This window comes from Dietzia sp. PP-33 (assembly GCF_033790845.1).
GTDB lineage: Bacteria > Actinomycetota > Actinomycetes > Mycobacteriales > Mycobacteriaceae > Dietzia.
On sequence record NZ_JAMYEI010000016.1, the window covers coordinates 1 to 51485 of the forward strand.

Consider the following 51485-nt stretch of genomic DNA (forward strand, 5'->3'; position numbering starts at 1 on the left):
GGAGCGGCAATCCGGCACCTGAGGGCGTGCAGGTCACGCGGCCTGTCGGGCACTACGGGCGAGGGGCAGTTCGGGGAGGTGTTGAGTTCGCAGGATCTACAACTCGACACCCTGAGCTTGTCATAAGATAAGTTATCGGCGTTAACATAATCGCTTGTTGGGGCATCTTTTTGACGTACTGTCCGCTCAGGACAGGCTTCGGGAGCGGCTGCCCTGAGCGGCTTTGGCGGTTGCTTCTTGGGGCGCCGGGCTGTTGGCCTAGTTGGCGGCTGCGTATGCGTCGGCCACGTCTGCGGGGATGCGTCCGCGGTCGGAGATGTCGTAGCCGTTGTTGCGGGCCCATTCGCGGATCGCTTTAGTGTTCCCGGACGCGACCGTGGTGGTTTTGCGGGCAGTCTTCGCCTTGCTTCCGGTCACCCGGTGGCCGGCCTGGATGTACGGTGCCACGGCCTCGCGGAACGCCTCGGCGTTCTCGTCGCTGAGGTCGATGGAGTACTCCTTGCCCTCGAAAGCGAAAGTGATGGTGTTCGACGTCTCGCCCAGGTCGGTTCCATCGATATCGTCGGTGTACCTGACCTGAAAGTGCTGAGCCACTGATTTCTCCTAGTTAGATGCTCTCACTGCAGAGTTGCAGTATGCACCAATTGGAGTTCGAGGAGCTACCGCGTCCCTCGAGCTTTCGGGATTGGGCTTTTCCCAGTGGGACCGGCGGCATTCGGTTCTCGGGGTTTGCGCTGGTCCTGCCGTCGTATGCAAGCACTGACTCCCTGGACACTGCGCGACCGAGAGGAAACCGGGATCACGTAACCGGGAGGTGTCATACCCAACACGTATAATCGACATACTGCATACAAGGGAGTCTGGCGTGGATCATCGAGACCGCATGAACGACCGGACCATCCAAATGATGGAAGAGTCGCGGCGGCAGATGATGAGCGGGTTCGTCCCTCCTATTGAGGTGGCCCAGCCGACGATCGACATCGCACAGTTCAACCAGCCCGCATTTGAAGCGGTGGACCGGCTGCGCGACCAGCTCACCCGTCAGGCCGGGGACATCGTGGGAACTGCGATCCAAGGAAACACCCGCCTGCAGGAGCAGCTCGACCGGCAGTCCTCCTCCCTCACCCAGGCCGCCATCGACAACAGTGACGCCATGCGAACTTCGCTGAGCGAGCAGACTGCTGGGATCGGCACGGCGCTCGACGCGTACCTCGGTAATGGCCTCGGAGTCTTCGTTCAGGCGCAGGAGACGCTGACGCGTAGCTACAGGCCGCCGACCATCGCCGACTACCTTGCCCGGACCCACACCGCCTCGATCGTCGCCTTACAGGGGTCGACTATCGCGGAACAGCTGGCAGCTCGGATTGACACCAAATCTCTGATGGGGCTTGGCGGGGTCACCGAGACCGCTGGCACGATCGCCGAACAATGGCGTCTGGCGAACAGCGGTGCGCTTTCGACCTTCGGCGAGTCGTTTGGGTCCCTTCGAGCAGCGTTGGACTTCGAAGAATCACTCAAGTCGTCGACGCTGGCACGCGCTTTCTTGCTTGAGTCCCGGAAGTTGCAGGACGACCAGGTCAGTAGGCTCGCCGAAGCCAAGCTCACCGAGACTGCAGAGGCACAAATCGCCGCGCAGCTGGAGGCGGACCAAGACCTCACTTTCGTAGTCGCTTACATTCAGCGCTACTTCATCGAGTACTTGGGCTACTCGCCCTCCGAAGCCCATAATGTTGTGAAGTGGATCGTACGGATTCTTGTGTTCGGCAGCATGCTTGCGGCTTTCGCTACAACAGCGGCGCCAATTCAGGGAACAGTCGGCCTTTTCCTCGGGATTACTGGCAGGGATATTCTCGTAACTACATCAGAAAAAGCAGCCGATAGGCTGATTCCACATGGCGCTCCGGAAGCGCTAGACTGATCTTTTCCACACCTCGTGGCCAACACCGTGATAGCCCTCGAACAATCGGGACAGGCGCTCTATCGCGTCCTGTCGGTGTTCTACGGCCTCCTCGGTCCGGTGATCTCCCCGCGCACTTGGAGTCCGACGGGTGCTGCGTCGCAGGCGGGGCTTGTCGGGGCGCTTGCGCGGTGTCTTGAAAACGCTGCGGTGTGTGGTGCGTCGCATCTGCGCAATGTCGTGCGAATCGGTGGCGGCGCGGTACACTAGAGGTACAACGGGCCGGATACCGGAACGTTGCCTGCCGAGGGCTCCCGCGAGGGGGCCCTCGTTTTATTTAGGGCATCCAGGTTCGTTGCCGGTGGGTGTTCTGGTAGATCAGGTGGGCGAGCTTGTCGGTGACGGCTTGAGCTCGGGGGTGCTGGTCGCGGACTGCTTGAGCGCGGTGGTGGATGTAGACCGCCATGTCCACGGCCTGTAGGCCGGGTGTGTGCTGGGAGTCGGCGAAGTTGATGGGCGCGGAGATGTACTTCAGGCGGCTGGGTCGGTAGCCGCCGGTGCCAAGGTCTTGGTAGGCGCTGAACTGGTCCTGGTGCTCTGCGCTGGTGGCGATCTCGTCGGCGACGACGATCGCTTGTTCGCCTGCGCCGTGTTGAGCGGTGTAGTCGTCGATTTGCTCGAGCAGGTGCCGGAAGACCACAGTGTGGGGCTGTTGCGGGTACCGGTAGCGGGCGTTGAGGCGCCTGACGTCAACGCCTTCGAAGAGGTAGCGAACGCCCGCGTGCTGGGCTGCCCGTAGGACGGCAGTGTAGAGGCCGGCGGCCTCGCGGTGTTTGCCTCGAAGGGTGGCCCACTGTCCCACGCCGCCCATGATCTCGTGGCCGTGGAACTCTGCTGCGGCGTCGGTCCCGTGTTGTGCGGAGGTTCGCTCGGCGATCTGAGTGTAGAGCTGGTGGAGCTGTTCCCATTGGTCGTAGTCGGCGATCGCCGCCCCGATGTAATAGAGCTCCTGGTCGTAGGACTCGTCGACGTAGGCGATCAGCACGTGGTCCATCGTCTCACCCGACAGCGACGGGCTCGTGTGTGCCCTGACTGCCGTGGCCGAGGCGCTTCGCGGCCCTCGTCGTCCAAGCGGGGTTCTCAGACGGCACGTTCCCGGGCCCGATACGGGGCGCACCGGCGCGACGGGCTCGTCTCGGTTCATCGCATCGGGTAACGTCGGTAACCGTTACGTTACCGGTTACCTGATACCGAGAGTCGGAGTGCGGCCATGTCGACGACGGAGAAGATCGCTCGAGCCTATGGGGTGCTCATTGCGCGTGGGGACAAGATCACCGTGCGCAGCGTGCAGCGCGAAGCAGGGGTGCGGATCGGCGACGTGGCCGCGTGGATGCGCGAGCACGCCGCCGCGGCCACTGGGAGTGTGCCCGAGGCTCCGGATTTTTCAGAGGCGATGTCGGCGATGGTGGCCTCGGTGTGGGCCGCGGCGTGGAAGCGGGCCGCGGAGCAGGCGGACGAAGCGACTGCGGCGGCTCTGGGTGCCGCTCGCGCCGGCGAGGCCGACGCCCTGGCTGCGGCTGAGCGGGCCACCTCCGAGAAGGACGAGGCGGTCGCGGCACGCGATCGTGCGGCCGTTGAGGTCGAGGGGCTGCGAGGCGAGCTGGAGCAGTTGCGCGGCGAACTCGATGCTGCCCGCCGGGACACGCGCGACGCCCGCGCCGCGGCGGTAGAAGCAGACCGGGCCCGGGTGCGCGCAGAGGCCACCTCGGACACACTTCGCGAAGTACTGGAGTCGTTGCGCGATGAGCGCCGCAACGGCGACTCGGGAGCGAAATCGCTACCCGAGAGTTAGCATCGCGCGCGATGTCCGAGTGGGCGGCGGTGTGCCCGGCGGCTCCCTTAACGGGTCATGCGCGGGTTGTCGCGAATGGTCAGGTTCGTTCGGGCAGGGGGAATGGGGTGGTGAACTCGGTGAACCATTCGGCTGGTTCCAGGTTGACTCCGCCGACCCATTTGGTGATGGCCTCAGCGGGAAGATCGTAGAGCGCCAGGACGTCGTCGTCTTGGAACAGGTCGGTCGCCAAGTCTCCCCAGGTGTCGGGGGTGTCGGTGTTCTCGGGCCAGGCCATCGCACTGGCGGCAGGCAGTCCGGTGTCGGTGAGCGCGGCTCGTGTCAGGATCAGATGGAGCAGCATTTCCTCCCCTGTGCAGCGGGGCACGGGCGCTCCCCACTGCCTGGTGTCGTTTGCGAGCCGGGTGGCGCATTCGGCGAGTTGGTATCGCCAGAATCGGCTCTGGGCGAAGGTGCACGGCGGTAGTGCGGCAAGGACCTGTAGCTGCTGGCCGGAGACCGCTTCGGTGTCGAGCAGGTCGGCGTCGGTGCGAATCTGCTCGGCGATCTCATAGGCGGCGACTGCCAGTGCCTGCGCGCGGCGCGGACCGATGGTGTTGATGAGGTCGACGAACTCCGGGTCTAGCTCAGTCACGGTGTCTAGCTCCTAGCCGAAGGCGGGGGCGCTTGATCTCATTCTAGGGCCGCTCTGGCACCGGGCGGGCCTGGTGGCTTGTGCTGCCCGTGAGCATCCCTTCCGGGCTGGCCGAGAGGGCCCTGGGAACTGTGGCCGAGCAGATGCCTGGTGATTGCCCGCCGCCCCGGGATGCGAGCAAGCATTGGACTGCCCGCCGGTGGTGCAGAACCGGGGCATGGGGCGCCACCTGTTGCGGCGCTGAGACCTCGCGGTCTGCCACGACGCTCGCTGGCCGTTCACGGTTGGCGCGGGCGGCCATTGATTCCACGCCGCTGCGATGGACCCTTCCCGTAAGACCGGGAGCCCCGGCGCTGGTGCCGTATCGCCGCGCTCCGCTGACACATCCGCCCTGCCGCAAATGAGCCGAGGCCCCGCTTGAGCGGGGCCACGTGTTGGTTGTGAGCTTACTCGCTCGGTGTTAGAACAGGTGGGGTGTGTCCAGGGGTGCGGTGTTGCCGGATGCGCGGGCGTAGGCGACGGCGTTCCACCCGCCGGCAACAGCCGCGCGCACGGCGAGTGATCGGGCGTGGCGGTCTTGGCGATGCAGCAGGGTTCGGATGATGCCGGTGCGCCCGCACGCGACGGCGTAACGCAGGTTCGCCGCTTGGGTGGAGGCGATGAGATGCCCCTCGTCGACGCGAACGCAGAGGGGTTCGTTGCAGCGGTGTTCCCCCACCACGCCGTCGGTAAGTTGGTCTGCGATGAGCCAGTGCGAATCGGTGCGCTGATTCGGTGCGGCTGGTTGCACCGTGGCGCCAGGTGATGCGTCCATATCCGTCGCCGGCGGAGATGGCTCCGGTCCAGAGCCAGCATCCCTGGCCGGGTGCTTTGACGACGCGGGATGAGAATGCGCGGATCGCTGCCGGGGTGGGTGGCAGGGTCGAGCTGTAGGGGCGGGACCGCGACGACGGCGTAGACGAGGAACCCCGCGGGGGCAGTTCGAGTCCCGGCAGGGGAACGTCCTGGAACGGTTCCCCGCCACGGGAGTCAGTGAGACTGCTCACCGGTGTTGCCCGCATCGTGTGCCGAGGCATCGCGTTCGCCACTATCGATGTCGCCGTCACCGTCTGCCGTACCGGTCTGGTCCGGTGACTGGGTCTCATCAGTGAGACTCTTTGCGGCGCGGAGCGCAGCGCCTACCTCGCGGGCGGAAAGGCCGGTCATCTCCGCCAGATCGGACTGGGCAACACCGAGGTCCTTGAGCTCGATCAGCGCCTCCCCCAGGGCAGCCTCGGCGTCGGAGCGGGCGTCGATCGCGGAGAACACCGCCACCAGCTTGGACTCGCGCTTGCGCGCCCGCTCGAGCTCGTCAGCCATCGCCTGTCGGGCACGGGCCCGAGCGGTCTGAGAACGCGAATCAGTCTTCGTAGCAGCCATAGACCAAACCCTAGAGCACCCCTACGACACCCACGACCACCAACCACTCCCCCATCCGACCACCACTGCGCTCTCTCCGGCCGCCGTGGATACGCCACTGCCCCGGCCAGAACCAACACTCGCTTCCGCTCGTGCCAACAGCTATACACAGTAGGCACTTCGAGTGAACGACGGGAACCTGCTGGTCACGGCGCCGTGCGCTGCGACGCGTAGACGCGCGGATTTGGTCCGCATACGCTGGTGGGTGTGATGAGCCTTCGAGCGGTGCACGCGGGTACTGGGTACCAGTACCTGCTGCGCTCGGTCGCTACTCACGACGCCGACCCGCAGGGCATGGCCCTGTCGGACTACTACGCCGCCAAGGGCACCCCACCCGGCGCGTGGATCGGGCGCGGACTGGACGGCTTGGGATCGGAGAACGCGATCGCGGGGGCGGTCGTCACCGAAGCGCAAATGGCGGCCCTGTACGGCGAGGGCCTGCACCCGGACACCGACCAGATGATGGCCGACGGGAAGCCCTTGGCGGCCTGCAAGCTCGGCCGATCCTTCCCGATCTACACCGGCGGGGTCGACGTCCTGGAGGCCATCGCCGCGGCCGAAAAGGCGTTCCTTCACACCGAGGGCCGGCGCCCCACCCCCGACGAGCGAGGACAGATCGCCGAGGGGGTTGCGCGCCCGTTCTATCGCCGTGAGTTCGGTTACGAACACGCCTCTGGCAAGGATGTCATCGCCTGGGTCAACCGGGAACGTGACCAGGTCAAGCAAGCGGTCGCCGGGTTCGACTTCACGTTCTCCCCGGTGAAAAGTGTCAGCGTCTTGTGGGCGCTGGCCGATGAGAAGACTGCCTCCCAATTGGCTTCCCTGCATCACGAGGCCGTGGCCGAAACCTTGGCGTGGGCCGAGAATAACGCGATCTACACCAGGATCGGGACAGGCGGCATCAAGCAGGTTAAGACCGGCGGGATCATCGCGGCTGAGTTCGCCCACTTCGACACTCGAGGCGGCGACCCGGATCTGCACTCCCACGTGCTGCTGGCTAACAAGGTCCAAGCTCCCGACGGGCGTTGGTTGTCGCTGGATTCCCGTGCGATCCATCAGATGCACCAGGCGATCTCGGCCCGCTACGACGCGACCCTGCACGACCTTTTGACCCGTCGCATGGGCGTGGAGTTCCAGGCCCATTACCCGCACCCGGACAAGGCGCCCATCTGGGAGATCTCCGGGATCGACCGTCGCCTGATCGAGGCGTTCTCCTCCCGCCGGGCCCTGGCCAGGCCGGTCTATGACCGACTCGTCGCGCAGTACGTTGAGAAGAACAATCGGCAGCCTTCCCAGCGGGCGTCCTACGCCCTGTGGCAGAAGGCCATCCTCGACACCCGCGACGCCAAGAAGCCCGCCCAATCCCTGGCCGAGCACCGCGCCACCTGGCGGGAGATGGCCGAGCAAGTCGTCGGCACGCACGCGGTGGACAGCGTGGTTGGCGAGGTCACCGGGCAGGGTCGGAGCCAGGTGTCGCGGGAGCTGTTCGACGCCCAGGTCCACGCCCTCAAGGTGGCCGAGCAGGCGGTGGCGGCAGTGACCGCACGGCGGGCGCAGTTCCGCCGTTCCCACGTCGACACCGCCGTTTCCACCTTGCTCAAGGGTTACCGATTCGAGGGCGCCGAGGCCCTGGACCGGGCCCACGAACAGGTCATGAGCACCGCCATGGGAGAGCTCGTGGTGCAGCTGACCCCGCCGGAGATTCTGGACCTTCCCAGCCCTCTGATCGGGCCAAGCGGGGCCGGTGTGGACCGGCACGCAAATGCTGAGAAGTTCACCACTCAGGCAGTGCTGGACGCCGAGACCGCCACCCTGGAGGCGGCTGGCACCCCGGTCGCGGTGATTGCTACCCGTGCCGATCTCGACCGTGCGCTGAAGGCGCACGAGGACGCCGAGGGTTGGTCCCTCAATGCCGGCCAGACCGCTCTGGCGCAGCACCTCATTGGTGCCGGAACGCTCCTGGCCGCCGGGGTGGGTCCGGCCGGAACCGGCAAGACCGCATCCATGAAGGTCGTGGCCCGCACCTGGCAACACACCGGCCGGTCGGTTATCGGCCTTGCTCCGTCCGCGGCAGCGGCCAGCGTCCTTGCAGGCGACATCGGTACCGACTGTCACACCATCGACTCTCTGACCTTCACCTGGCTCGGTCGGCACCCGAACCTGCCCGGGAAATCGCTCGACGCACTACCGGTCACGATCAAACCGGGGGACATGCTTCTCGTGGATGAAGCGGGCATGGCCAGCACCGAGAACCTGGCCGCGCTGACTGAGATCGCCGCCGAGTCCGGGGCGATCCTCCGACTGATCGGCGACCCCAAGCAGCTCGCGGCAGTCGAGACTGGCGGCCTGTTCGCCGACCTGACCCGCACCCCGGGAACAGTCGAACTGCGTGAGGTCATGCGTATGGGAGCGGACTCCGAGCAGGCCGAGGCAACGCTCGCCCTGCGCGAAGGCGATCCCGGCGCGCTGGCCGTCTACAACGAGCGCGGATGGATCACCGGAGGGCACCGGGAGGCGATGCTCACCGAAGCCGCTCAGGCGTTCCTGGCCGACACCACCGCGGGCCGACAGTCGCTGATCATTGCCTCCACCAACGCCGACGTCGACACCCTCAACGAAGTGATCCGCTCGAGCCGCATCGCCCACGGACTAGTCGACGACGCACACACCATCAGGGTCGCTCGCGGCGATGTCGTGGGTGTCGGGGACACCGTCATCGCCCGCACCAACTCCAAGCTGTACACCGGTGACCGCACCTACCTCGGTCGGGTCATCAACGGACAGTTGTTCACCGTCACCGGCATCGCAGGCGACGGCTCACTGGGGGTGCGCGACTCCTCCACCGGGCAGGCCATGGCAATCCCCGCCAGCTACGTCGGCAAGCACATCCACCTCGGTTACGCCGCCACCATCCACCGCGCCCAGGGCGCCACCGTCGATACCGTCCACGCCGTCATCGACGCTGGCGTGGACCGTGCCGGCCTGTACGTCGCCATGACCCGCGGCAAACGAGAGAACCGCGCCTACGCCGTGTGCGAACCCACCCTCGACACGGGCGCCGAGGACGCCCACATGCACTCCGCCGGCGACCACGAAGCCCCGACCGCCGCAGAGGTGCTGACTGGCGTGCTGGCCCGCGACACTCACCAGGCCTCGGCCACCGAAACCCTCCGCCAGGAGTACGAGAGCGCCACCAGCGACGAACGACTCGACCAGCTCTACCGCCACGGCGTGGACCTCGCCGCCCGAGACTTCACCGCCGCCACCCTCCCGGCGTACATCGACGCGCTCCCCCGCGCCTACGCCCACCAGCTCGAGGCAGACCCCGACCAGTACCAGGCCCTCGCAGGCGCGTGGACCGAAGCAGCAACCCGAGGCCTCGACCCCCGCGAGGAATGGGACAACGCCACCGAAACCCTCGACACAGCCGAGAAGCCCGGCTCTGTCATCGCCCACCGGATACGTCACGCGACTCGCGAGACCACCGATTCCGCAGCGCTGCCCACTCCCCCGCCCGTGGCCCCGGGATGCGATACCGAACTGACCACCTGGCTTGCAGAGACCCATCGCACACTTACCGCTGATCCTGCCTCCGAGGCGGTAGCCCGTGCCGCTTCCTTCACTGCCGAGGACTTTGTCGCCTCCTACCTCGCATCCCGGTCCGCAGAACATGAACCCGGCCCGGGCACCCATCCCACGACGAGCTCGCCATGGGGGCCATCCCCCGACTCCTCCCCTGACCTGTGGTGACTCGACCCGACTCGTTCGGCGCCAGTGGTCAGGCTGCGGTGGTGCGGGCCCATTGGTGCGGGGCGAGCAGCATGTCGGGGGCGGGCAGGGCGGCGCGGGCTGCGGCGACTAGTTCCCACCAACTGTCCGGGTCGGCCTCGCGATGAAGGTCTTGGGCAGCCATCGCCGCGCCCCAGGTGGTGGCTGATACTGGCGGACCGGTCGAGGTGGCGCCGTAGGCCAGCGCGATGTCGGTCGGGTGGATCTGCTCCGCCTCATCAGGGTTGGGGAATTCGCCCCACTCGGCCAACGCATCGGAGCGCTCTGGCTGGTGTCGGGTGGTGAACCACCACACGAACACCGCCGAATGCAGCCGGTACAGGCGCACGCGATCGGCGTGCGCACCGTCAACACCAGCAGCAACCGCGGCTCGCGCTAACCGCGACCGACTCCGGTACACCCGGCCATCGGCGGTGCACAACCCCAGAGAGCGCAGCGCGCGCAGTTTGCTACGTACCGTCGCCGGGCAGACACCCAACCTGGCCGCCAGCTCACCCACAGACAGGCGACCAGCGGCCATGTGGGCCCATACGCGCATGCCCAGCACCCCAAGGGGGCGGGCGTGCCAAATGTCCTCCCGAGCGCATTCGAGCTCAGCGTCAAGCTGGCTCTGCATCTCCGGGGTAAATACTGCGCCACTTCTTTGCTCCCCGCCCCCGGGTCTAACGATCCGCCACACTGCCGCCCAGGGGCCGGCTGCTCGCTGCACGCGGGCGACCCAGCCCTGCTGGGTCAGGACTTTCAGTCGGTCGGCGACGGCGTCTCTGGTCAGGCCCGCGGCGAGGGCCCAGTCGCGTTCGGACAGGTGCACCTCTACGGCGGCGGCTGCAAGGGTGCGGGCTGCCAGGGCCAGGAGCACCAGGCGGTCCTGGGCTCCGGTCTTGCCAGCCCACCGGCCGGGCCGGGAGTCCATGCGGGTGAGCAGGTCGGCGACAGCGGTTTCGGCGGCTCGGCGGGCGGGCGAGGGTCCTGCGGTGCTGGGCTGGGTGTAACTGGCTGCGGTGACGGCTTTGGCCCACTGACGGGCCAGCTCGGTGGCCGCGTCGAATCGGGGGGTGCGCTCCCCCGCACTTGCACGGCTGGTGCGGACAAACTCAAGACCGGGCCAGCGGTCAGTGAAAGCAGCTTCGTACAGGTCGCGGTACTGCATCCGCGCGTGGACGCAGGCCAGCAGGATCGACCACCCCATCGCGGAGGCATCGGTGCGGTCGGTGATCGGGGCGCGGGCAAGGGCACGGATCTGTGGGTTCAGGGGGCGTCTGGGCCCGGAGAGGTATGGATGGCTTTGCGCATCGACGTGCACAGGAACCGGGGTGATTCCAGCACCGGCGGTGGTTTTGCTGCTGGCTTGCGGGGGTTGTGTCAGCTGCGTGAGTACTGTGCGCAAGGCTCGCAGGGACACCGGGCGGATATGGGGATCTGTCAGGGGTACCGATGTGCCGCCGGCGCGGTGGGGTGAGCCCGGGGCGCGGACACAACCCGTGCGCGAGTTGGACAGCGGGCCCCGATCCAGCGAGGGCCACGCGGCGCTGAAAGCGTCGATGAGCGGTGCCAGGCGGTGCGGGGAGATGGCGGTGCTCAGCCGGATCCATACGTGGTATCCCCCACCAGGTCCTGACGAGCACACCAGGTGCTCGATGCCCGCGGCAGTCAAGGCAGCCGTGCACGCGGCGAGGTCTGTGTCTGCGGTTGAGCCGGCATGGTGGGCGTCAAAATCCAGGGCGAGGAGCCGAAACTTGCCCGATTCATCGGTTAGGTGCAGTGCGAAAGGCGTCCCCTCCCCCGGTACGCCGTCGGTGAGACGCCTGGCGGCGGCGAAGGTGTGTGCCTTATGCGAGTCGACACGCACATACGGGCGCGGACTCCACGCGCACACCACCGAGTCCCACCACCAGGTGGAATCGAGGGATATGAGGTTGTCACGGTCAGAGTGAGACACGCCGATCGGATCGACTGGACCATCCGATGGGTATGACTTACTCTGAGAGGTGCCTGGAAGCACAGCTCTCCTAATTGGTGAGCAACACCGAGTTTGAGCGCCAACTCAGACTCTTGACTTTCGATACCGGTCCACTCGCCAGTGGGCCGGTATCAGTCATTTCAGGTGCTGCATGGAGTGTTCAGTTTTCAGTCACGCAGCTGGCTACTTCACGCGGGAATCGCCTCCTGGTCGTCGTAGCTCGACACGGCTTCAGACATGCCGAGGTGTGCCGCTGCGACCTCGGCTACGTACTGGTTCATTGAGATGCCACGGGCTGCGGCTTCACGTCGAAGCGCGTCATAGACATCTGAAGGTACGCGGACTGTCATTCGTGTCCGCTCCCCTAGCGCTGGTCTCCCAGGCCCAGATCGTGTGGTCGCCATGACGTCAAAAATGGCATGCCTGACGTCAAAAATGCGCGCGACACGCGCAAGGCGTCAAACATGCCACGAGCGGCGCCCTCGAGGACCGACGTGCCTTGGAGGTCGGGTCACTCCCCAATCAGCTGGCTCAACACCCCTGCAAGTCCAAGTACTCGACGATGGCCTTGTCGGTGATGGAAGCAATGCTGATGGTGCGGTCGCCAGTTTCGTAGCGGAGCTTGTCTACTGCACGTAATAGACGAGCTTTGGTGGACGGGCGAAGCCGTACGTTGTGCTGCTCTGTCAGTCGCTCTTCTTCAGCTGAGCCCCCTGGCGCGGAAGCCGGGGGCGTGGGAATAGCTGGTGGCTTAGTTCGTGAAGGTCTCTCAGGCAGGTCTGCTGCAGGATGCACCGCGCGACGGATTGCGGGTTCACGTTTGATGCTCATGCTGCAGCTCCTTTGGGATCAAGCGCTAGCTCTGCTAGCAGATCTGTATACGCGACCTGGAGGGCTAGGGCCTTCCCGCCGGTGAAGCTATGGATCGGTGTGTGCGAGCTATGTGCGTCCTGACGTGCGGTTAGCTCCGGGATTGAGGTCTTAGCCACCAGGTCCCCGTACGTGTCGCGAAGTTCGCGCTCGCGGAATTGGTGTTCGCCGGTTGTCCTCTTGCGGCTCAGGACGAGCTTTTCGAGCACGAGGTGCGGGTTGGGTCGCCTCTGGACGTTACGGATAGTCTCTTGCAGGTTTTCGATCCCGCGGACACTGTCAATAGTCGGCTCAGTGACAGCGATGACTCCGTCTGCTGCGCAAAGTACGGCGAAGAGGAGCTTCCCCAGAGATGGTGGGCAGTCAAATAGGACCGCGTCGTAGGCGGACAGGTCGAGCCCCTCGAAGGCGATGTCGAGGCGGAAGATGAGGTCATTGGCGCCGTCAGATTCGATGTTTGCCAGCGCTTCGTTGGACGGAATGAGATCCACTTTGTCCCACGGAGTTGCGATGACTGCGTCGGCTGCCGACCCCGGGACCGTTCGGTTCATGAGGTCGAATGTCGTCATCATGGTTTTCGTCAATTCGACACCGAGGCCCGTCGTGGAGTTGCCCTGAGGGTCGACGTCCACCACTAGAACGTTGCGTCCTTGATGGCTTAGCGCACTGGCCAAACCCAGCGTTGTAGCAGTCTTGCCGACGCCGCCCTTCTGGTTGCAGAGAGCCAACTTTCGAGTCAATGTCCATTCCTCCCCACGAAGGTAGCCGGGCGAAGCTAGCTGCGGTGTCAGTCCTAGCGAGCCTAGCTTGTTTAGTATGTCTACCTTGCGTGTCTAGCACAGCTATAGAGCCGACGCTAGCTTTGGCTGCTAATCGTGCGATAAAAGCTATCGGTGCTAGCACAGCTATTGCTGCGGCGCTAGCTAATGCTGGGCAACTAACGTACGGTGCCAAGGCCGCCGGGCCCAGTGGAGTGCATCGCCCGACACGGGATGCTCGGATCGATGGGCAGGGTGGGCGCGTGCGGTGACAACGCGGCCATGGAGAGCTTCTTCTCCCTGCTGCAGACAGGCGTCCTCGACCGCCGATCCTGGACTACCAGAGACGAGCTCCGGACCGCCATCGTGCACTGGGTCGAGCGCACCTCCCACCGCCGCAGACGGCAGGACCGCCTTGGCAGATTGACCCCCATCGAGTTCGAGACCATCATCAACCACGAGGCCCTTCAGGCCGCGTAACTGCCCGTGTCACCTAACCGTGCATCAGCCCCGGGGGAGGATTTGGCAATCGAATTACTAGCCCTCTGGAGAGGTGCTGCCCCTGGGCTGGTCGACAGCCCGCCGGCCCGCGGGTGGGCTGGTGGTCAGTCCTCTTCCGCTGTCACCGCGAGTCTTATCGCTTCACTGCTGGCGTCATGGTCGGCGCCGGCTTTCCGAGTCTTCGCGGTGGGCGTCGAACAGGGCGTTGGCCCGGTAAGCCTCGGCGAGCTCGGCGTCGGTGATCGGATTCTTGCGCCACCGGTAGTAGGGCTGGCGAGCGATCTTGAGTACCCGCCGGCGCCACTCCAGTCGCGGTCAGGGCTCCTCGGGAATGGTCTGAATGTGGACGCGGCGCGTGTCGTCCCAAGCGAGTAGGCCGAGCTCGTGCAGTAGGGCGAGTGCTGCGATGTAGGTTGCATTGGTTTCACCGGTTTCGGCCACCACCTCGGCGGGGACGATTGTGCTGATACGTCCGGTGTCGGTCTGCCACCCGACTGGTTCGGTCAGGAGGTAGTCCAGGGCCTGGGAGGTTGTCATGTCGGGCATGTGCTCGGCGAGGGCTTCGGCTGCCTCGGGGTATGCCCAGATGGGGATGGTGAGGTGTGTTGTGGTCGGGTTGGTGGGCGTTCGCGTCCTCTTTGTCCGGTCGGCTCGCCGCTTCCTCTTCGCGGCGCGCTTCTTTCCCTGGGATCCCCACTGCTGCTTGCCCATGGCGCCTTCCTGTAGAGCCGCATTTGGCCCCGATGATACTTATAGTCTGTAGACCAATAGTCATCTCTGGCCTGAAGTTGCAGGTATGCGTGATGACGAGGTCCTGGGTGAGTTCGGGCGCCGGATCCGTGGCACCCGACTCGAGGCGGGGCTGTCGCAGGAGGAGCTCGCGCACCGCGTGGGTTTGCACCGGACTTACATTGGTTCGGTGGAGCGAGGTGAACGCAATATCGGGCTGTTGAATATTGCGGCCCTGGCCACGGTGCTTCAGGTCGATGCGAGCACGTTCGTTACCGGGCTGCGCCGGTCTAGTGCGGGCCCGAGGGCGTAGGGGAGCGGTCGCTGGCATGACAGTGCCGGCGGCGTGAGCATTGCGGCACGCGGCCATGCCTTCACTTGTCGAGGCCGAGTCTCGCCCTTTGCTGGTGCGCTACGGGCCTGACACCACACGCAGAGCCGACGAGCCGCAACGCGACGATGGGGGGCGCCTGTGGCAGGTTGTCAGAGCGCGACTTAGCGGCGCCGGCGGGTAGTGCGTCTCTGCCGAGACCCGGGGTGGGGCGGCTACTTGTAGACGTCGCCGCGGTGCCCGATGCGCAGCACGAGTACGACGAGGGCGTCGTCGTCGATGTCGTAGATGATGCGGTAGTTGCCCACGCGGATGCGGAGTTCACCGTCGCCTCCGGCGAGCTGAATGGCGCCGGGAGGGCGCGGAGCCTGCGCCAAGGCCTCAATAGCGCGGACGATTCGCTGTTGTTCGGTGGGATGAACCTTGCGAAGGGCTTTAGCGGCCGAGGGTTTGTAGGTGATCGAATAGGGCATCGGCGAGCCGGGCGCGAGCGTTTACAGGCCCAGTTCCGCCATGAGGTCCTCGTGGGAGATGCTGCCGTCCTCGCGGCGGGCCTCGGCCGCCCCGCGAACGTCGGCCTGATCCTCCAAGGCTTGCAATGCGCGGTCGAAGAACTCCGGCGAGACGACAACGGCCCGGCGACGGCTACCTCGGCTGAGGATCTCCACCGGCGCCCGCTGAGCGGCGTCGAGTACCTCGCTCTGGTGCGCGCGGAAGTTGCTGAGTGTCGTGGTCGCCATGACTTCAAGGGTACATCTTGTACAACTCGCGGTCTAGTGGGTGCACGTGTGCTGTGGTCGTCGGGATCGTTTCATCTCTGTCGACCTGCACATTTGACGGGACGTCGCTTCATCGGTCCAGGGGGCGAGCGTGCGCTTCCCGTTGCTTGGGGTGTCTGCTGTGAATCGAAGCCTGATCGTGTTTATTGAGCCTGTCACCGCGGGTCGTCGCGTGTTCGCCTGTGGTGCACGGGCTGAGCTTGGTTTTCTGCTCCGGTGGCCGGAAGGGCTGTCGAGAGCCTGTGGCGCCGCTGCTACTTCCTGCGGTGTGCCTTGCGGTAGCTCAGAATCGAACCGATGATCCCGGCGACCGCTCCGACTATTCCGCCGACCACGGCGCCTTGTGCCGCACCCCCGAGCAGGCCATCTCCTGGTGTCACTGTGAACGAGGGGAGGGGCAGGAGGGGCTGACTGGTGAAGACGGTGTAGGTCATCGCGGCGAACGTCAGGGCTATGAGTGCGCACACCGCGACCATGGTGATCAGCGTCGATTTGGCTCCGGACTCTTCGGCGAGCGCATTGAGATGGACTCCCCGCCGTCGCGCGTACCACTGGGCGGCTGCCGCGGGCAGGATCGTCAGCGCGAGGAGAACTGTCGGCAGGAGGATCAGGCCGAATGCCGCTGACACGACGGCTCCTGCGAGCCCCGCGTATAGACCAATAGTGAGACCGAACGAACTCGCCTCCATGGACACGGTGCGCTCCCGCTCATCTCCATACGCGGGGCTGTCAAGATTCATCACCCGGTCCGACAGTCGGTCGAACACGCCGTTTCGCTGAGTCATCGGGACTCCTCCTCCAGGACAAAAAGCTCTTCGACCGACCGCTCCAGGGCCCGCGCTATACGGATCGCCAGGTACACCGACGGCGAATAGTCACCCCGCTCGACCGCGATGATCGTCTGCCGGCTGACACCCACCGCCTCGGCGAGCTCGGCCTGGGTGACCCGCTTGACCTTGCGGCATTCCCGGACCGGGCTTGATCCGACTGCTCCGGTCTCTCGAACTGCCATGGCACAATGTTAAACCAGCTTGACTTTTGATGTCAAGGTTACTTGACCCTCGGTGCTTGGCGGTTCTGGGTGTGTCGCATTGGGCACCTGGCGGAGCGGCCCGCTGAGTGACAAAGACCCCTGGTCGATCAGGCTATTGACTCGGGGCAAGGGTTACAGGTGGGGGATGAACCCCCAGTCCAGAAGGTAGATGTTCGCCGGAATTGTCAGGACGGCGCATGTTGCGGCTGTCATCAGGTAGCGGCGAGATACTGCGTGATGTCGGCGCACGGCGGTGATGGCCCACCCGATCGCGAGCACGGCGCTAAGTGTGGTCAGCCCGGTGAGTGCCCAAGTAGCGGCAGGGGGCGTGAATGACGATGCGTTAAGGAGTAGAGGCCACAGGGGAATGGCGAAGACCGACGCCAGTGTGATGGAGGAGGCCGCAGCCCAAGCTACGGCGAACTTGGGTGCCAATAACGGAGCACTCCTGTGGCCGCGCAGCAGGCGGAGGAGACGCAGTAGCGCTCCAATCGCGACGGCGGAAACGGCTACGGCCCATGCGGCCAGGGCGGCCACGACTGCTCGTTGATCATCTCGTATCGCTGCGGGCGTGAGTGTCTGCTCAAGCATTCCCCGGTCCCCGCGTTCGAAGACCGTAAGTCCTGCCTTGGTGACTCTTCCGGCCACGCATCCAGCTAGGTCGCACCAGCGCCCTTCGCCGGCAGGGGAGAGCTGGCGCCCGTTCATCAGAAGATTGTCCCCGTCGGCGGTGACGACAACTTGGCTGAGCAGACTGCGCAAGGCCTTCTCGGGGCCACGGTCCTGGAACAGTCGTTCCTGGAAGGCCCCGGTGGGGATCGCGGGTCGGCTCTGCGGCAGCCAGGGCGGGATGATCGCTGGCCAGGGGTGCTCAGGCGCCGGATGCGCGCGTTCGGTCTCGACCGTCCAATCGATGACGGCCTCGACAACGGCCTCGGTCGCTTCGGTCGCCGCTTCATCGTGGGAGTTGACGGCGACGAACACGCCGACATCGGCCTCGGGGATGAGGGTGAGCCAGGCCAGGCCATTGGCTCCGGCGTGCTCGAGCACCTTTACGCCCCGGCGAGTGTTCTCGAAAAAGACCTGGGTGTGGCCACCGCCCCCGTGATGCGGTCTGACACTGACGGTCCGGGCCTGCTCGACAACCTGTTCTGGCAAGCTGCCCTTCTTAGTCATTAGTGCTGATAGCAGTGCGGCGGCATCCCGGGCAGACCAGCGCAGGGACGCTGCCGGCGCTTCCGCTGCGTCGGGCCACGGTGCGGCCTGGAACCCGTTCTCTTTGGGTGTCACGATGGCCGCGCCTGCGGGGTCGTGGTCGTCGCGGAAGGTTGCCGAACTGGCACCGACTGGTCCCAGTACTGTTCTGCGGGCCGCGTTGTCGAAGCTCGTGCCCGACGCGTTTTCGATCGCGGCTCCGAGCACGGCGTAGGCGACCAAGGGGGAGTAGTGCATGCCCACCGCGGGATACTCCAGGACTGGCGGGTGGCGCTGAAGCCAGTCCGACAAGGGCCGCTGGAGATCTTCGCTGCCGGCAGGCGGGGGCAGCACTATCGACTCGGCGAGACCGGCATGATGTGTCAGCAGATGCCGCCCGCTGAGAGGTGCCCGGTCAGCGGGGGCCCGTTCGTCTCGCATAGCAACGTGGCTGACCTGCTCGATTGGAGCATCGAGGTCCAAGGCGCCCTGCTGGTGAAGTGTAAGGGCGGTCAGCGCTGTGACGACCTTGGAGACCGAGGCCACTGGCATGCGTGAATCCACGCTCAGTCTGCGTTCCTGCTTCTCGTCCGCATGGCCAAAGGCCTGGAGAATCTCGGTCTGTGAACCGTCGACTACAGCCACAGTCATTCCGGTGGCCGACCGCCCCACGACCTCGTGCGCGATGTACTCGATCCGCTCATCCAGCGTCTGACCCCGCGGGCTCGCCTGCGCCGTCAGCGGCGCCACCGCCAGGGCAAGAACAACGACGACCAGGGCGCTGGCGACGCGATAGCGCATACGCCCACCTTTCCGATACATGTGTGTTGGTTCTGCGCACACTACGGTATGTAGATCGGGTCGATCGCGTCAGGAGAGTGGATGGGGCGTAGCGCTAAGGGGCATCAGAGGCAGCGCGATGCCGTGGAGGCGGCCTTACGGCTGATCGCTCAAGGCGGGCTCCCGGCCGCCTCGGTGCGCGCGGTTGCCGCTGAGGCGGGGATGTCCGCCGGGGCCCTGCGCCACTTCTTTCCCACCCAGGAACAGCTCCTCGAGCAGGTCATGTCCGACGTCACCGCCGAGGCCGCGAGTCGACTCGTGCCGCGAATCCGGGCACTGGATCAGGCCACCACAGACGGTGAGGGACGGGCCGCCGCGTGCGCGATGTTGGAAGAGCTTCTGCCGTTGGACGAGCGCCGCCGCGTGGAGTGGTTCCTGTGGTCGGCGATCGCCCACTGCGCCCCCCACCCGGCCAGCATGGACCGATGGCGGCAGGCCGGCTGGGTGGGAGTCCGCCACCAGTGCCGCCGAGTGGTCGGCCACCTCAACAACCAGACAGTGCCAGTGTTCGCAGCGGATCAGATCGACGTGCCCAGCATCGTGCAGTCAACAGCGACACTCGCCGAACTAGAGAATCCAGCTCTCGAATCGAAAGTGGCAGCTCTGCACGCTGCACTGGACGGGCTGGCTGCGCAGCTCACCGCCACCCCCGCGCCTATTGATGAAACGACCGCTCGAAACGCACTGCGCGAACTAGTCCAAATCCTCTAGCCACGATCATCGGGGCCACCTAGGTGTGATGCCCATGCCGGGTGTCTTACCAGCGAAGATTACGTAATGGCACATTATCGGCACTTCCACGCGTAGGCGTGAGCCCCAAAGGGATCGCCTGGCTGCGCCTGCGTGGTTAAGCCAGGCAAGTCCTGGTCATACGGCCCGAACTGATGCGGAGGTGTTGCGCTCGATGGTCAGGAGTTCGAGCAGTTCGTCCTCGGTCACGACTTCGATCGGCTGTCCCTTGGCTCGCAGGTCGAGGGCTTTGCGGGCTTTGCCGGTCTGAAATTCCGCGAGGTCGTCGCCGCGGAATCCATCGCCGATCACCAACACGGTGGTCTTTCGCGTCAACCCCTTGGCGGGTGTGGCTCCGACGTTTGCGACCGCGTCACAGGCGTCTTGCCTGGTCATGCTGCCCAAACCTCCAGTGAAGGCCACAACCTGACCGTAGAGCGGATGCCCGGGATCGGCGTCGATAGACGCCTCGGGAATGACTAATGGGCCGCGAGCAGCGTGACTGGGGGAGCGGAGAGCGCGAGTCTGCCTGCACGGGTCCCAGCCGCCGGCAAAGAGACGACCGAGGTTCACCGTCAGCGCGGCGGTCAGGTGCGTCAGGTCTGCACACTCGTTGCGGTCGGCGAGCGCGAGCAGGACACCGGCGCACGCGCGGGCATCCGCCGCGGCGTCGTGATGGCGCTCAAGCGGCACGCCCAGGTGAGAAGCCACGATCGGCAGTCGGTAGGACACCAGGTCCAAGGCCTGCCGGGCCATGACGAGTGTGCAGCCGTAGGTCCACTCCGGCCACGGGTGTCCAGAGGTCTCGCATGCGTAGCGCACCACGCTGGTGTCGAAGGAGGCGTTGTGCGCCACGACGGTGTTCCCGTCGAGGTACTGCGAGATTTCGGGCCACAGCTCGCCGAACCGGGGCTTGTGCTGGACCATCTCCGGGGTGATGCCGTGGATGGAAACATTGCGGGCAAAGAACTCGTCGTGCCCCTCGGGGGGACGGATCAGCCAGCTACGTTCGTCGGTGACGACGCCGTTGGTGACCACTGTCGCGCCAAGCGAGCAGATGCTGGCACGGCTGGAGTTGGCAGTTTCGGTGTCGAAGGCGACGAAGGTCATCTCGGAGCTCATCGGCCACCCATCGGCAGAGGCCGAGCATCCGGACTGGAATCGTCGTTGAGGTAGTACCTGAACTGTCGAGGATGACTCTTCGGCAATCCTGGGTCTCGAGGCAGTGGGTAGGCCGCTGTGAGACGAATCGATTCCAGCTTGCCCCACCCGGTGGCCAGGTCTTTGACGGTGACTCCGAGAGCGAAAGCTGCGCGCCCCTGGCCTTCCCGTGAGGCCTGCGGGTTAGGGGTCCGGGTGGTGAGCGATGCCAGGTCGGGCCAGCGTGGTTCGGTCAGGGCGCCCAGTCCTTGCCGCTCAGGCGATTCGAGAACCGCGGTGAACCGGTTCTTCAGCTCGGCGATCTCGGCCTCAACTTTGCTGACAGTGTCGTCCACGGTGAAGTAGCCGGCGATCTCTGCCTGGTCCACGTCAGGCATCGGGTCGTCCGTCGTCTTGACCACGAGCCGGCCCGCAAGAAGCCTCTGGAGTAGCTCACGGTCGTTGCGTTCAACCGTCCAGCCGCCGAGCTGGCGGGGCAAGTCAGCGGCGCCGTTGACGTCGATGAGGCAGATGTAGAAGCGGTCTGCCGTCAGCTCGACACATGCGACGGGCGGGAGGTAGTCCATGCGTCCCCTTGAGGTTCCGGAGGGGTGTTCACATGGGAATTTACCGCTCAGCGCATCCGCGATGGCGGGTTTCTAAATTTCTTCGAAGAAGTCCTCGTCGATGCGATGCAGCACGACGGTGTGCAATTCCTGCACTCCGACGCCGTACTGGACCAGGAGGCGGGCCAGTCGAGCTCCGTCGATGAGTTCGATGCGGGCGTTGATTCGCTCGGCTTCCAGTAGGGCGCCGCGGGTGAACGACGAGGTTGTGATGAAGACGCCTCGGTCGCCTTGTTTGCCTAGGAGGGCGCCGGCGAATTCGTGGATGCGTGGGCGGTCGACGGTGCGGTCGAGGGCGTAGCGCTTGGCTTGGACGTAAATGCGGTCCAGTCCGAGGGGGTCTTGGCTGATGATGCCGTCGACGCCGGCGTCTCCGCTGGCGCTGGTGCGCTCCACGTTGCCCGCCCGGCCGTAGCCCATCTTCTCCAGCAGGCGGATCACGAGGTCTTCGAACCCGGTGGGGGACAGGGTGAGCGCTCGGTCGAGGAGTTCGGTTTCCAGAGTGGCCTGGTTTTCCAGGACCGCGGCGTCGATGAGGTCTTGTGGGGTGGCGATCGAATCGTCCAGGTCCACCGGGGGTTGCGGTGTCTTCTTGCCGTCTCGGTTCCGGGCTCGGTCGCGGAAGGCGCGGAAGGGTTCGAACTGTTCGAGCACGGTCAGGTCGACACGGTCGGGGTGTTCTGCGAGGACACGGCGCCCCTCGGCGGTGATGACCGAGTAGCCGCGCCGTGGGCGGTGGATGAGCCCTGCCTGGGCCAGGTAGGAAGTGGCCCAGCCAACCCGGTTGTAGATCAGACGTGAGCGCCCCGAAGGGGTCATCTGGGCCCGCTCTTCGGCGGTCAGGTTGAACTGGTCGGCCATCGCTTCTTTGAGATCGCGCAACCGATGCTCGCCTCCGTCGGCGAGGTACTCGAGGACCGGCCGCATCAGGGTCTGATAGTCCGGGATCGTCACTGGGAGTCCTCGGTGGTGAGGCTTGCGACGAGCCAGTTGGTTTCGGTGGCCACGGTGGTGACTCTGGCGATCAAGTCGACGATGTACTTCGGATCGTCGACCTCGTCGCACCAGTCGTTGGGGTCGTTGACGATGCCGGAGGGTTTGTCGGTCTTGACCTGCCACCGATCGATGACCCAGCCAAGCGCGGAGCGGGAGCCGAGCATGTAGTCCTCGGCCTCAGGTGGGATGCCGGTGATCGTCACCTTCGAGTTGTAGATGATCGTGGTCGGGTCGTTGACGAGCTTGCCGGTCTCCTCATCGCGGATGCGGCCCCACTTCATCTTCGACACCCGCCAGGTCTCGCGGTCCTCGGCGGAAGCACCCTTTTTGAGTTCGACCTTCACGGGGTACGGCTCGACCTTCTCGTAGTTCATGTGCAGGTCTGCGAGCCATCGGCCTACACGAGCAACCGTTTCGAACTGGTCCCGGGTCTCCGGGGTCGGGATGTGCGGCAGCATCTTCTTCAAGTCAGCGGCATAGTCGATCCGGTAGTACGGGTCATGTAACTGGCCGTAGACGTAGTAGAAGATGTCGTCCTTGCTCACCTGGGGACCCACAGCCTCGCGGTAGATCTCGAGGATCTCATCGGTGATGTTGTCGACCCGGCGATACCCGTACTCATCGACCTCGGTGTCGTCGGCGAAATTGAACCCGCCATCTGCCGCATCGACCTTCTTATAGGTCCACCGGGGGAAGAACTGACCGCCGCTACCGGCCCCGGTGACATGGAGGTCTGGCAGGGAATTCAGCATCAGCACACTGAACGGCACAGCCGATCCATTGCCGACCTGGTAGAAGCCGACGTTGGCGTGGTGGGGCGTCGGGAACATCGAGGCGAGTAGGTACACCATGTCGTTGACTCGTCGGTCGAAGTACGTCCACTGCGGGCTAAACGGCCGGTAGGTGGACTGGAAGACGAACCCGTCACTCCACTCGAGGTAGGTGCCCCGGATGACTTGCTGTTTGAGGGAACGGTTCCAGCTGGCCTTGCCTTCCGCTGTGTGGCGGGGGTTGTCTTCTAAGTATTGGGTGAGGTGCTCGTCGGTGAGTTTGGCTCCGCCAAGGTTGAGCTGCTCGAACTCTGACTTGACGGTTCGATACTGATCAAGCAGGTTCTCGATGTTGTGGCCGAGCTCTTCGCGGGAGTAGTTGTAGCACCAGGCGTCCCGGCCGGTTTTCAGTCCTGACGAGAAAGTCTGAAAGACGCTGACCTGCCCGGGCTCACGTTTCTTGGCGCCAATGGCAGGCCAGGTTGCGAAGGTGTCGTCGCGCTGGCCGATCCAGTCTCCATGAGAGTTTGGGATGATATCTGTCCAATCGATACTGCTCAGATTGGCATCGGCGATGATGCGGAGCTTCTCTTCTCGGGTGAGGTAGTCGCCGATGTCCCGGTAGGAGATCGCGCAGGGGTCGGACCGTGCTGGGTTCTTGACCCCGATCCAGATCGCGATGGTGGCTTGGGAGCCTGCACCGAATATCTGTCCGCCTTCTTCCTTCCAGTTGGATTTGCGCATGTTCCCGCGAAGGTTGAACACGTAGATATTGCTGTATTCGTCGGCGAGGCTCAGACGGATGCCGTCGGCGGTGTTGCCGTCGATCCAGCCACCGTTGGAGACGAAGGCGACGACACCTTGATCTCCTATTCGGTCAGTGGCCCAGCGGAATGCTCGCAGGTAGGAGTCGTAGAGGCTGTTCTTGTTGGTCGCGGTGGAGCGGGCCGCATATGACGAACCGATGCGCGCATCGAGGTGCGGGTATTTGACGTTGGCGTTGAGGTCGTTCGCCGATCCCTGGCCGACGGAGTACGGGGGGTTGCCGACGATGACGTTGATCGGGGTCGCCAGCTGCCGGGTGATGCGGTCGTTGTTGGCGGGGAAGACTTTGAGGTCGAGCTCGTCGCCGTGTTCGTGGATCTGGAATGTGTCAGCGAGCACGATGCCGGGGAACGGCTCGTAGTCGGCGGTGTCGGTGTGGCCGGCGATGGCGTGGTAGGTGGTCTCAATGTTGACCGCGGCGATGTAGTACGCGAGAAGCATGAGCTCGTTGGCGTGGATCTCTGATGCGTACTTACGGGTTAGATCCGCCGGTTGGATCAGTCCGGACTGGAGCAAGCGGGTGATGAAGGTGCCGGTGCCGGTGAACCCATCGAGAATGTGCACGTCCTGATCGGTTAGGCCTCGCCCGAACGCGTCCCGGAGGGCTTGGTCGGTGGCGCGGAGGATGAAGTCGACGATCTCTACTGGTGTGTAGACGATGCCGAGGGCGTCGGCTTGTTTGGCGAAGCCGAGCTTGAAGAACTTCTCGTACAGTTCGGCGATGACTTGCTGTTTGCCTTCGGCGGAGGTGACCTCGGAGGCGCGGACGCGGACGGAGTCGTAGAAGGAGTCGAGTTTTGCGGTCTCGGCGTCGAGGTTGGCGCTGGAGAGTTGGTCGACCATGGTCTGCATGACCTTGGAGACCGGGTTCTGCGCGGCGAAGTCGTGGCCCTCAAATAGGGCGTCGAAGACGGGTTTGGTGATCAAGTGTTGGGAGAGCATGCTGATCGCGTCGTCGCGGCTGATCGACTCGTTGAGGTTTGCCCGCAGTCCGTCGACGAAGTCGTCGAACCCTCGGGTTAGTTCGGGACCGGCGTTGGCGAGGGTGGCGTTGATGCGGGTGATCTGCGCGGCGGCGATGTCGGCGACATCGGCGGCCCAGTCTTCCCAGTAGGTGCGGGTGCCGACCTTGTCGACGATCTTGGTGTAGATCGCCTCTGTCCACTCAGATAGGGAGAACAGGGCCATCTGCTTGGTCTGTTCGGCATCGCCTGATCCGTCAGAGCCTGCATCGGACCCGGCGCCACCACTGTTGGTGGAATCCTCGGCGGGGCCGACGTGGCCGCCGAGGAGCTGGTCGACGCCTTGGCCGGTCTTGTCCCGGGTCTTGGAGTTCAGGGCGATGGAGTTGACCATCGCGTTGAACCGATCGTCATGCGCCCGCAGGGCGTTGAGAACCTGCCACACGGTTTTGAATCGCCGGTTGTCGTTCAACGCTTCCGACGGCTTGACGCCCTCGGGCACGGCGACGGGCAGGATGATGTAGCCGTAGTCCTTGCCTGGTGATTTGCGCATCACGCGACCGACAGATTGCACTACGTCGACCACAGAGTTGCGGGGGTGCAGGAACAGCACTGCGTCCAGGGCGGGTACGTCCACGCCTTCGGACAGGCAGCGGGCGTTGGTCAGGATGCGGCACTCATTCGCATCTGGTTCGGCCTTGAGCCAGGTCAACTCCTCGTTGCGCTTGAGGGCGTTGAAGGTGCCGTCGACGTGGTGCACCGAGCAGTTCAGGGACCGGTTGGTGTCCGAGACGTCCACGCCGTCGTCCTCGATGTCACGCAGCAGGTCTTGGTATGACTCCACGACCCGGGGAAGCATCTCGGCGACCTGCTGGGAGGACTTGATGTCGCGGGCAAAGGCGACGGCTCGGCGCATCGGCGGCTCGCCGGGGGCGAAGCCCTCACCTGTTGGAGAGGTGCCGGCCCGTTTGGCCAGTCCGTTCCAGCAGCCCACCAGCTTGGATGCATCATCGAGCTTGAGCTCGCCGGCATCGGCCAGATCTGATTGAAGCCGGCTGGCCATGACCGATTCGTCCACCGTCAGGACCAAGACCTTGTAGTCGGTGAGAAGTCCGCGGTCGACGGCCTCGCCGAACGAGAGACGATGGAACTCGGGACCGTACGTCTCTAGGTCATCCATGGAGGCGATCTCCGCGGAGTGCTCCTCTGCCTTGTCTTTGGTCTCGTCGTTGAACAGGCGCGGGGTGGCGGTCATGTACAGTCGCCGGCTGGCTTTGAGGAAGTCCGGGTCGTGCACTGCGACGAAGTTCGACGCATCCTCGCCTGCGAGGGTGATGCCGGTCGTGCGGTGGGCTTCGTCGCAGATCACCAGATCGAACGGGTCCACACCAAGGTCTTGAGCCTTGGAGACCGCGGGCAGTGATTGGTAGGTGGTGAAGACCACCGTCATCCCCGCTGCCCGCTTGCGGTAACTCATCTTCTCCGCGAGCTGCTCTGGGTTCGTGGTGACTGGAATGGCGACATCGGAGGTGTCGTAGTCCTCCGCTGCACGAGAGACTTTGGTGTCCGAGCAGACTGCGAACGCTCGAATATCCAGCTCGGAGCGGGCAGTCCATTCGCGCAATGTCTGTGACAACAGGGCGATTGAGGGGACCGCGAACAGGATTCTGGCGCGCCCGCCGTTGTCGAGGGCCGTCTGCTCGGCGATCTTCAGCGACGTAAAGGTCTTACCAGTGCCGCAGGCCATGATGAGCTTGCCCCGGTCGTTGCCCTCGGCAAACCCGCGGAACACCGCATCCAGGGCTTCCTGCTGGTGCGGGCGCAGGGTGTAGGGGGTTGACGGGGCCAGGTCCACCTGAAGCTCGCCTTGGGGCCAGGCGATGTCCCAATCGATCGCTGACTCGGCGAGGTCCTCGAGCGAGATCCGCTGGACCGGGATGGTCTGCCCATCGAGGGCGTCTTCGGCGTGCTTGCCCCACTTGTTGGTCGTGGAGATGATCACCCGGTTGGTGAACGGGGACTTGCCCGAAGCGGTGAAAAACGAGTCCAGATCGACCTTCTGTAGGTAGTGATCGGGCTCGTAGAACTTGCACTGGACGGCGGTGTACTCACCGGTGTCCCGCTCCCGGGCGACCAGGTCGATACCAGTATCGGGCTTGCCGTCCCGGCCTGGCCAGTCGATCCACCGCCACACCTTGTCGTACTGCTGAGACAGCATCGGATCGAGCTCGAAGTAGCGCACCATGAGCTGCTCGAACTTCGTTCCCCGCTCCACGTTCGTCGGAGCCTGCCGGAACGCCTCGATCACCTCATGCACGGAAGCCATGTGGACAGTCTTACAAGACGATGTTCACTGGTATCCGTCGGATGGGACTCTTGAACAACTGGATCTCCGTTCAGCCATCTATTCGGCTCAACTCTGTTTCGAGGCCGAGCTAGGCAGGGGGATCGTTTGTAGTCGGGCTCTGACGTACTCGGCGAAGTGGGGCGCCTGGGCCCGCCTGAGTTTGTCGGGCAGGGAGAAGCTGTGGCCTTTGCCTGTCCAGTGGATGAGCTGGGCGGTGATGACGGCGTCGACGACCTGGGGGGCACTGTCGGCGACGAGGGTGAGGAACTCGTCAGCGGTGTACACCTCGTAGGGGCATTCGTCAGGGTCGGGGTACAGGCCGGTGAAACCTGTGCGGTCGTTCGAGACGATGATGGCGATGCCTTCATGGATGGCGGCGCTGTGGACGTGCGCGTCGTACTCGTCCGGGTAGGTGACCGACTCGTCGATAGGAAACCTGCTGATGCGGTTCTCGCCCATGGAGGCCATCAATCGATCCCGGAGCGCTTCGATCTGCTGAGACGAGGCTCGGGGGAATCGTTTTCGGCGGTGGTACACCGCTTCGGCGAGGATGTCCTCGGTCCAATGAAAGGTCCATGAGCCGATGGTTTCGGTAGCGATGAGGCCGAACCAGGAGTGAAGTGTGGCGGAGCACCAGATGTTCGCGTCGGGAAGAACCGAGTGTGGTCGCACAATCGCCATGACCGCCACCCTATAAGTGCCCAGCGACACCGAGGGTGCCCCCAGGGTGTCGCTGGGCAGGGGTCAGGGGTTGTCGTTGGCGAGCTCGTCTTCCATATCCATCACGTCGAAAACGGCCTGCTGGCGTTCCAGGCGCAGCTCATCGTTTAGTACCAGAACGTCAGCGCTGCGCAGTCGATGGTGCGAGCCCACTTTGTGGGCGGGGATGCGCCCTTCGCGGACGAGTTTCATCAACGTCGGTCGCGAAAGGCCGAGCAGACCGGCGGCTGCGGTGGTGGTGAGGTTCTCGGGCATGGCCGCGACCGAGACCGGGCGGCCCTCTGCCATCGCTTCAAGCACCAACTCGAACACTCTGGCCACCTCGACAGGAAGTTCGGCGTCCTGACCGGTTCCAATCTGGACGGGCTGCCCACCGAGAGATTGCACGAAGTCGCGAGCGGCGGACTGCTCGTCCGCAGAGAGCAAGACCTCGTTGGTGGCTGCAATCGTGATCGTCATGGCGTCCCTCCTCAGCGACTCTGAGTCGTGTACCGAATGTGCGCTCCACGGTACGCTGTTGCACTTATAAGTGCAATAGTGCGCGTAGGGGGCGAAAATTGCAGGCAGCTGCAACTAGGCAACGAGCCCTCGGCTACATGGCTGAGGGCTTGTCTAGGGAGCCGGCGCGCGGTTCGACCCCTGACTGTTCGATTGCGTCGTCTACTTGTCGAGGACGGCATCCGCGATCTGCTCAGCTATCTCGCTGATGCTCACTTCAGCCGTGTTCAGAGCCAGTTTGTCGGCCAATGAGGCGCTGTACCCGCGCACGTCATCGGGGTTGACCTCGTGCCAAATCGGCAGCATCGTCTGTTCGCCGGCCACCGTGCGTGAAACCAGTCCATCTAACTCGTGGTTCGTCCATCCCTTGGCGAAGAACGCCGGAGACAGTACAACCACGCTGAAGCGGCTCGACCTGATTCCCTCGTCAATTTTCCGGCGCAGGCTCTGACCGAGCTTGATCTCAGTCTTGTCGAGCCATACCTGCACGCCGCGGGCTTCGAGAGCATCATGAAGTGGTACGGCGACTGACTCTTTGTCCTCGGAAGCGTGCGACAGAAACACATCCCAGGTCCGACCGTCGAGGGCGTCGCCGACGGGCGCGACAGGCTCTCGGACCTGGACATCCCGGGCCGGATTTGACGATTGCCGCAGGGTGGGCAGGTCGCCTCGCGGAGGTGGCATCACCTGGACGCCGACCCGTACCTTCCCCGCGCGACCGCCGAGGTCGATCACCACGAACCAATGGCCCGCCCGGGGAATCGCGAGTCTAACCGGCGACTTCTTGGCGAGGCCTCCGGAGTATCGGTACTTTCGGCCCGCTTTGTACGAGCGGTAGTCCGATGCGGTCATGAGCTGGACGTTGGCCTGCTTGTCTAACTTGACGACCGCGGTTGCGCCTTTTTCCTGCCGACCTAGGTCGTAAAACTGGTGCTGCATCGTCCGCCCTTACCGCTTGTCCCGCGGAGGGAACGGGTCGTTGCCCGGCGCCACGGTATCCGAGTTCCGGATCCTCCCGTCGCGACCATGCGTACGAACCTCCCCGCCGCCCGCATTCTTCACGATCTCCTTTGCCCGGCTGATCGCCTCGGCCTGAGTCTTAGAGTGCCCACTCGCCCTGCTCGCGCCGGGCTTCTTGATGTCCCAGCCCCCGCTCGCGCCCGGGACCACATGTCGTCGGTTGTCGCTACCCATTTCCGCCTCCCCGGCATCTGGACAATCTTTTCGAGGACACTAGCGGCGACATACGACAGCGGGGACATCGCGAAGAGCTCTGCGCTGGGGAATTGGCCGAGTCGCGATGCGGTGTTGGTATCGAGGCCTGTGTACAGGCCTCTACGAAGCGACACCGTCAGTGAGGGGCCACCGTCGGCAGGAGCGTACTTTCCACGATGTCTAGGAGCCGCTGGGCATGCGCCTCCCCGTACAGGCCCACCCCCCAGGCGACGTAGGTGGGAGCGAGCAAACACATGAATATGAGCGACAGCTTGAGGGGCCTTCTCCAGCGGGCCGGCATCATCATCCGCGCGAACTCCACAAAATCGATCCACTTCATAGACCGGATACTGACAAACCAGTCCGACACGACGGGGGCCTTCGCTGCTGGGACCAGCTACGCAGCGACCGAAAGCATATTTGCGACGTATCCAGCGAAGATGCCTCCGACCAGCAAGCCGACGCCGAGCCACGCGAACTTACGGTCGCCGGGGAACTGTCCTTCGAGGAACTTCCGCAGTGCCGCCCGTTCGGCCGCGGCGCCGGGGCCCAGCTGCTCCACTATTCCCTCACGCGCCTCCGCTGAGATAGTTGGAAGCGAGATTCGACCACCGCCGATCCCTGACACCGAGGTCGGGATCTTTCGCAGAGACTCTCGGTGCTCTTGCTTGGCAGTCTCGGCGGCCTTCAGACCGTCGCGAAGTGCATGAACGTTACGCAGTGTCGTCACAGTCTCGCGTACGACCAGGTAGCCACCGACGACTTGCGCGAAGAACGCCAGGCTGTGGAGTACGTAGAGCGTGATCGGCATGGGCTAACCCTAGAAGTCGACTCCGACACGACTGTCGAAAGAACGAGGCGTCCCCTGTCCCTCTGGGGTACACGGCAGCGGGGCATCGCTCAGCTTGGGCTTCTTCCTGTTTCAGAAGGCCACGGACGTTCTGTGGCACGTGCATTTCTCTAGGGTTTAGAGCCCAGTAGTGCTCGCTTCATCGTCATTGGGGGAGTACCTGCCGGTTGCGAGCTGCCTGCTGGTGGCGGTAAAGCGTGGCTCGGGACCAGCCGACCAAGCTGGCTGCTTCGGCTGCGGTCCGGCCCTTTTTTCGAGCGTCTTGGGCGATCTCGAGCTTCTCGGCGATCACCGCCGGGTCAACAGGGGGCCGACCGAACCGGGTGCCGCTCTGCTTCGCCGCGGCGATGCCGGCGTTTACTCGCTCGGTGATGAGCTCTCGCTCGTACTCGGCCAGCGTGGCCAGCATGCCCAGCATCAACCGGCCGGAAGTGGTCTCCGGGTCGATGCCGTCCGAGAGCGATCGGATCTTCACACCCTTGTCGCGAAGCAGGTTCACGGTGTTGAGGACATCGATCAAGGAGCGGCCGAGGCGGTCAATGCGCCACACCACGACGGTATCGCCGGGCTCGACGTAATCGAGCAGACGCTTCATTCCCGGGCGCTCGATCGCGGCCCGGCTCCCCGAGGTCACATCCGCAAACACATCCCGCTTCTGCACCCCCGAATCCACGAGCGCATCCAACTGCAACTGCGCGTCCTGACTCGCGGTACTCACGCGGGTGTACCCCAAATGCCTCATAACCCGATTCTGCCCCACAAACTCCTGCCGAAGCAGCTCGTGAGACAACTTGCGTCAAGACGACTTAGTGAGACGCGGCGGGGGCTCGTAGAGCCAGGAACCCTGCCCAAAACTGGGCGTCGTCCTGGACGAGGTCAAGTGTCTTGAAAACCTTTAGCCAAAAGAGACGAGCAGACTGCGGGTTCAGAATGGGTCGCGCTCGCAACGAGGCAGGTGAGGTTCCCCCGGATCCGTAGAGGGATTAGCTATAAAGGGTAGCGATGTCAGAGAAGCGAAAGAGGTACGACTGGGAGTTCTGTGATGGGGCGGTCCGGATCGTCGAGGAGGCCGGAAAGCCGATCGCTCAGATCGCCCGAGACCTTGGGGTCAACGCGGGCACATTGGGCAATTGGGTCAATCAGGCAAAGGGAGTTCGGGAGGGTACAGAAGGCCTGGCCGGGGGCGACATCGAGGGGCTCGGGGCGGTTGCGGGCGGAGAACGCCGAGCTGCAGATGGAGCGTGATGTCCTCGGGGCGATCCGTCGTCCTGTGGTTCAAGCCGGCCACCTGGCCGGAGGCGGCCCAGCGGTCTGCGCACCGAGCGCGACCGTCGCCGCGAAGTGGCCGACCAGGCGGTCGCGAGGGCGTTCGCTGCCGCGAAGGGCCGACACGAATCCCTCGCCTGTACTTTGGTCTTAGTGACGAGGGCAGGCAGGGCAGCGAGAAGACGGTGGCCGGCTCGATGCTCCGCCAAGTCTCGTCGCTCGCCGGATCAAACGCCGCCATGGCCTGACCAGGCAGGACAAGGCCGCTCCGCAATTCCCGGATTTGCTCAAGCGGGACTCCACCGCGGATTGTCCAAACGCCAGGTGGGTTGGCGGTAGTGCCGAGGTCGGCATTACATATCCGCTACCCACCACTGATCGGGCCGGGTCGGCCACGCCCACCGGCGTCTGATGTGGTCAGGATGCCTGGCCGCGGTGTCATGACGCTGGATCCTGACGGTCGTGCGTCGACCCCGCCTGACGCCTTCGATCCCGGCGAGCTTCATCAACCGTTCGATCCGGTCACGGTGCCAGCCGTGGGCGGGACGCAGGACTGTCTGCCTTCCAGAGTTGCGGCGTCCGTAGAGGCACCTGTTCGCTACCCACAACCGGCGCAGCTCGTTGGCCGCATGCGCATCGGCCAGCTCGGCATCAGTCGGCCCGAAACCACGTGCGGCGAAGGTGCTCGGGGCGATCTGGGCGCCGTGCTCAGCCAGCACGGCGCAGACCGGCTCGATCCCGAACCTGGACTGGTAGGTCCTGATGTAGTCGATCAGGACACGAGTTTGCAGTCGAGCTCCGCCGAGGCGAAAAACGCCGAAGCAGTCTTCGGGATCTCGTTGGCCCGTCGCAGCCGAGCGTTTTCCTTGCGGAGCTCGATCAGCTCCATTCGACGTCTCGCTTGTCGGCGGCGTCATGCCTTCGCCGAGGTCGCGGCGGATCCAGTTTCGCAACGGGCTCCTGCTTGACCGCAGCTCACCGACCTCACGGCGCGCAGTCAGCTGGGACACGCCCCCTCGGCCATCCTGTCGGTGAACATTCGTACCGTGCGAGCCTGCGTCTCGGAGTCGAACTTCTTCTGAGCGGGCATGATCTGATTCTCTCCTTGTTAGATCAAGCCCTCCATCGGTCCCAGGTCGATTCACGTACCTAAACCACGCTGACCTCCCTGAATGCCACCGCTGACGACCTCCGCGTCGAATGACATGACGCGGCGATTCACGGGCGAACCGAGGGCCCACCGACCAGGCGCGCCGGGTGGTCCATAACTGGCAACCCGGGTGGTCCCATGAACGTGGCAGAAAACAGCTCAGGGTGGTCCCAATGTCCCTTGACACATGGCAGGCGACATTCCGGAGGAGGGCGTGTGCACACGCGGTAGCTCGGCGATTCGCCGGGGCGATCGGGGCACGTCGAGAACCCGACTCGCGGCCACTACCCGTGGGGAAGGGATGACGATGTGTGACGGGCTTCTGCGGGTACGTATATACATAATTACGTATGGTATTGCGTATAACCGTGATCCCAGGCATAGTGGCGTACATCACGAGGAGGAGTTGCAGTGAAGATCTACGAGCAGGTCTCTGCATCGATTGCGGCGCACGAGATTGACACGGTCTTCGGGCTGCTGGGCGATGCAAACATGTACGTCGCCAGCGCGTTCGAAGCGAACGGCGGCCGCTTCGTGCGCGTTGCCCACGAAGCCAGTGCGGTGGCCATGGCCGACGGATTCGCCCGGCTCTCGGGTCGCATCGGCGTCGCCTCCGTGACGCACGGCCCCGGGGTCACCAATGCGTTGACCGCACTCATGGAGGCCCAGCGGTTTCCGAGTCCGGTCCTGCTCCTCACCGGTGACACCCCCGCAGAGGCAACCCACCTGCAACGCATGGACATCGCCGCGGTGTGCGCCTCGCTGGGCATCCAGCACGAATACATTCACCGCGCTGAGACAGTCGGCCGCGACATGAACCGTGTGATGCGACGGTTGCAGAGCGGGCCGGTCGTGCTCAATCTTCCGCTCGACTTGGCCAGATCGCCAGCGATCGCGGGTGTCGACTCCGTGCGCCCCGTCCCTCCGACGCCGGTGGCCGGAACCTCAGATCTTGACGCAGCGCTCGGGTTGCTCGCGTCGGCTTCCCGTCCGATCATCCTCGCGGGCCGCGGGGTGGCGGCCGCGGGCGCCGGTGCGGCAATCGAGGAGCTCGCCGACCTCATTGGCGCCCCGTTGTTCACGACCGGGCTCGGGCGAGGTCTCTTCATGGATCACCCCCGACACCTGGGCATCATGGGCAGCCTCTCTAATGAGCTCGCGGTGCAGATGCTGGCCGACGCGGATTGCATCATCGCCTTCGGAGCGACGCTCAACAAGTACACGACGATGGGCGGAGAGTTGACCACCGGCAAGCAGTTGCTGCAGGTGGACAACAACCCGATCAAGCTCGGATGGCTCGTAGAGCCGGCAGAAGCCGTCGTGGGCGATGCCGGCGTCGTCGCCGCGGAGATGGTCGCTTCATTGCGTGAAGCCGAGATCGAACCTGCCCGCTCGTGGGCCGCTCAGGCGGAGAAGACGCGTGAAGCGATCGCGAACTGGGCCCCCGACGACCGGGGCACATCGACGACGGTGGACATTCGAGCCGCCAGTCGGGTGCTGAACGATGTGTTGCCTGCCCACACCGCCATGGTTAGCGACGTTGGACGGTTCGTCGGCGGATCCTGGCCACACTTCGACCAGACCGGGTCGGGCGACTTTACGGCAATGACCGGTTTCGGCGCCATCGGGCTCGGGTTGGCTGCCGGCACGGGCGCAGCCATTGCGCGGCAGGGTCGCGGTCCGGTCGTGGTGCTCGCTGGAGACGGAGGCTTCATCATGCATGCCTCGGAGCTCTCCACCGCTGTGCGTGAACAGTTGCCAATCATCGTGGTGGTTTTCAACGACGGCGCCTATGGCGCCGAGTACATGAAGCTCGCCGCCGAGGGCTTCGATTCTGCGGCGAGTTACAACGAGTGGCCGGACCTCGCCGAGGTGGCTCGGGGATTCGGCGCTACTGCCCACACGGCCCGCTCCACCGACGACCTCCGCGAGCTCGCGTCCGCTCTAGGTGACGTGACAGGGCCGGTCGTTATCGACGTACGCCTCGACCCCACGCATCACATCCCCTTCTGACATTCCTCTCTCACCAACTCTGGATTGGACGTACCCTCGTGACCCCACCGCTCCGTGTCGCCCGCGAAGGCGCCGTCGAGGTCTGGACGATTGACGTGCCCGATGCGGGCAATGCAGTTTCCGGTGCTGACTTCGTCGAGTGCCTCGAGAACGCCGTCGATGCAGTCAACCGTGACGTCACCGTCGGCGCGGTCATCCTGACCGGCGAGGGCGCTCTGTTCTCCTCCGGCGGCAACGTCAAGGAAATGGCCGATCATCGTGGCGTCTTTGGGCTCGAGCCGATCGAGCAGCGCCACGCCTATGTCGACACCATCCAGCGCATCCCGCGCGCGATGGTGCGGTGCGAAGCGCCCGTGATCGCTGCGGTCAACGGTCCGGCTGTGGGCGCCGGGTGTGACCTGGCGATGATGTGTGACCTACGGATCGTGACCGACGGCGCGTTCTTCGCCGAGAGCTTCGTGCAGATCGGGTTGATCCCGGGCGACGGCGGCTCCTGGTTCCTCCCGCGTGTCGTGGGCGAGGCCCGGGCCGCTGAGATGACACTCACCGGGGACCGGGTCCGCGCCGAGGCCGCACTGGAGTGGGGGATGGTCAGCGCCGTTGTGGCGGCTGACGACCTCCTCCCCGAGGCGCATGCCCTCGCCGAACGGATCGTCAAGAACCCTGCCCACGCGGTGCGCATGGCCAAACGGTTGCTGCTCGCCAGTCGCACGGACTCCCTGGACTCTGTCCTTGGTCTGGCTGCTGCCATGCAGCCACTGGCGCACAGTGACCCCGAACACCACCAACGGGTCGACGCCTGGCGTCGGGCTCGTGCAGACAGGAAACCGAATGACTGAGCTGACCGAAGGCGACATGAGGAGCGTGACGGGAGTGCAACCGAGTGCGTTGAGTGGACTGGTGGTGCTCGACCTCACCACGGTCGTCATGGGTCCGTACGCGACCGCCATGTTGGGCGACCTCGGTGCCGAGGTGATCAAGATCGAGGCCCTCGACGGCGACATGTCCAGGCAGATCGGCGCCAGCCGATCGCCGGGGATGACCGCTCTCACGATGAATCTGCAGCGCAACAAGCAGAGCCTCGCGTTGGATCTGAAGACCGAGCGCGGGCGGGAGGTCCTCGAGCGGCTCGTCAGCCAGGCCGACATTGTGGTCTCGAACCTGCGACCGCGCTCACGAAAGCCGCTGGGTCTGACTTATGAGAACCTGAGCCGGATCCGCCCCGACATCATCTTTTGCACTGCCCAGGCGTACGCCGAGACCAGCGAGCGGCGCGACGAACCGGCGTACGACGACATAGTGCAGGCGGCCTCGGGCGCGGCTGCGCTCGCTGGCCGCATCGACGGCTCCCCACGCTACGCGCCGTACGTCGTCGCCGACAAGGTGAGCGGCCTGCACATGGTCATCGGGGTGCTCGCGGCCGTTGTACATCGAAACGCGACGGGCCAGGGACAGCACGTCGAGGTCCCGATGATCGACACGATGACCCACTTCAACCTGGTCGAGCACTTCGCCGGTCACACCTTCGATCCGCCTGAGGGGGAGTTCGGCTGGTCGCGCGTGCTCGTCCCGGAGCGCAGTCCGTATCGGACCAAGGACGGTTACGTCTGTATTATGCCGTACTCCGACTCGAACTGGACCGACTTCTTCGATGCAGCCGGCCTCGGCGAACTGGCGGTAGACGTCCGGTTCGCCGACATAGGTTCGCGGCATCAGCACATGGGTGACTTGCTCGCGCTGGTGCACGACCGGACCCCCCAACGCACCACCGAGGAGTGGCTCGAACTCTGCCGCCTGCGCAACATCCCCGCCTCTGGGCTGCTCGAGCTGGGCGAGGTCACGACCGACGAATACGCCCTTGAGCAACGGATCGTGACCTCGGAGAAGCACCCGACCGAGGGCGCCTACTTCAGCACGATCAGTCCCATCCGGTTGAGTGCGTCGCCGGTGCAGCTACGTCGCCATGCCCCTGCGTTGGGAGCCGACACGGTTGCCTCGCTCAAGCGAGCGGGCTACACCGACGACGACATCGAGGCAATGCTCGGATGGGGCGTCGTGCGTGCCGCCACCGACCACCACGACTACGATGTCAAGGAGAGCGTGCAGTGAGTGCGACCCCCGTGACTCAGGCGGCAACCCCAGACCGGGAGTCCCTCACTGCGCTGCGAGCCGAGGTGCGGAGCTTCCTCGCCGAGCAGCGGGAGCGCGGCGCCTTCGCCCCGCGGCCCGATGCGTGGCTGACCGCCTGGTCGGCGGACTTCAGTCGGGCCATGGCGGAGCGCGGCTGGGTGGGCATGACGCTGCCGACCGAGTACGGCGGCGCGGGCAGGTCCCATCTGGAGCGCTTCGTCGTGACCGAGGAGATGCTCGTCGCCGGCGCACCCGTGGCTGCCCACTGGGTCGCGGATCGGCAGGCAGGCCCGAGCCTCCTGCGGTTCGGCTCGGAGGAACTCAAGCACGAGCTGCTCCCTGCGATCGCGGCCGGCCGGTGCTTCTTCGCGATCGGGATGAGCGAGCCCGACGCGGGATCCGACCTGGCCAGCGTCCGCACCAAGGCCACCCCGACCAACGGCGGCTGGGTCCTGTCCGGCACTAAGGTGTGGACCTCGGGGGCGCACCGAGCGGACCAGATGATCGTCCTCGCCCGCTCGATGGGTCAGCACGGCGACCGGCACGCCGGACTGTCGCAGTTCATCGTCGATCTCTCCTCGCCCGGGGTGCGAATCAGTCCGATCGTGTCGATGAACGGCGACCACCACTTCAACGAGGTCTTCCTCGACGACGTCATCGTCCCCGCCGACCGACTCCTCGGGGTGGAGGGCGAGGGATGGCGCCAGGTGACCTCGGAGCTCGCCTTCGAGCGCAGCGGCCCGGAACGCTTCCTCTCGGTGTCGCTACTGATCTCCCACCTCCTGGGCGGAGTGCGCCGGGGAGCTCTCGACGCGACACCCGAGCTGGGCCGATTCGTCGCCCGACTTCAAGGTCTGCACCACATGTCCTCCGGGGTCGCCCAGACCCTCGGAGCCGGCGAACCCGCCGACGTGCCGGCCGCGATGGTGAAGACCTTGGGGACGATCACCGAGGGCGACCTGGTGGAGTTGGCAGCCCTGCTGGCCGGGGCCGGACGTCACGACGACGCGCTTGAAACCGCGCTGGGGATCGCGACCGCGCAACGACCCGGTTTCACGCTGCGCGGCGGCACCAACGAGGTCCTGCGCGGCATCATCACGAAGGGGCTTGGGGCGACCGCGAGCCGCGCCGACACCGGCTGGGGAATGGCCGACGCCGACCTCCGCGACCTGATCGCGACCGTGACGTCGGCATACGCCGGCGGCGACCAGGACGCGGCCCTCTGGGGCAAGCTCCAAGAACTCGGTCTGTCCGACCTCACGGGCAGCGACGCACGAGGTGGTAGCGACGCCGGGTGGGGGGAGGCCGTCGAGCTGGTCAGCGCGCTCGCTCGCGCCGGAAGCAGGTTGCCCGTCGGCGACAGCGACTTGGTCGCCGGGTGGGTCCTTGACTCCGTCGGCGGCGAGCATCCGCAAGCACTGCGGACCGCGTGGTGGGACGACGGCTCCGACCCGGCACCCGAGCTGCATCCCCTCGTGGAGCGGGTCACCGTCTTCCGGGTCGAGAACGAGCAGCCCGTCTTCACCGACGTCGCCGTTGAAGAGTTGCGAGCCCGCCTCGGTTCCGGGGCGTGGGCGGAGTCCACGACCTGGTCGCCACTGCCCGTTGAAACGGCCGAGCTGGTGGCGCTGCGAGCGTCACTCGTCCGGGCGGTCCAGGTCGTCAGCGCGTTGGAGACCGCGACTGACATCGCGGTCGCGCACGCAGCTTCCCGATCGCAGTTCGGCCAACCGCTGATCAAGTTCCAGGCGGTGCAGGCGCTGGTCGCCGACCTCGCGTCCGAGACGGCGCTGGCCCGTGCCGCGACGGCAGCAGCCGTCAGGGTGTTGATCGGGCATGGCGACGATCTCGAGGTCTTGCGTCCGGCCGTCGCTGTGGCGCGCTCGTGCGTCGGACACGGCGCCGCGATCGTCAGCCGGGCCGTCCACCAAGTCGTCGGCGCCATCGGCACCACGCAGGAGCATCCGCTCCACCGCCACACCCACGCCATGCTCACGTGGCGTTCGCAGTTCGGCGACACCCGCTCGGCCGACGAGCAGGTGCTCGCGCTCGCCCTCGCGGGCGCACGTTTCAGCGACCTCGACCTCGAACCAACCCAATGAACTGGAGGACATCATGACCGACCGAAACCGTGCCATCCCGGAGGGGATGACCGCCCGCGCCATCGCGATGGCGGACGCTGAGGAGATCTCCGGACGCCGCACGTTCGCGAGCTACTTCGACCTCGGTGTCGCCGAGGCCAGCAAGGGTCTGATCAGCACGCAGATCACCCGCCTCAAGGACGGGATGGCCGAGGAGACCGGCTGGCACTACCACGACTGCGACTTCCAGTGGCTGATGGTGACCAGCGGCTGGCTCGAGTTGACCTTTGAGAATGGTGAGACCAAGCGAATCGGGGAGAACGGTATCTGTTTCATCCCTGGCGGTTACCGGCACAACGAGACGGGCACCTCCGACGACCTGGAGTTCTTGGAGATTTTCATGCCGCCGAACCCGCCGACCATCCCGGTTGAGTCGCCTCTATGAGCGCTGCGACTGGGCAGCGGCGAACCGCGCTGGTGACCGGGGCGGCGCGAGGCATTGGCCTCGCGACCGCTCAGGCACTGGCTGAGGCGGGCTTCGCGGTCGCTCTGTGCGACGTGCTGATTGACGACGGGAATGACGCCGTCGAGGCGTTGCGGGAAGCCGGCCACGAGGCCGTCTTCGTCGAGCTCGACGTCCGGTCGACGGCGGCTGTCGCGACCGGGATCGAGCAGGCCGCGAACACTCTCGGTGGCCTGGACGTCGCGGTCAACAACGCCGGCGTGCGTGCGGTCGCTGCGATCGCGAACCTCTCGGACGAGGACTGGGACCGGGTCATTGACGTCAACCTGACCGGGGTCTTCCGCTGCATGCGGGCCCAGATCCCGCTCCTGCTGCCGCATGGCGGCGCGATTGTGAACATCGCGTCGATCTGGGGACTTGCCGGCTGGCCGTCCAGGTCGGCGTACGTCGCCGCCAAGCACGGCGTCGTGGGCCTGACCCGCTCCGCGGCGCGCGAGTACGGCACGCAGGGGTTGCGCGTCAACGCTGTGGCCCCAGGTCCGATCGCCACTGACGCCGCAGTGGCGACCGTCGGCAACTCCTCGCCCGAGATGGACGCGGTCCTGGGGCGCACGGCGATGGGTCGGTTCGGGCAGCCGGAGGAGGTCGCCGGCGCTGCCGTGTGGCTTGCGTCGGCTCCGTACGTCACAGGTGAAGTAGTCGCGGTCGACGGAGGATGGGGAGCCTGACATGGAACTGGGATTCACGAACGACGAGACGGTCCTCATCACGGGAGGATCACGGGGGATCGGGGCTGCCATCGTCCACACCCTCGCGAAGGAGGGCGTGCGCGACATCCGCGTCGTGGCCCGTGACCCGGGCTCCCTCGATGCCCTGGCCGCGCAGGTTCGTGAGGGCCATGGCGTCGAGATCGACCGCATCGCGCTGGACCTGTCCATCGACGACGGTCGCAGCCAGCTTGCTGGCGTCATCCCGGAGGTCGACGTCCTCGTCAACAATGCCGGCGCGATCCCCCAAGGCGACCTGATCGGCGCAGACCTCGACGCCTGGCGCCACGGTTGGGACCTCAAGGTCTGGGGCTATCTGGAGATGACGAAGCTCGCGCTGGAGGCCATGACGGCTCGCGGGTCCGGCGTCATCCTCAACATCATCGGGGTGTCGGGAGAGCGGCCCGACGCCACCTACCTCGCTGGTTCGGCCGGCAACGCTGCCCTGATGACCATGACGCGCGCGGTCGGCGCCTACACCCTCGACCAGGGAGTGCGCGTGCTCGGCATCAACCCGGGGCCGGTGGAAACCGAGCGGTTGGTCGGCGCGCTGCGCGGCCGCGCCGCCAAGGACCTCGGCGATCCGGAACGCTGGCGGGAGTACGTCGACGGCTATCCCGGCAAACGGATCGCCACGGCCGAGGAGGTCGCCGACCTCGCTGCCTTCCTGATGTCCCCGCGGGCGTCCTACATCAGCGGCACCGTGGTGACCCTCGATGGCGGCATGGCGTGGAGGGGACGCGCGTTGTGACCGAGCCCGACACGCTGTTCACCCCGCTGACTATCGGGCGCCACCGGATGCGCAACCGGATCGTCAACACCCCACACCAGACACACCTGGCCCAGGGGGGTCGGGTGACGCCCGCCCAGATCGGCTACTACGAGGCGCGCGCTGCAGGCGGCGCCGGGATGATCGTCACCGGCAGCTGGTCGACGTGGCGTCGCACCTGGCCGACTCCCTTGGTCAACCTCGCTGCGGACCCTGAGGCCCACGATGGTCACGTCGCCCTGGCCGAGGCCGTGCACCGGCACGACACGCTGCTGGTCGGGCAGCTCCACGACAGCGGTCGGCAGGGCTCCTCGGGATGGCAGCGGCTGCCGTTGCTCGCACCGAGCGCCATCGCGGACCCGATCGTTCGCGAGGTCCCGAAGGAGCTCGAGCACCACGAGATCGAGGAGATGGTCGCGGCCCACGCTGCAAGCGCTGCCGCGCTCTGTGCGGCCGGCTGGGACGGGGTGGAGGTCTTCGCCGCCCAGGGTTATGCGCTTGCGCAGTTTCTGTCCCCGCAGGTCAACCGACGTGACGACGAGTACGGAGGAGACGCCGACAGCCGCCTGCGCGTGCTTCTCGACGTCATCAGCGCGGTGCGTGTCGCGATGGGACCCGAGCCGCTGCTCGGGGTGCGCATGAACACGACCGACCTGATCGTCGGTGGCCTCGACGTCCAGGACGCCTGTGCGATCGCGCGAGCCCTGGAACGCACCGGTTCCGTCGACTACCTGAGCCTGAGTGCCGGCAGCAACGAGGTGTATCCGTCGTGGATCGCCGACATGTCCGCGCCACGCGCACCCTTTGCGGAGTCGGCGGCCGTGGTCGCCGACTCCGTCGACCTCCCGGTGCTTGTTACCACGCGGATCAAGGACCGCGCCGACGCCGAGCAGGTCCTGCGCGACGGCCGGATCGACATGGTCGGCATGACCCGCGCTCTGATCGCGGATCCCGACCTGCCGCGAAAGTTGCAGGCGGGCGAGGACGCCTCGATCCGGCCCTGCATCGGTTGCAACCAGGGCTGTCTCGGCAGCCTGTTGGCAGGCGGCGCGCTGCGATGCACCGTCAACGTCTCGGTCGGACGCGAGACGCTCCCGCCCCCAGTCGTGCGCCAGCGGCAGCACGCACTGGTCGTCGGCGCCGGCCCGGCAGGCCTGCAGGCAGCCGTGAGCTTGGCGGAGCAAGGCCACGAGGTGCAGGTGTGGGAGCGCGCGGAGCAACCGGGAGGGCAGCTGGCACTGGCCCGGCTCGTACCCACGCGCGCCGAGCTGGGCTCGATCCTCGACCACCTTCTCCATCGCGCGCTGACGCTCGGCGTCACGGTCCGCAGCAGCAAAGAAGCGACAGTCGACGACGTGATCGCCTCGGACGCCGATGTTGTCGTGCTGGCGACCGGTTCGGCCCCCGACCGCACGGGCTTCTCCGGCGCCTTCCCCGCCATCACAGCGATCCCCGGCCACGACCGATCACACGTCTGCTCGGCGCTGGACATCCTCGCCGCACCGTTCTTCAGTGCGCGCAGAGCGGTCGTCGTCGACGACGACCCCCACGGCCAGGCCACCTCGGTGGCCGAGCACCTCGGCATGCTCGGGGTCGAGACGCATCTGGTGACGAGAGCCATCCATCCGGGCCACTGGGCCGGTGCTGCGAACTTCGAACCCCTGCACCGACGACTCGGCGCCGCGGGCGTCCGGGTGCACACATCGACGTGGGTGGAGCGCATCGAGGCCACTAGCGTCGCGCTTCGGGGGGTCTACGACGGCCACCGGTGGGCGTTGGAGGGCGTCGACGCAGTCGTCCTTGCTACTGGCAACCATGCCGACACATTCCTCTACGACGGATTGCGTGCCGCCGGTGCCGACCTGCCGGTCATCCGCATCGGCGACTGCTTGGCGCCGCGCCGTCTCGACCAAGCGATCTGGGACGGCGCCACCATCGATCTGGAGGTCACCAGTGTCTCGTGAAACCGTGTGTGTGGTCGGGCTGGGAGGGATCGGCCACGCGATGGCCGACCGCCTCGAGGAGTGTGGCTGGCCGGTCATTGGCGTGGAGCCCGACGAGGGGCGGCGTCGAGCGTGGGAGGACGCGCGGAGCGACCACGTGGCTTACAGCGACCTCCACACGGTCGACTGGGACGGCATCAGTCACCTGTTGGTGGCCGTGCGCACGGAGGAGCAGGTACGGACGGTCCTTGCTACCTGTGGATCCGAGGCGCCGTCATCCGTGCGGGTCCTGCTCGTCAGCACGGTCCGGCCAAGCTTCTGGCATTCTTCGGTGCCGGAGTTGCTCAACCTCGATCGGATCGTCGAGTGCCCCGTCAGCGGGGGAGAGGGACCCGCTCGGCAGGGGACGGTGGCGATGTATGCCGCCGGCGGGCGTGAGGACGACTCCGCCCTGCTGGCTGCGTTGTCAGCATCCGTCGTGGCCTTCCCCCGCCACGGCGACCCCGCCCTCATCAAGCTGGTCAACAACACCTTGGCCGCGCTCAACGCCGCCAACACCGCGCGCTACGCGCAACTGGCCAGCGAACGGGGTATCGCTCCGGAGGACTTCCTCCGCGCGCTCAACCTCGGCTCTGGACGGAGTCAGGTCTCGGCCATGCTGCACCAGCTCTCCCGCAACCAGCTCGACCTGCTGGAGAAGGACGTGGGTCTCCTGCGCGCCGACGTGGGCGAGCTCCCTGAGTCGGCGGACCCGACCAGGCTAGCCGACCTGGTGGCGTCCGCGCTGGGCGAGATAGCCGACCCAGACGCCGTCGTGTGACGAACTCGCGGGCCAGACGTGCAGAGCTCACCTACGAGACTCCCAGCGGTCGCGATGGGCGAAAAGCAGCTCCGTGAGCTCGCTGCGTCGCCTCCCGATGTCGTCCTCCGGACCCACGATGCTGACGGCGCCAACCGTGCGCTCGTCCTCGCGGATCGCCAGGGAGACGCCGTCGGCGAACTCGGAGGTGCGCGGCCCGGCACAGATGCCGGTGTCGCGGATCTCGTCGAGGGCCGCCAGGAAGCGTTCCACGCGCTCCTCATCCTCGGGCGGGAGGGACGAGAGGTAGGTCCACAGGTCGCGCCGGGTGTAGTCGGCGAGCAGGACCCAGCCGGCTGAGGTGCCGATCAGCGAACGGCGGATGAAGTTCTTCGCCAGGTAGTCGTAGCGCGGCTCCCGGGAGACACTGTCGATGTAGAACACATCGGTGCTCACGGCGATGGAGAGCAACGTCGTCATCTGGCAGGCGGCGTGGATCGACTCGAGCATGCTGTGGTCCACCGACGTGACCAGGTGTCGTCCGGCCATCAGGTTGAGCAGGTACGGTGCCGTGCCCAGCGAGTACCGGCGCTCGCGCTCCTCCAAGTAGCCCGTCGCCACCAGCCCGTTGACCAAGCCCTGGATCGAGCTGACCGGCGCCTCGACCGCTCGCGCGAGCTCCGTGAGGGTCATGCCTTGGTCGCTGCGGGCCACGTGCTCCAGAACGGCGGCGAGCCGATCCACCATGCGGTGGCGGCGACGCACCTGGGGTGCGGTCTTGAGGGAGGGGTCGATCACCACAGAATTTCTCCTGACGTAGCGGTCGCAGCAGCATAGCGCCTACGTACGGTTATCCGTCAATACGTAAATCGATCGGCTATTGCGTAACTGTCGAGATCCGTGCATAGTAGCGGCAAGCACTTGAGTGACGTACGTCATAAATCGAATGAGTGGTGCCGCTCGGCGCCCGCGAACTGGAGGAAGCTGGATGAATCGCAGCACAATGAAGAGGTTGACCATCCCGGCCCTCATTACCGGCCTGATGCTCCCTCTGGCCGCCTGTGGGGAAGGCTCGGGCAGCGGCGAAGGCGGTGACGGCACGGTCGTCTTCGGCATCTCGGCCCCGCTGACGGGCGACGCGGCCGGCTGGGGCAACGCGGCGAAGTGGCTCGCGGAGAAGGCGGCCGACGAGATCAACGAGACCGGCGGCGTCGAGACCGACGACGGCAACCTCGAGATCGAGATTGCGATCCAGGACAACGAGTACACCGCGGCCGGCGGCGCTCGCGCGGCCCAGACGCTCCTGAACTCCAACAATGTCGACATGATCTCGTTCAGCGTCGGCACCGCGCCCGTCCAGGCCCTGCAGTCGATGACCGAGCGCGCGGAGGTCCCGATGATGACCTCCGCGTGGGGCAAAGACCTCAAGGGCCCGGACTTTCCCTACACCTTCACGGTGATCAACACGCCGTTCGAGGTCCTGCAGCCGCTGGCCGAGTACGTCCTCGACGCCGAGGGCGGCTTCGACACGATCGCGCTCCTCGGCATCAACGACGCGACCGGCATCCAGTCCGAGCAGGTCTCTCAAGACGTGTGGGCCGGCCTCGACGTCGAGGTCATCAGCTCGGACTTCTACGAGCACGGGACCACCGAGTTCGCGCCGATCGCCACCAAGTTGCTGAACGGCAACCCCGGTGCCATCGACCTCACCACCGTCACCCCCGGTCCTGCCGGCCTGCTCCTGCGCGCGCTCGCGGACCAGGGCTGGGACGGCCCGACGCTACTCAGTGCCGGCACGGGTGGCCAGGCGCTCGTGGACGCCGCGGCCGGCGCCGCGGAAGGCGTCTACATGGGTCTGGCTGCGGACTTCTCCGACAGCAACGCCACCGAGAAGCAGCAGGAGCTGCAAGCTGGTCTCGAGGATGCCACCGGTGAAGAACTCAACGGCGTCACGATCGGCGCTTACGACGGCGTGATCGCGCTCGCCGAAGCGATCGAGGAAGCCGGCACGATCGAGTCGAACGCCGTCGTCGAGGCCCTGACCACGATGACCTTCGAGAGTTCCTGGGGCCCGTCGGCCTTCGGCGCCGAAGAGGTCTACGGCTCCAAGCAGCAGATCCTGACGCCCATGATCGTGACCCAGGTCCGCGACAACGCCATCGTGGAGGTGGAGCGCCTCATCCCCGCAGAGCTCCAGGCCATGCAGTGACCGACCGTCCCACCAATTCCACGAGGAGCTGAAGTGGAACTCTTCGTCCAGATGATGGTGAACGGGTTGCAGATCGGTTCGGTCTACATCCTGTTCGCCCTCGGACTGACACTGATCTTCGGAGTGATGAAGGTCGTGAACTTCGCCCACGGCGCGTTGTTCGCCATCGCCGCCTACACGGCGTACGTGATCTTGAGCTATGGAGCAGACAACATGCCCGGCGTGCCGGTGTGGTTGCTTTATCTCGGCTCGTTCGCCGTGGCCACGGTCATCTTGGGAGTGGTGGGGGTCGCGCTGTACTACGCGTTCTTCAAGCGCTTCACGGGTGACCTGATCTCGACACTGATCGTCACCATCGGGTTCGCCCTGGTGGTCGAGGTGATTGTGCGGCAGACGTTCAGCGCCCAGCCGCAGTCTGTCCCGGCCGTCCTCGACGGTCGGATCTCGGTCCTGGGAGCGTCAGTCACCCTAGAGCGGGTGATGATCTTCGTGGTTGCGATCGCCGTCACCATCGCTGTGGCGACCTTCGTGCGCTCCACCACGACCGGCAAGGCGCTGCGCGCGGTTACGGCAGACGCTGAGGCCGCCACCCTTCAGGGCATCAACGCCACCAGGATCGCCCTCGTGGGTGTTCTCCTGGCCACGACGCTGGCCGCTGTGGCGGGCGTGCTGATCGCCCCAGCCACGGTGGTCACCCCCACGATGGGCTTCGAGTTCCTGATGAAGGGATTCGTGATCATCATCCTGGGTGGGCTCGGCAGCCTCACAGGGGCTATCTACGGCGGGTTGCTCGTCGGGATGGCCGAGAGCGTCGGCACGCAGATGTTCGACCTCACGACGGCCACGATCTTCACCTTCGTCGTGGTCATCATCGTCCTGCTCTTCCGTCCTCAGGGGTTGATGGGTCATGCGGAACTTTGAGTGGGTGACGCCGATTGGCGTCACCGCCGTTGCGGTCGCGATCGGGCTGGGCACCGGGCTGGGCGACGGGATGGGCGCGCTCGTCGTCCCGTGGATCTGCATCCATGCCCTGCTCGCCATGGCCATGCGATTGGTGATGCAAGCCGGGGAGATCAACCTCGCGGTCGGTGCGTTTTATGGGATCGGGGCCTACACCGCCGCACAGATGAACCTCCTCCTCGAGGCGCCGCTGCTGATCTCGGTGCTCGCTGGCGGTCTGTTGGCTGGGCTCGCCAGCTTGGTCTTCGGCGTACTCGTCCTGCGCGTGAGTGGAGCGGCCTTCATCCTCGTCACTTTCGCAGCCAACGAGGTGTTCCGCCTGACGCTGACGAAGACCGACTGGGTCGGCGGCAACTCCGGGATCGTCGGGGTATTCGCCGATCCACGAGCCACGGTGATCGCCATGGTGATCATCACCGGCGTGGTCGCGCTCCTGCTCGTGATGCTCGAGCGCTCGCGCTTGGGCCGCCAGTTCGCGGCGGTGGAGAATAAGCCACTGCTCGCCTCGTTCGGTGGAATCAACCCTCGATCGGTCAAGCTCTTCGCTCTGGTCGTGGCCGGAGTGATCTCCGGAGTGGCCGGTGGGCTCTTCGCCCACTACAGCTCGGTGGTTGCGCCGCCAGACTTCTCCTACATGATCTCGATCACCGTCCTCGCGTTCGTGATGATCGGCGGTCGTGACTACCTGGTCGGTGCGGTGATCGGGGCTGCGTTCCTGACCCTACTGACCGAGGAGATGCGGATGCTCGGCGCCTACGAGCCGCTCATCTACGGCGGAGCACTGATGGTCGCCATGGTGGTCATGCCCAAGGGCCTGGTCGGAACTGCGCACCTCGGGCTCAATCGTCTGCGGAGTTCGCGATCGTCGAAACCCGACCAGCCGGAGGACCTGGACCCGACACCGTCTGAGATGGAGAAGGAGCGAGCCTCATGAGCGCCACAGTCGCGGAGAAGTCGTCGGAGCCGGTGTCGCCGCGCAGCGGCGACCCCCTGCTCGAGCTGCGATCGGTCAGCCGCGTGTTCGGCGGGCTCAAGGCCGTCGACGACGTCAGTCTCGAGCTGCAGCAGGGCGAGATCCTCGGTCTCATCGGACCCAACGGTGCGGGCAAGAGCACGCTGTTCAACGTGATCAGCGGGGTTCACCGCGCCTCCGCTGGCTCGGTGACCTTCGAGGGGCGCAACATCACGAAGCTCGCCACCCACGCGATCACCAGACTCGGTCTGAGTCGCACGCTCCAGGACCACGGTGTGTTCGCACCGCTGACGGTCCGGGAGAACGTCGAGGCGGTGCACGGTGCCACGCGTCGCAGCCGCGGCGGTCGGTCGGTCGAGGAGTTGCTCGAAGCATGCATTCTCACCGACCTAGCCGACGACGTCGCCGGGGACCTGCCCCACGGGTGCGAACGCCGGCTCAGCATCGCCATCGCGCTGGCCACCGCCCCCCACCTGCTCTGCCTCGACGAGCCGCTGTCGGGACTCAACGAGCAGGAGACCTCGGAGGTGCTGGATCTGGTCCGGCACCTCCGCCAGGACTGGGGCATGACAGTGCTCTTCATCGACCACAACATGCGCGCCGTAATGCGGCTGTGTGACCGCGTCGTCGTTCTCGACCGCGGACAGAAGATCTGCGACGGCCCCCCCCAAGAGGTCCAGAAGGACCCACGGATGATCGAGGCATACCTTGGATAACACAGCAGCACCTACTGACATCGACGTGCGCTCCATCCAAGTCCGATATGGCCGGGCGTTGGCGCTGGACGGGGTGTCCCTGGTTGCCGAGCGTGACAAGGTGACAGCTGTCATCGGCGCTAATGGAGCGGGCAAGTCGACGCTCCTCAAGGCGATCATGGGCCTGGTGCCCCTGTCTGACGGCTCGGTCCTGGTGCAGGGCCGGGAGACCACAACTCTCGGGACAAAGGAGATCGTGGCGGGCGGTACCGCCCTGGTGCCGGAGGGGCGTCGACTCTTCGGAGATCTGACGGTGAAGGAGAACCTCGAGATCGGTGGCTACCGGGTCCGCAAGTCCGGGGAGTCCTCGCTCGAGGAGATTTTGGCGTTGTTCCCGGAGCTCCAGCCAAAGTTGCGCATTCGGGCTGAACAACTGAGCGGTGGTCAGCAGCAGATGGTCGCAATTGGGCGTGCTCTGATGAGCCGACCGGACATCCTCCTGCTCGACGAGCCATGCGCGGGGCTAGCGCCGATCATCGTCCAGCGGATCGCGGGACTTTTCGGCCAGATCGCGGAGTCCGGCACGACCGTCGTGCTCGTCGAGCAGAATGCCACCGTGGCGCTGGACTTCTCCCATCATTGTTATGTCCTGGAGACAGGAAAGGTCGTCTTGGACGGTCCATCGAGCGAGTTGCGCAACAACGACTTCGTGTCCCATGCCTACCTCGGCATCTGATCCGACCCGCTCGTCCGCCGAGCAGGTCGCTGCGTTCTGCGCGGCGCTGTCGGCCGGGCGGGCTGCCGATGCCCAAGTGCTCCTTGCACCGCACGTGACATGGTGGGTGGGTGGATCCGTCCCTGGATTGTCGGGGACTCGAGAAGGACTCGAGGTGTGCGACCTGATCGAGAACGTCCTGGCAGCCTCGACCGACGGATGTCTCCGCTTCACACCGCGGTCCTGGACGGTGCAGGGGTCGCGGGTCGCTTTGGAAGCGTTGGTCGAAGCTGAGTTGCAGACTGGGCGGCAGTACCGCAACGAGTACCACTTCGCTTTCACTGTCGAACAACAACGGATCACGTCCGTGCGCGCATATCTCGACACCGAGCACCTACGAGAGACGTTCGCCGGTCAGGAACCACACACGTATTGAGGAGGACTCGTGTCCCAGCGGACGATGATTGTTACCGGTGGAGCCAAGGGCATCGGTCGGGAGATCTGCTTGCAGGCGGGGGCGGAGGGCTATCACGTGGTCGTCGCCGACATCGATGAGGACGGGGCGCGCGCCACGGCCGATGATGCCCGGCGCCGAGGTGGCGGTGCATCCTGGCTTTGGGTCGACATGGCGGACCCGGCATCTGTCCGCTCGCTCGTGGATGGCGTGGTCGAGTCTCGTGGTCACGTCGACGTGCTCGTCAACAACGCGGCGGTCACACGCGGACTAGAGTTCTTCGATGTGAGCATTGGGGACTGGCAACTGTTCTTTGACACCAACGCCCGCGGCTGCTTCTTCGCCATGCAGCGCGTAGCAGAGTTCATGAGCGAGTCAGGCGGTGGAGCGATCATCAACATCGCCAGCATCGCAGGCAAGGGATGGTCAGGTACGTCGAACATCGCATATGCCAGTACCAAAGGTGCGGTCCTCGCCATGACCCGCGTCGCGGCGGCACAACTCGGCCACCTGGGAATCCGGGTGAACGCGGTCAGCCCCGGGGTCACTGAGACCGCCCTATTCGAGCAGGTCATCCACGAGCGTGCCGCCCAGGGTGGCGCCTCGGCGGATGAGCAACGTGCGGCACTGGCGTCCCTGGCGAGCCTACGCCGCCTTACCTCCCCGCGCGATGTCGCCGGCGCGGTTCTCTACCTGGCCTCTGACGCGGCCCAGGGGGTAACCGGTCAGTCGATGAACGTCGACAGTGGCATCATCTGGGATTAGGGCGTGTTGCTAAACGGTTTTCGCGGGTTGGTTCGTGAGGCTTGGATGCGTGATAACGCGTGTCGTGATCTCCGATGAGATGTGGACTGTGATCAGTCCGTTGTTCCCGGCGGTCAAGGCGACGGGCCGGCCGCCGGATGATCGGCGCACGGTCGTTGAGGCGACGGCCTGGCGGGCGCGGACCGGGGCTCAGGGAGAAGTCCCGCCAGTCGTTGGGGTGAGCCAGGACAAGGCCGCCGCGGTGGGCCGCATTAGCGGACTTTGCCGACTGGAGCTTGATTGCGGAAACCGCACACAGACTGCGGCAGACGCAACGACCGTAGCGAAAAAGCCAGCTCAGAGGCACGTCGCATCCCTCAGAAACCGGGCCCGTCCATCGCTCCCGTTCCGTTCTGGCCTGCCACGGTGATGCAGGAACGGCGCAGTTCAGAGCCGGCCCGGGTGGAGGCTTGGTGTCGTTACCCGGATCTTCTCTATGTGCGGGGAGTGCCCATAAAGCTCTGATGGGAAAGTGCGTTATCCCCTTTCTCGTGGAGGGCGAGCGCGACAGGGTCGGTAGCCCCGGTGCGATCAGGCTGTTGGGTATGTCGCCAGGTGGAGGCCTGTCAGCCGTAGGGGCACGCAGGACGAAGACGGTCGCGGTGGACTGTCGTGGCCGCCGATGTCGACCGGAGCGTGATTGCGGAACTCGCATACAGATTGCGGCAGGCGCAACGACCGCAGGGAGAAAGCCAGTTCAGGGACCATCTGCGTGTCTCAGGAATGGGTCCTGTCCAACGGAGCCATTCCGCTTGGGCTCGCCGCACTGACGGAGCTAATATGCAGCTCCGAGCTGGTTCGGGCGGAAGCTTGGGCTGTTACCCGGATTCTCTCTATGTGCGGGGAGCGTCCATAGAGTTCTTTCTACTGGTCAGGTGTCGGGTTCTGTGGTGTCGGGTTCCTGGTGGAGTTCGGGGTAGGCGCTCCAGGAGACGCCGCTGATGAATGCGTGGCGTTCGGTTGTCTGAGCTCTGTATCCGAATTGGGTTGC

Annotated in this window: 50 protein-coding genes, 3 pseudogenes and 1 other annotated feature; of the genes and pseudogenes, 25 read left to right on the plus strand and 28 right to left on the minus strand. The window is 65.3% G+C overall.

All coding sequences use genetic code 11. The annotated features are described in order from the left end of the window. Window positions 1-258: 258 nt before the first annotated feature. Window positions 259-594 (minus strand): Lsr2 family protein, encoded by a 336-nt coding sequence (locus tag NJE57_RS18785; protein WP_319030043.1) that lies wholly within the window; start codon window positions 592-594, stop codon window positions 259-261. A gap of 289 nt (window positions 595-883) precedes the next feature. Here NJE57_RS18785 and NJE57_RS18790 point away from each other — a divergent pair, with 289 nt between their 5' ends. Next, window positions 884-1918 (plus strand): hypothetical protein, encoded by a 1035-nt coding sequence (locus NJE57_RS18790; protein ID WP_319030044.1) that lies wholly within the window; start codon window positions 884-886, stop codon window positions 1916-1918. Window positions 1919-2234: 316 nt separating this feature from the next. On the opposite strand, the gene NJE57_RS18795 is transcribed toward NJE57_RS18790, so the two are convergent. Next, entirely contained in the window at window positions 2235-2951 is a 717-nt protein-coding gene (locus NJE57_RS18795; RefSeq protein WP_319030045.1) for a DUF3800 domain-containing protein, read from the minus strand. Window positions 2952-3167: 216 nt separating this feature from the next. Between NJE57_RS18795 and NJE57_RS18800 the strand changes: the two genes are divergently transcribed. Continuing rightward, window positions 3168-3749: a DNA-binding protein gene (locus NJE57_RS18800; RefSeq protein WP_319030046.1), complete on the plus strand. Its 582-nt coding sequence runs from the start codon at window positions 3168-3170 to the stop codon at window positions 3747-3749. Between the two features lie 79 nt (window positions 3750-3828). Here the strand turns inward: NJE57_RS18800 and NJE57_RS18805 are convergent, their stop codons facing one another. The 3 genes from NJE57_RS18805 to NJE57_RS18815 form a co-directional block, all read right to left on the minus strand. Further along, a complete protein-coding gene (locus NJE57_RS18805; protein WP_319030047.1) occupies window positions 3829-4383 on the minus strand; it encodes a hypothetical protein in 555 nt (184 codons plus the stop codon). A 460-nt stretch (window positions 4384-4843) separates the two neighbouring features. Then, window positions 4844-5197: a hypothetical protein gene (locus NJE57_RS18810; RefSeq protein WP_319030048.1), complete on the minus strand. Its 354-nt coding sequence runs from the start codon at window positions 5195-5197 to the stop codon at window positions 4844-4846. 215 nt (window positions 5198-5412) lie between these two features. Then, window positions 5413-5742, minus strand: coding sequence for a hypothetical protein (locus NJE57_RS18815; protein ID WP_319030049.1), 330 nt, complete (start codon window positions 5740-5742; stop codon window positions 5413-5415). Between the two features lie 309 nt (window positions 5743-6051). Between NJE57_RS18815 and mobF the strand changes: the two genes are divergently transcribed. Next, on the plus strand, window positions 6052-9591 hold the full coding sequence (mobF, locus tag NJE57_RS18820; RefSeq protein WP_319030050.1) for a MobF family relaxase: 3540 nt from the start codon (window positions 6052-6054) through the stop codon (window positions 9589-9591). Between the two features lie 28 nt (window positions 9592-9619). On the opposite strand, the gene NJE57_RS18825 is transcribed toward mobF, so the two are convergent. The 4 genes from NJE57_RS18825 to NJE57_RS18840 form a co-directional block, all read right to left on the minus strand. Further along, window positions 9620-10819 carry a helix-turn-helix domain-containing protein gene (locus tag NJE57_RS18825; RefSeq protein ID WP_319030051.1) on the minus strand — a complete coding sequence of 400 codons (1200 nt, stop codon included), beginning with the start codon at window positions 10817-10819 and terminating at the stop codon, window positions 9620-9622. 959 nt (window positions 10820-11778) lie between these two features. Then, window positions 11779-11994: a toxin-antitoxin system HicB family antitoxin gene (locus NJE57_RS18830; protein ID WP_083324243.1), complete on the minus strand. Its 216-nt coding sequence runs from the start codon at window positions 11992-11994 to the stop codon at window positions 11779-11781. A gap of 127 nt (window positions 11995-12121) precedes the next feature. Next, the gene (locus tag NJE57_RS18835; protein ID WP_319030052.1) at window positions 12122-12421 is read right to left on the minus strand and encodes a hypothetical protein; all 300 of its coding nucleotides are present in this window, start codon (window positions 12419-12421) and stop codon (window positions 12122-12124) included. Next, entirely contained in the window at window positions 12418-13200 is a 783-nt protein-coding gene (locus tag NJE57_RS18840; RefSeq protein ID WP_319030053.1) for a ParA family protein, read from the minus strand. The genes NJE57_RS18835 and NJE57_RS18840 overlap by 4 nt, the downstream gene beginning before the upstream one ends. A 231-nt stretch (window positions 13201-13431) precedes the next feature. On the opposite strand from NJE57_RS18840, the pseudogene NJE57_RS18845 reads away from it, so the two are divergent. Further along, window positions 13432-13698, plus strand: a pseudogene (locus tag NJE57_RS18845) (integrase core domain-containing protein); the annotation flags it as partial. A 336-nt stretch (window positions 13699-14034) separates the two neighbouring features. On the opposite strand, the gene NJE57_RS18850 reads toward NJE57_RS18845, so the two are convergent. Further along, on the minus strand, window positions 14035-14430 hold the full coding sequence (locus NJE57_RS18850) for a hypothetical protein (RefSeq protein ID WP_319030054.1): 396 nt from the start codon (window positions 14428-14430) through the stop codon (window positions 14035-14037). Between the two features lie 85 nt (window positions 14431-14515). Here NJE57_RS18850 and NJE57_RS18855 point away from each other — a divergent pair, with 85 nt between their 5' ends. Then, complete coding sequence (locus NJE57_RS18855; RefSeq protein WP_319030056.1) at window positions 14516-14761, plus strand: helix-turn-helix transcriptional regulator; 246 nt, start codon at window positions 14516-14518, stop codon at window positions 14759-14761. 233 nt (window positions 14762-14994) lie between these two features. Here NJE57_RS18855 and NJE57_RS18860 read toward each other — a convergent pair whose 3' ends face one another. The 5 genes from NJE57_RS18860 to NJE57_RS18880 form a co-directional block, all read right to left on the minus strand. Then, window positions 14995-15252 carry a type II toxin-antitoxin system RelE/ParE family toxin gene (locus NJE57_RS18860; RefSeq protein WP_319030057.1) on the minus strand — a complete coding sequence of 86 codons (258 nt, stop codon included), beginning with the start codon at window positions 15250-15252 and terminating at the stop codon, window positions 14995-14997. Window positions 15253-15273: 21 nt separating this feature from the next. Further along, on the minus strand, window positions 15274-15519 hold the full coding sequence (locus NJE57_RS18865; RefSeq protein ID WP_319030058.1) for a type II toxin-antitoxin system Phd/YefM family antitoxin: 246 nt from the start codon (window positions 15517-15519) through the stop codon (window positions 15274-15276). 293 nt (window positions 15520-15812) lie between these two features. Beyond that, window positions 15813-16343, minus strand: coding sequence for a hypothetical protein (locus NJE57_RS18870; protein WP_319030059.1), 531 nt, complete (start codon window positions 16341-16343; stop codon window positions 15813-15815). Further along, a complete protein-coding gene (locus NJE57_RS18875) occupies window positions 16340-16570 on the minus strand; it encodes a helix-turn-helix transcriptional regulator (protein WP_219129627.1) in 231 nt (76 codons plus the stop codon). Before NJE57_RS18875 ends, NJE57_RS18870 begins: the two co-directional genes overlap by 4 nt. Before the next feature lie 153 nt (window positions 16571-16723). Next, entirely contained in the window at window positions 16724-18586 is a 1863-nt protein-coding gene (locus tag NJE57_RS18880; RefSeq protein ID WP_319030060.1) for a serine hydrolase domain-containing protein, read from the minus strand. A gap of 81 nt (window positions 18587-18667) precedes the next feature. On the opposite strand from NJE57_RS18880, the gene NJE57_RS18885 reads away from it, so the two are divergent. Then, a complete protein-coding gene (locus NJE57_RS18885; protein ID WP_319030061.1) occupies window positions 18668-19336 on the plus strand; it encodes a TetR/AcrR family transcriptional regulator in 669 nt (222 codons plus the stop codon). A gap of 156 nt (window positions 19337-19492) precedes the next feature. On the opposite strand, the gene NJE57_RS18890 is transcribed toward NJE57_RS18885, so the two are convergent. The 11 genes from NJE57_RS18890 to NJE57_RS18940 form a co-directional block, all read right to left on the minus strand. Continuing rightward, window positions 19493-20464, minus strand: coding sequence for an exonuclease domain-containing protein (locus NJE57_RS18890; RefSeq protein WP_319030062.1), 972 nt, complete (start codon window positions 20462-20464; stop codon window positions 19493-19495). Between the two features lie 8 nt (window positions 20465-20472). Then, on the minus strand, window positions 20473-21081 hold the full coding sequence (locus tag NJE57_RS18895) for a hypothetical protein (RefSeq protein WP_319030063.1): 609 nt from the start codon (window positions 21079-21081) through the stop codon (window positions 20473-20475). A 72-nt stretch (window positions 21082-21153) separates the two neighbouring features. Beyond that, window positions 21154-22074 carry a restriction endonuclease gene (locus NJE57_RS18900; protein ID WP_319030064.1) on the minus strand — a complete coding sequence of 307 codons (921 nt, stop codon included), beginning with the start codon at window positions 22072-22074 and terminating at the stop codon, window positions 21154-21156. After that, complete coding sequence (locus tag NJE57_RS18905; RefSeq protein WP_319030065.1) at window positions 22071-26999, minus strand: DEAD/DEAH box helicase; 4929 nt, start codon at window positions 26997-26999, stop codon at window positions 22071-22073. The genes NJE57_RS18900 and NJE57_RS18905 overlap by 4 nt, the downstream gene beginning before the upstream one ends. 87 nt (window positions 27000-27086) lie before the next feature. Next, window positions 27087-27701 carry a PIN domain-containing protein gene (locus NJE57_RS18910; protein ID WP_319030066.1) on the minus strand — a complete coding sequence of 205 codons (615 nt, stop codon included), beginning with the start codon at window positions 27699-27701 and terminating at the stop codon, window positions 27087-27089. 63 nt (window positions 27702-27764) lie between these two features. Beyond that, on the minus strand, window positions 27765-28199 hold the full coding sequence (locus NJE57_RS18915) for a helix-turn-helix domain-containing protein (RefSeq protein ID WP_319030067.1): 435 nt from the start codon (window positions 28197-28199) through the stop codon (window positions 27765-27767). A 201-nt stretch (window positions 28200-28400) separates the two neighbouring features. Further along, window positions 28401-29177: a DUF1883 domain-containing protein gene (locus NJE57_RS18920; RefSeq protein ID WP_319030068.1), complete on the minus strand. Its 777-nt coding sequence runs from the start codon at window positions 29175-29177 to the stop codon at window positions 28401-28403. Window positions 29178-29186: 9 nt separating this feature from the next. After that, window positions 29187-29432: a DUF2188 domain-containing protein gene (locus tag NJE57_RS18925; protein ID WP_081615104.1), complete on the minus strand. Its 246-nt coding sequence runs from the start codon at window positions 29430-29432 to the stop codon at window positions 29187-29189. A 157-nt stretch (window positions 29433-29589) separates the two neighbouring features. Beyond that, the gene (locus NJE57_RS18930) at window positions 29590-29793 is read right to left on the minus strand and encodes a hypothetical protein (RefSeq protein ID WP_319030069.1); all 204 of its coding nucleotides are present in this window, start codon (window positions 29791-29793) and stop codon (window positions 29590-29592) included. Window positions 29794-29850: 57 nt separating this feature from the next. Then, a complete protein-coding gene (locus NJE57_RS18935; RefSeq protein ID WP_017835870.1) occupies window positions 29851-30264 on the minus strand; it encodes a hypothetical protein in 414 nt (137 codons plus the stop codon). Between the two features lie 184 nt (window positions 30265-30448). Beyond that, window positions 30449-31045 (minus strand): recombinase family protein, encoded by a 597-nt coding sequence (locus NJE57_RS18940; RefSeq protein WP_319030070.1) that lies wholly within the window; start codon window positions 31043-31045, stop codon window positions 30449-30451. Between the two features lie 260 nt (window positions 31046-31305). On the opposite strand from NJE57_RS18940, the gene NJE57_RS18945 reads away from it, so the two are divergent. Continuing rightward, complete coding sequence (locus NJE57_RS18945) at window positions 31306-31548, plus strand: transposase (RefSeq protein ID WP_319030071.1); 243 nt, start codon at window positions 31306-31308, stop codon at window positions 31546-31548. 374 nt (window positions 31549-31922) lie between these two features. Here the strand turns inward: NJE57_RS18945 and NJE57_RS18950 are convergent, their stop codons facing one another. Next, a complete protein-coding gene (locus tag NJE57_RS18950) occupies window positions 31923-32579 on the minus strand; it encodes a hypothetical protein (protein ID WP_319030072.1) in 657 nt (218 codons plus the stop codon). Further along, window positions 32256-32387: a sequence feature (AL1L pseudoknot), on the minus strand. (Overlaps the previous gene by 132 nt.) Window positions 32580-33130: 551 nt before the next feature. Between NJE57_RS18950 and NJE57_RS18955 the strand changes: the two genes are divergently transcribed. The 10 genes and pseudogenes from NJE57_RS18955 (at window position 33131) to NJE57_RS19000 (ending at window position 43705) form a co-directional block, all read left to right on the plus strand. Further along, window positions 33131-34732 (plus strand): thiamine pyrophosphate-binding protein, encoded by a 1602-nt coding sequence (locus tag NJE57_RS18955; RefSeq protein ID WP_319030073.1) that lies wholly within the window; start codon window positions 33131-33133, stop codon window positions 34730-34732. Between the two features lie 38 nt (window positions 34733-34770). After that, window positions 34771-35571, plus strand: a complete 801-nt coding sequence (locus tag NJE57_RS18960; RefSeq protein WP_319030074.1) for a crotonase/enoyl-CoA hydratase family protein — start codon at window positions 34771-34773, stop codon at window positions 35569-35571. Between the two features lie 61 nt (window positions 35572-35632). Next, window positions 35633-36841, plus strand: a complete 1209-nt coding sequence (locus NJE57_RS18965) for a CoA transferase (protein WP_319030075.1) — start codon at window positions 35633-35635, stop codon at window positions 36839-36841. Then, window positions 36778-37974, plus strand: a pseudogene (locus tag NJE57_RS18970) (acyl-CoA dehydrogenase family protein); the annotation flags it as partial. The gene NJE57_RS18965 and the pseudogene NJE57_RS18970, both read left to right, overlap by 64 nt. A 546-nt stretch (window positions 37975-38520) precedes the next feature. After that, window positions 38521-38964: pseudogene (locus NJE57_RS20065) on the plus strand (acyl-CoA dehydrogenase family protein); the annotation flags it as partial. A 13-nt stretch (window positions 38965-38977) separates the two neighbouring features. After that, window positions 38978-39388 (plus strand): cupin domain-containing protein, encoded by a 411-nt coding sequence (locus NJE57_RS18980; protein WP_319030076.1) that lies wholly within the window; start codon window positions 38978-38980, stop codon window positions 39386-39388. After that, window positions 39385-40134 (plus strand): SDR family NAD(P)-dependent oxidoreductase, encoded by a 750-nt coding sequence (locus tag NJE57_RS18985; RefSeq protein WP_319030077.1) that lies wholly within the window; start codon window positions 39385-39387, stop codon window positions 40132-40134. Before NJE57_RS18980 ends, NJE57_RS18985 begins: the two co-directional genes overlap by 4 nt. A gap of 1 nt (window position 40135) precedes the next feature. After that, entirely contained in the window at window positions 40136-40924 is a 789-nt protein-coding gene (locus tag NJE57_RS18990; protein WP_319030078.1) for a short-chain dehydrogenase/reductase, read from the plus strand. Continuing rightward, complete coding sequence (locus tag NJE57_RS18995) at window positions 40921-42906, plus strand: FAD-dependent oxidoreductase (protein ID WP_319030079.1); 1986 nt, start codon at window positions 40921-40923, stop codon at window positions 42904-42906. The genes NJE57_RS18990 and NJE57_RS18995 overlap by 4 nt, the downstream gene beginning before the upstream one ends. 10 nt (window positions 42907-42916) lie before the next feature. Next, complete coding sequence (locus tag NJE57_RS19000; protein ID WP_319030089.1) at window positions 42917-43705, plus strand: NAD(P)-binding domain-containing protein; 789 nt, start codon at window positions 42917-42919, stop codon at window positions 43703-43705. Between the two features lie 27 nt (window positions 43706-43732). Here NJE57_RS19000 and NJE57_RS19005 read toward each other — a convergent pair whose 3' ends face one another. Further along, entirely contained in the window at window positions 43733-44485 is a 753-nt protein-coding gene (locus NJE57_RS19005) for a helix-turn-helix domain-containing protein (protein ID WP_319030080.1), read from the minus strand. 187 nt (window positions 44486-44672) lie between these two features. Here NJE57_RS19005 and NJE57_RS19010 point away from each other — a divergent pair, with 187 nt between their 5' ends. The 8 genes from NJE57_RS19010 (at window position 44673) to NJE57_RS20070 (ending at window position 50864) form a co-directional block, all read left to right on the plus strand. Further along, entirely contained in the window at window positions 44673-45893 is a 1221-nt protein-coding gene (locus tag NJE57_RS19010) for an ABC transporter substrate-binding protein (RefSeq protein WP_319030081.1), read from the plus strand. A gap of 33 nt (window positions 45894-45926) precedes the next feature. After that, the gene (locus NJE57_RS19015; RefSeq protein ID WP_319030082.1) at window positions 45927-46814 is read left to right on the plus strand and encodes a branched-chain amino acid ABC transporter permease; all 888 of its coding nucleotides are present in this window, start codon (window positions 45927-45929) and stop codon (window positions 46812-46814) included. Further along, window positions 46801-47787, plus strand: a complete 987-nt coding sequence (locus tag NJE57_RS19020) for a branched-chain amino acid ABC transporter permease (protein ID WP_319030083.1) — start codon at window positions 46801-46803, stop codon at window positions 47785-47787. The genes NJE57_RS19015 and NJE57_RS19020 overlap by 14 nt, the downstream gene beginning before the upstream one ends. Continuing rightward, window positions 47784-48542: an ABC transporter ATP-binding protein gene (locus NJE57_RS19025; RefSeq protein WP_319030084.1), complete on the plus strand. Its 759-nt coding sequence runs from the start codon at window positions 47784-47786 to the stop codon at window positions 48540-48542. The genes NJE57_RS19020 and NJE57_RS19025 overlap by 4 nt, the downstream gene beginning before the upstream one ends. A gap of 25 nt (window positions 48543-48567) precedes the next feature. Next, the gene (locus NJE57_RS19030) at window positions 48568-49257 is read left to right on the plus strand and encodes an ABC transporter ATP-binding protein (protein WP_319030085.1); all 690 of its coding nucleotides are present in this window, start codon (window positions 48568-48570) and stop codon (window positions 49255-49257) included. Beyond that, window positions 49238-49672 (plus strand): nuclear transport factor 2 family protein, encoded by a 435-nt coding sequence (locus NJE57_RS19035; protein ID WP_319030086.1) that lies wholly within the window; start codon window positions 49238-49240, stop codon window positions 49670-49672. Before NJE57_RS19030 ends, NJE57_RS19035 begins: the two co-directional genes overlap by 20 nt. Window positions 49673-49681: 9 nt before the next feature. Then, on the plus strand, window positions 49682-50455 hold the full coding sequence (locus NJE57_RS19040) for an SDR family NAD(P)-dependent oxidoreductase (protein ID WP_319030087.1): 774 nt from the start codon (window positions 49682-49684) through the stop codon (window positions 50453-50455). 79 nt (window positions 50456-50534) lie between these two features. After that, a complete protein-coding gene (locus NJE57_RS20070; RefSeq protein ID WP_413464443.1) occupies window positions 50535-50864 on the plus strand; it encodes a transposase in 330 nt (109 codons plus the stop codon). Window positions 50865-51485 lie beyond the last annotated feature (621 nt).

Excerpts from the sequence above, each read along its gene's own strand:
- NJE57_RS18915 (WP_319030067.1), bottom strand. The coding sequence starts at position 28,199 with ATGACGATCACGATTGCAGCCACCAACGAGGTCTTGCTCTCTGCGGAC.
- NJE57_RS18830 (WP_083324243.1), bottom strand. The coding sequence starts at position 11,994 with ATGGCGACCACACGATCTGGGCCTGGGAGACCAGCGCTAGGGGAGCGG.
- NJE57_RS18800 (WP_319030046.1), top strand. The coding sequence starts at position 3,168 with ATGTCGACGACGGAGAAGATCGCTCGAGCCTATGGGGTGCTCATTGCG.
- NJE57_RS18905 (WP_319030065.1), bottom strand. The coding sequence starts at position 26,999 with ATGGCTTCCGTGCATGAGGTGATCGAGGCGTTCCGGCAGGCTCCGACG.
- NJE57_RS18855 (WP_319030056.1), top strand. The coding sequence starts at position 14,516 with ATGCGTGATGACGAGGTCCTGGGTGAGTTCGGGCGCCGGATCCGTGGC.
- NJE57_RS18795 (WP_319030045.1), bottom strand. The coding sequence starts at position 2,951 with ATGGACCACGTGCTGATCGCCTACGTCGACGAGTCCTACGACCAGGAG.
- NJE57_RS19020 (WP_319030083.1), top strand. The coding sequence starts at position 46,801 with ATGCGGAACTTTGAGTGGGTGACGCCGATTGGCGTCACCGCCGTTGCG.
- NJE57_RS19025 (WP_319030084.1), top strand. The coding sequence starts at position 47,784 with ATGAGCGCCACAGTCGCGGAGAAGTCGTCGGAGCCGGTGTCGCCGCGC.
- NJE57_RS18925 (WP_081615104.1), bottom strand. The coding sequence starts at position 29,432 with ATGGGTAGCGACAACCGACGACATGTGGTCCCGGGCGCGAGCGGGGGC.
- NJE57_RS18945 (WP_319030071.1), top strand. The coding sequence starts at position 31,306 with ATGTCAGAGAAGCGAAAGAGGTACGACTGGGAGTTCTGTGATGGGGCG.
- NJE57_RS18880 (WP_319030060.1), bottom strand. The coding sequence starts at position 18,586 with ATGCGCTATCGCGTCGCCAGCGCCCTGGTCGTCGTTGTTCTTGCCCTG.
- NJE57_RS18790 (WP_319030044.1), top strand. The coding sequence starts at position 884 with ATGAACGACCGGACCATCCAAATGATGGAAGAGTCGCGGCGGCAGATG.
- NJE57_RS20070 (WP_413464443.1), top strand. The coding sequence starts at position 50,535 with ATGTGGACTGTGATCAGTCCGTTGTTCCCGGCGGTCAAGGCGACGGGC.
- NJE57_RS18935 (WP_017835870.1), bottom strand. The coding sequence starts at position 30,264 with ATGCCGATCACGCTCTACGTACTCCACAGCCTGGCGTTCTTCGCGCAA.
- NJE57_RS18815 (WP_319030049.1), bottom strand. The coding sequence starts at position 5,742 with ATGGCTGACGAGCTCGAGCGGGCGCGCAAGCGCGAGTCCAAGCTGGTG.
- NJE57_RS18920 (WP_319030068.1), bottom strand. The coding sequence starts at position 29,177 with ATGCAGCACCAGTTTTACGACCTAGGTCGGCAGGAAAAAGGCGCAACC.
- NJE57_RS18895 (WP_319030063.1), bottom strand. The coding sequence starts at position 21,081 with ATGGACTACCTCCCGCCCGTCGCATGTGTCGAGCTGACGGCAGACCGC.
- NJE57_RS18890 (WP_319030062.1), bottom strand. The coding sequence starts at position 20,464 with ATGACCTTCGTCGCCTTCGACACCGAAACTGCCAACTCCAGCCGTGCC.
- NJE57_RS18860 (WP_319030057.1), bottom strand. The coding sequence starts at position 15,252 with ATGCCCTATTCGATCACCTACAAACCCTCGGCCGCTAAAGCCCTTCGC.
- NJE57_RS18865 (WP_319030058.1), bottom strand. The coding sequence starts at position 15,519 with ATGGCGACCACGACACTCAGCAACTTCCGCGCGCACCAGAGCGAGGTA.
- NJE57_RS18850 (WP_319030054.1), bottom strand. The coding sequence starts at position 14,430 with ATGGGCAAGCAGCAGTGGGGATCCCAGGGAAAGAAGCGCGCCGCGAAG.
- mobF (WP_319030050.1), top strand. The coding sequence starts at position 6,052 with ATGAGCCTTCGAGCGGTGCACGCGGGTACTGGGTACCAGTACCTGCTG.
- NJE57_RS18910 (WP_319030066.1), bottom strand. The coding sequence starts at position 27,701 with ATGGCGATTGTGCGACCACACTCGGTTCTTCCCGACGCGAACATCTGG.
- NJE57_RS18990 (WP_319030078.1), top strand. The coding sequence starts at position 40,136 with ATGGAACTGGGATTCACGAACGACGAGACGGTCCTCATCACGGGAGGA.
- NJE57_RS18985 (WP_319030077.1), top strand. The coding sequence starts at position 39,385 with ATGAGCGCTGCGACTGGGCAGCGGCGAACCGCGCTGGTGACCGGGGCG.
- NJE57_RS18940 (WP_319030070.1), bottom strand. The coding sequence starts at position 31,045 with ATGAGGCATTTGGGGTACACCCGCGTGAGTACCGCGAGTCAGGACGCG.
- NJE57_RS18825 (WP_319030051.1), bottom strand. The coding sequence starts at position 10,819 with ATGGGGTGGTCGATCCTGCTGGCCTGCGTCCACGCGCGGATGCAGTAC.
- NJE57_RS18885 (WP_319030061.1), top strand. The coding sequence starts at position 18,668 with ATGGGGCGTAGCGCTAAGGGGCATCAGAGGCAGCGCGATGCCGTGGAG.
- NJE57_RS19035 (WP_319030086.1), top strand. The coding sequence starts at position 49,238 with ATGCCTACCTCGGCATCTGATCCGACCCGCTCGTCCGCCGAGCAGGTC.
- NJE57_RS18875 (WP_219129627.1), bottom strand. The coding sequence starts at position 16,570 with ATGGCAGTTCGAGAGACCGGAGCAGTCGGATCAAGCCCGGTCCGGGAA.
- NJE57_RS18930 (WP_319030069.1), bottom strand. The coding sequence starts at position 29,793 with ATGAAGTGGATCGATTTTGTGGAGTTCGCGCGGATGATGATGCCGGCC.
- NJE57_RS18870 (WP_319030059.1), bottom strand. The coding sequence starts at position 16,343 with ATGACTCAGCGAAACGGCGTGTTCGACCGACTGTCGGACCGGGTGATG.
- NJE57_RS18980 (WP_319030076.1), top strand. The coding sequence starts at position 38,978 with ATGACCGACCGAAACCGTGCCATCCCGGAGGGGATGACCGCCCGCGCC.
- NJE57_RS18810 (WP_319030048.1), bottom strand. The coding sequence starts at position 5,197 with ATGGACGCATCACCTGGCGCCACGGTGCAACCAGCCGCACCGAATCAG.
- NJE57_RS19010 (WP_319030081.1), top strand. The coding sequence starts at position 44,673 with ATGAATCGCAGCACAATGAAGAGGTTGACCATCCCGGCCCTCATTACC.
- NJE57_RS18835 (WP_319030052.1), bottom strand. The coding sequence starts at position 12,421 with ATGAGCATCAAACGTGAACCCGCAATCCGTCGCGCGGTGCATCCTGCA.